Origin of the sequence: Chryseobacterium sp. AG844, from assembly GCF_003182335.1 — a bacterium.
Taxonomy (GTDB): Bacteria; Bacteroidota; Bacteroidia; order Flavobacteriales; family Weeksellaceae; genus Chryseobacterium; species Chryseobacterium cupriresistens.
Genome location: NZ_QGTV01000008.1, coordinates 1 through 57,671, shown reverse-complemented (window position 1 = coordinate 57,671; position 57,671 = coordinate 1). Strand labels below are relative to the sequence as shown.

General features: G+C 36.4%; 58 protein-coding genes, 3 tRNA genes and 1 pseudogene (1 of these 62 running past the window's edge). 24 read left to right on the top strand and 38 right to left on the bottom strand.

Annotated elements, in window-relative coordinates:
- Together DEU40_RS10085 and DEU40_RS10080 are read right to left on the bottom strand one after the other, a co-directional pair.
- Positions 1-1,170, bottom strand: the 5' portion of a protein-coding gene (locus DEU40_RS10085) for a phytoene desaturase family protein (RefSeq protein ID WP_110009705.1). Its footprint begins 315 nt before the window's first position; only the first 1,170 of its 1,485 coding nucleotides appear in the window; its start codon is at positions 1,168-1,170; its stop codon lies off the left edge, out of view.
- 44 nt (positions 1,171-1,214) lie between these two features.
- A complete protein-coding gene (locus DEU40_RS10080) occupies positions 1,215-1,868 on the bottom strand; it encodes a MarR family winged helix-turn-helix transcriptional regulator (RefSeq protein WP_110009704.1) in 654 nt (217 codons plus the stop codon).
- Between the two features lie 273 nt (positions 1,869-2,141).
- Between DEU40_RS10080 and DEU40_RS10075 the strand changes: the two genes are divergently transcribed.
- The gene (locus DEU40_RS10075; RefSeq protein WP_110009703.1) at positions 2,142-2,453 is read left to right on the top strand and encodes a hypothetical protein; all 312 of its coding nucleotides are present in this window, start codon (positions 2,142-2,144) and stop codon (positions 2,451-2,453) included.
- 204 nt (positions 2,454-2,657) lie between these two features.
- Here DEU40_RS10075 and DEU40_RS10070 read toward each other — a convergent pair.
- Positions 2,658-2,730 (bottom strand) — tRNA-Lys (locus DEU40_RS10070).
- A gap of 324 nt (positions 2,731-3,054) precedes the next feature.
- Between DEU40_RS10070 and DEU40_RS22440 the strand changes: the two genes are divergently transcribed.
- Positions 3,055-3,216, top strand: coding sequence for a hypothetical protein (locus DEU40_RS22440; protein ID WP_171006229.1), 162 nt, complete (start codon positions 3,055-3,057; stop codon positions 3,214-3,216).
- Positions 3,217-3,397: 181 nt separating this feature from the next.
- Here the strand turns inward: DEU40_RS22440 and DEU40_RS10065 are convergent.
- Positions 3,398-3,470: transfer RNA gene (locus DEU40_RS10065), tRNA-Lys, on the bottom strand.
- Positions 3,471-3,754: 284 nt separating this feature from the next.
- On the opposite strand from DEU40_RS10065, the gene DEU40_RS10060 reads away from it, so the two are divergent.
- Positions 3,755-4,210 (top strand): MarR family winged helix-turn-helix transcriptional regulator, encoded by a 456-nt coding sequence (locus DEU40_RS10060; protein WP_110009702.1) that lies wholly within the window; start codon positions 3,755-3,757, stop codon positions 4,208-4,210.
- A 14-nt stretch (positions 4,211-4,224) separates the two neighbouring features.
- Positions 4,225-4,728 carry a transposase gene (locus DEU40_RS10055; protein WP_110009701.1) on the top strand — a complete coding sequence of 168 codons (504 nt, stop codon included), beginning with the start codon at positions 4,225-4,227 and terminating at the stop codon, positions 4,726-4,728.
- A gap of 68 nt (positions 4,729-4,796) precedes the next feature.
- Here DEU40_RS10055 and DEU40_RS10050 read toward each other — a convergent pair whose 3' ends face one another.
- From DEU40_RS10050 to DEU40_RS10030, 5 genes are all read right to left on the bottom strand, one after another.
- The gene (locus DEU40_RS10050) at positions 4,797-5,435 is read right to left on the bottom strand and encodes a DJ-1/PfpI family protein (RefSeq protein WP_110009700.1); all 639 of its coding nucleotides are present in this window, start codon (positions 5,433-5,435) and stop codon (positions 4,797-4,799) included.
- Between the two features lie 102 nt (positions 5,436-5,537).
- Positions 5,538-6,536 (bottom strand): GlxA family transcriptional regulator, encoded by a 999-nt coding sequence (locus DEU40_RS10045; protein WP_181397957.1) that lies wholly within the window; start codon positions 6,534-6,536, stop codon positions 5,538-5,540.
- Positions 6,537-6,731: 195 nt separating this feature from the next.
- Positions 6,732-8,324 carry a beta-carotene 15,15'-monooxygenase gene (locus DEU40_RS10040; protein ID WP_110009810.1) on the bottom strand — a complete coding sequence of 531 codons (1,593 nt, stop codon included), beginning with the start codon at positions 8,322-8,324 and terminating at the stop codon, positions 6,732-6,734.
- Positions 8,317-9,381, bottom strand: coding sequence for an HlyD family secretion protein (locus tag DEU40_RS10035; protein ID WP_110009698.1), 1,065 nt, complete (start codon positions 9,379-9,381; stop codon positions 8,317-8,319). Before DEU40_RS10035 ends, DEU40_RS10040 begins: the two co-directional genes overlap by 8 nt.
- A gap of 4 nt (positions 9,382-9,385) precedes the next feature.
- Positions 9,386-10,708, bottom strand: coding sequence for a TolC family protein (locus DEU40_RS10030; protein ID WP_110009697.1), 1,323 nt, complete (start codon positions 10,706-10,708; stop codon positions 9,386-9,388).
- A gap of 131 nt (positions 10,709-10,839) precedes the next feature.
- Between DEU40_RS10030 and DEU40_RS10025 the strand changes: the two genes are divergently transcribed.
- Positions 10,840-11,652 carry an AraC family transcriptional regulator gene (locus DEU40_RS10025; RefSeq protein WP_110009696.1) on the top strand — a complete coding sequence of 271 codons (813 nt, stop codon included), beginning with the start codon at positions 10,840-10,842 and terminating at the stop codon, positions 11,650-11,652.
- Between the two features lie 64 nt (positions 11,653-11,716).
- Here the strand turns inward: DEU40_RS10025 and DEU40_RS10020 are convergent, their stop codons facing one another.
- From DEU40_RS10020 to DEU40_RS09990, 7 genes are all read right to left on the bottom strand, one after another.
- On the bottom strand, positions 11,717-15,202 hold the full coding sequence (locus DEU40_RS10020; protein WP_110009695.1) for a DUF2723 domain-containing protein: 3,486 nt from the start codon (positions 15,200-15,202) through the stop codon (positions 11,717-11,719).
- A 276-nt stretch (positions 15,203-15,478) separates the two neighbouring features.
- A complete protein-coding gene (locus DEU40_RS10015) occupies positions 15,479-16,267 on the bottom strand; it encodes an SDR family oxidoreductase (RefSeq protein ID WP_110009694.1) in 789 nt (262 codons plus the stop codon).
- A gap of 93 nt (positions 16,268-16,360) precedes the next feature.
- Positions 16,361-16,750: a RidA family protein gene (locus tag DEU40_RS10010; RefSeq protein ID WP_110009693.1), complete on the bottom strand. Its 390-nt coding sequence runs from the start codon at positions 16,748-16,750 to the stop codon at positions 16,361-16,363.
- Between the two features lie 100 nt (positions 16,751-16,850).
- Complete coding sequence (locus DEU40_RS10005) at positions 16,851-17,414, bottom strand: Crp/Fnr family transcriptional regulator (RefSeq protein ID WP_110009809.1); 564 nt, start codon at positions 17,412-17,414, stop codon at positions 16,851-16,853.
- Between the two features lie 71 nt (positions 17,415-17,485).
- Positions 17,486-17,977 carry an SMI1/KNR4 family protein gene (locus DEU40_RS10000; RefSeq protein WP_110009692.1) on the bottom strand — a complete coding sequence of 164 codons (492 nt, stop codon included), beginning with the start codon at positions 17,975-17,977 and terminating at the stop codon, positions 17,486-17,488.
- Between the two features lie 9 nt (positions 17,978-17,986).
- A complete protein-coding gene (locus DEU40_RS09995) occupies positions 17,987-18,589 on the bottom strand; it encodes a TlpA family protein disulfide reductase (protein WP_110009808.1) in 603 nt (200 codons plus the stop codon).
- A 155-nt stretch (positions 18,590-18,744) separates the two neighbouring features.
- Positions 18,745-19,464 (bottom strand): DUF6796 family protein, encoded by a 720-nt coding sequence (locus DEU40_RS09990; RefSeq protein ID WP_110009691.1) that lies wholly within the window; start codon positions 19,462-19,464, stop codon positions 18,745-18,747.
- 197 nt (positions 19,465-19,661) lie between these two features.
- Here DEU40_RS09990 and DEU40_RS09985 point away from each other — a divergent pair, with 197 nt between their 5' ends.
- The 3 genes from DEU40_RS09985 (at position 19,662) to DEU40_RS09975 (ending at position 24,118) form a co-directional block, all read left to right on the top strand.
- Positions 19,662-20,645 (top strand): helix-turn-helix transcriptional regulator, encoded by a 984-nt coding sequence (locus DEU40_RS09985; protein WP_110009690.1) that lies wholly within the window; start codon positions 19,662-19,664, stop codon positions 20,643-20,645.
- 323 nt (positions 20,646-20,968) lie between these two features.
- Positions 20,969-23,299, top strand: coding sequence for a TonB-dependent receptor (locus tag DEU40_RS09980; protein WP_110009689.1), 2,331 nt, complete (start codon positions 20,969-20,971; stop codon positions 23,297-23,299).
- A gap of 3 nt (positions 23,300-23,302) precedes the next feature.
- Positions 23,303-24,118, top strand: coding sequence for a DUF4249 domain-containing protein (locus tag DEU40_RS09975; RefSeq protein ID WP_110009688.1), 816 nt, complete (start codon positions 23,303-23,305; stop codon positions 24,116-24,118).
- 48 nt (positions 24,119-24,166) lie between these two features.
- Here the strand turns inward: DEU40_RS09975 and DEU40_RS09970 are convergent, their stop codons facing one another.
- Complete coding sequence (locus tag DEU40_RS09970) at positions 24,167-24,892, bottom strand: YoaK family protein (RefSeq protein ID WP_110009687.1); 726 nt, start codon at positions 24,890-24,892, stop codon at positions 24,167-24,169.
- A 365-nt stretch (positions 24,893-25,257) separates the two neighbouring features.
- On the opposite strand from DEU40_RS09970, the gene DEU40_RS09965 reads away from it, so the two are divergent.
- Both DEU40_RS09965 and DEU40_RS09960 read left to right on the top strand, forming a co-directional pair.
- A complete protein-coding gene (locus tag DEU40_RS09965) occupies positions 25,258-25,944 on the top strand; it encodes a Crp/Fnr family transcriptional regulator (protein ID WP_110009686.1) in 687 nt (228 codons plus the stop codon).
- Between the two features lie 98 nt (positions 25,945-26,042).
- Entirely contained in the window at positions 26,043-26,438 is a 396-nt protein-coding gene (locus DEU40_RS09960) for a VOC family protein (RefSeq protein WP_110009685.1), read from the top strand.
- A 72-nt stretch (positions 26,439-26,510) separates the two neighbouring features.
- Here the strand turns inward: DEU40_RS09960 and DEU40_RS09955 are convergent, their stop codons facing one another.
- The 5 genes from DEU40_RS09955 to DEU40_RS09940 form a co-directional block, all read right to left on the bottom strand.
- On the bottom strand, positions 26,511-27,458 hold the full coding sequence (locus DEU40_RS09955) for an alpha/beta fold hydrolase (RefSeq protein WP_110009684.1): 948 nt from the start codon (positions 27,456-27,458) through the stop codon (positions 26,511-26,513).
- 139 nt (positions 27,459-27,597) lie between these two features.
- A complete protein-coding gene (locus DEU40_RS22640) occupies positions 27,598-27,849 on the bottom strand; it encodes an ACT domain-containing protein (protein ID WP_228406489.1) in 252 nt (83 codons plus the stop codon).
- A complete protein-coding gene (locus tag DEU40_RS22635; protein ID WP_262510397.1) occupies positions 27,843-27,965 on the bottom strand; it encodes a hypothetical protein in 123 nt (40 codons plus the stop codon). Before DEU40_RS22635 ends, DEU40_RS22640 begins: the two co-directional genes overlap by 7 nt.
- A gap of 522 nt (positions 27,966-28,487) precedes the next feature.
- Positions 28,488-29,141, bottom strand: a complete 654-nt coding sequence (locus DEU40_RS09945) for a response regulator transcription factor (RefSeq protein ID WP_181397956.1) — start codon at positions 29,139-29,141, stop codon at positions 28,488-28,490.
- Positions 29,119-30,825, bottom strand: coding sequence for a sensor histidine kinase (locus DEU40_RS09940; RefSeq protein WP_228406487.1), 1,707 nt, complete (start codon positions 30,823-30,825; stop codon positions 29,119-29,121). The genes DEU40_RS09945 and DEU40_RS09940 overlap by 23 nt, the downstream gene beginning before the upstream one ends.
- Before the next feature lie 602 nt (positions 30,826-31,427).
- Here DEU40_RS09940 and DEU40_RS09935 point away from each other — a divergent pair.
- Complete coding sequence (locus DEU40_RS09935; protein ID WP_110009806.1) at positions 31,428-32,567, top strand: vWA domain-containing protein; 1,140 nt, start codon at positions 31,428-31,430, stop codon at positions 32,565-32,567.
- A 61-nt stretch (positions 32,568-32,628) separates the two neighbouring features.
- Positions 32,629-34,083 carry a sigma 54-interacting transcriptional regulator gene (locus DEU40_RS09930; RefSeq protein ID WP_110009682.1) on the top strand — a complete coding sequence of 485 codons (1,455 nt, stop codon included), beginning with the start codon at positions 32,629-32,631 and terminating at the stop codon, positions 34,081-34,083.
- A 126-nt stretch (positions 34,084-34,209) separates the two neighbouring features.
- Here DEU40_RS09930 and DEU40_RS09925 read toward each other — a convergent pair whose 3' ends face one another.
- Both DEU40_RS09925 and DEU40_RS09920 read right to left on the bottom strand, forming a co-directional pair.
- On the bottom strand, positions 34,210-34,617 hold the full coding sequence (locus DEU40_RS09925; protein WP_110009681.1) for a YybH family protein: 408 nt from the start codon (positions 34,615-34,617) through the stop codon (positions 34,210-34,212).
- A complete protein-coding gene (locus DEU40_RS09920; RefSeq protein ID WP_110009680.1) occupies positions 34,617-34,865 on the bottom strand; it encodes an FUSC family protein in 249 nt (82 codons plus the stop codon). The genes DEU40_RS09925 and DEU40_RS09920 overlap by 1 nt, the downstream gene beginning before the upstream one ends.
- A 163-nt stretch (positions 34,866-35,028) precedes the next feature.
- Here DEU40_RS09920 and DEU40_RS09915 point away from each other — a divergent pair, with 163 nt between their 5' ends.
- From DEU40_RS09915 to arsB, 7 genes are all read left to right on the top strand, one after another.
- Positions 35,029-35,826, top strand: a complete 798-nt coding sequence (locus tag DEU40_RS09915; protein ID WP_228406486.1) for a GyrI-like domain-containing protein — start codon at positions 35,029-35,031, stop codon at positions 35,824-35,826.
- A 95-nt stretch (positions 35,827-35,921) separates the two neighbouring features.
- A complete protein-coding gene (locus DEU40_RS09910) occupies positions 35,922-37,043 on the top strand; it encodes an agmatine/peptidylarginine deiminase (RefSeq protein ID WP_110009679.1) in 1,122 nt (373 codons plus the stop codon).
- A 127-nt stretch (positions 37,044-37,170) separates the two neighbouring features.
- Positions 37,171-38,112 carry a 3',5'-cyclic-nucleotide phosphodiesterase gene (locus DEU40_RS09905; RefSeq protein ID WP_110009678.1) on the top strand — a complete coding sequence of 314 codons (942 nt, stop codon included), beginning with the start codon at positions 37,171-37,173 and terminating at the stop codon, positions 38,110-38,112.
- A gap of 184 nt (positions 38,113-38,296) precedes the next feature.
- Positions 38,297-38,626 (top strand): ArsR/SmtB family transcription factor, encoded by a 330-nt coding sequence (locus tag DEU40_RS09900; protein WP_110009677.1) that lies wholly within the window; start codon positions 38,297-38,299, stop codon positions 38,624-38,626.
- Positions 38,627-38,702: 76 nt separating this feature from the next.
- Complete coding sequence (locus DEU40_RS09895; protein ID WP_110009676.1) at positions 38,703-39,176, top strand: DUF6428 family protein; 474 nt, start codon at positions 38,703-38,705, stop codon at positions 39,174-39,176.
- Between the two features lie 14 nt (positions 39,177-39,190).
- Positions 39,191-39,802 carry a low molecular weight phosphatase family protein gene (locus tag DEU40_RS09890; RefSeq protein WP_110009675.1) on the top strand — a complete coding sequence of 204 codons (612 nt, stop codon included), beginning with the start codon at positions 39,191-39,193 and terminating at the stop codon, positions 39,800-39,802.
- Between the two features lie 2 nt (positions 39,803-39,804).
- A complete protein-coding gene (gene arsB / locus DEU40_RS09885; protein WP_110009674.1) occupies positions 39,805-40,836 on the top strand; it encodes an ACR3 family arsenite efflux transporter in 1,032 nt (343 codons plus the stop codon).
- A 55-nt stretch (positions 40,837-40,891) separates the two neighbouring features.
- Here arsB and DEU40_RS09880 read toward each other — a convergent pair whose 3' ends face one another.
- On the bottom strand, positions 40,892-42,184 hold the full coding sequence (locus tag DEU40_RS09880) for a hypothetical protein (RefSeq protein WP_110009805.1): 1,293 nt from the start codon (positions 42,182-42,184) through the stop codon (positions 40,892-40,894).
- Positions 42,185-42,512: 328 nt separating this feature from the next.
- Here DEU40_RS09880 and DEU40_RS09875 point away from each other — a divergent pair, with 328 nt between their 5' ends.
- Entirely contained in the window at positions 42,513-43,301 is a 789-nt protein-coding gene (locus tag DEU40_RS09875) for a PhzF family phenazine biosynthesis protein (protein ID WP_110009673.1), read from the top strand.
- 136 nt (positions 43,302-43,437) lie between these two features.
- On the opposite strand, the gene DEU40_RS09870 is transcribed toward DEU40_RS09875, so the two are convergent.
- Positions 43,438-43,890, bottom strand: a complete 453-nt coding sequence (locus tag DEU40_RS09870) for an Hsp20/alpha crystallin family protein (protein ID WP_110009804.1) — start codon at positions 43,888-43,890, stop codon at positions 43,438-43,440.
- A 196-nt stretch (positions 43,891-44,086) separates the two neighbouring features.
- Positions 44,087-45,235, bottom strand: coding sequence for a cation:proton antiporter (locus DEU40_RS09865; RefSeq protein ID WP_228406484.1), 1,149 nt, complete (start codon positions 45,233-45,235; stop codon positions 44,087-44,089).
- A gap of 728 nt (positions 45,236-45,963) precedes the next feature.
- Here DEU40_RS09865 and DEU40_RS09855 point away from each other — a divergent pair.
- Together DEU40_RS09855 and DEU40_RS09850 are read left to right on the top strand one after the other, a co-directional pair.
- Entirely contained in the window at positions 45,964-46,614 is a 651-nt protein-coding gene (locus tag DEU40_RS09855; protein WP_110009670.1) for a lysoplasmalogenase, read from the top strand.
- A 10-nt stretch (positions 46,615-46,624) separates the two neighbouring features.
- Entirely contained in the window at positions 46,625-47,605 is a 981-nt protein-coding gene (locus DEU40_RS09850) for a sterol desaturase family protein (RefSeq protein WP_146207844.1), read from the top strand.
- A 135-nt stretch (positions 47,606-47,740) separates the two neighbouring features.
- Here DEU40_RS09850 and DEU40_RS09845 read toward each other — a convergent pair whose 3' ends face one another.
- The 8 genes from DEU40_RS09845 to DEU40_RS09810 form a co-directional block, all read right to left on the bottom strand.
- Entirely contained in the window at positions 47,741-48,433 is a 693-nt protein-coding gene (locus DEU40_RS09845; protein ID WP_110009668.1) for a hypothetical protein, read from the bottom strand.
- A 498-nt stretch (positions 48,434-48,931) separates the two neighbouring features.
- Positions 48,932-49,189, bottom strand: coding sequence for a hypothetical protein (locus tag DEU40_RS09840; RefSeq protein ID WP_110009667.1), 258 nt, complete (start codon positions 49,187-49,189; stop codon positions 48,932-48,934).
- 4 nt (positions 49,190-49,193) lie between these two features.
- Complete coding sequence (locus DEU40_RS09835) at positions 49,194-49,568, bottom strand: hypothetical protein (protein ID WP_110009666.1); 375 nt, start codon at positions 49,566-49,568, stop codon at positions 49,194-49,196.
- A gap of 123 nt (positions 49,569-49,691) precedes the next feature.
- Positions 49,692-50,192, bottom strand: coding sequence for a hypothetical protein (locus DEU40_RS09830; protein ID WP_110009665.1), 501 nt, complete (start codon positions 50,190-50,192; stop codon positions 49,692-49,694).
- Positions 50,189-51,367 carry an RHS repeat-associated core domain-containing protein gene (locus DEU40_RS22435; RefSeq protein WP_181397955.1) on the bottom strand — a complete coding sequence of 393 codons (1,179 nt, stop codon included), beginning with the start codon at positions 51,365-51,367 and terminating at the stop codon, positions 50,189-50,191. Before DEU40_RS22435 ends, DEU40_RS09830 begins: the two co-directional genes overlap by 4 nt.
- 9 nt (positions 51,368-51,376) lie before the next feature.
- Positions 51,377-52,489: a hypothetical protein gene (locus DEU40_RS09820; RefSeq protein WP_228406483.1), complete on the bottom strand. Its 1,113-nt coding sequence runs from the start codon at positions 52,487-52,489 to the stop codon at positions 51,377-51,379.
- A 6-nt stretch (positions 52,490-52,495) separates the two neighbouring features.
- Positions 52,496-53,059, bottom strand: coding sequence for a hypothetical protein (locus DEU40_RS09815; protein ID WP_181397954.1), 564 nt, complete (start codon positions 53,057-53,059; stop codon positions 52,496-52,498).
- 15 nt (positions 53,060-53,074) lie between these two features.
- Positions 53,075-53,962 (bottom strand): hypothetical protein, encoded by an 888-nt coding sequence (locus tag DEU40_RS09810; protein ID WP_110009663.1) that lies wholly within the window; start codon positions 53,960-53,962, stop codon positions 53,075-53,077.
- 127 nt (positions 53,963-54,089) lie between these two features.
- Between DEU40_RS09810 and DEU40_RS22805 the strand changes: the two are divergent.
- A pseudogene (locus DEU40_RS22805) lies at positions 54,090-54,305 on the top strand (transposase); the annotation flags it as partial.
- A gap of 186 nt (positions 54,306-54,491) precedes the next feature.
- Here DEU40_RS22805 and DEU40_RS09800 read toward each other — a convergent pair.
- A tRNA-Ser gene (locus DEU40_RS09800) sits at positions 54,492-54,576 on the bottom strand.
- Between the two features lie 160 nt (positions 54,577-54,736).
- Positions 54,737-56,755 carry an SIR2 family protein gene (locus tag DEU40_RS09795; RefSeq protein ID WP_110009662.1) on the bottom strand — a complete coding sequence of 673 codons (2,019 nt, stop codon included), beginning with the start codon at positions 56,753-56,755 and terminating at the stop codon, positions 54,737-54,739.
- Between the two features lie 32 nt (positions 56,756-56,787).
- On the opposite strand from DEU40_RS09795, the gene DEU40_RS09790 reads away from it, so the two are divergent.
- Positions 56,788-57,150: a helix-turn-helix transcriptional regulator gene (locus DEU40_RS09790; protein ID WP_317047526.1), complete on the top strand. Its 363-nt coding sequence runs from the start codon at positions 56,788-56,790 to the stop codon at positions 57,148-57,150.
- A gap of 70 nt (positions 57,151-57,220) precedes the next feature.
- Here DEU40_RS09790 and DEU40_RS09785 read toward each other — a convergent pair whose 3' ends face one another.
- Positions 57,221-57,433, bottom strand: coding sequence for a hypothetical protein (locus tag DEU40_RS09785; RefSeq protein ID WP_062670628.1), 213 nt, complete (start codon positions 57,431-57,433; stop codon positions 57,221-57,223).
- Positions 57,434-57,671 lie beyond the last annotated feature (238 nt).

Sequence of the window (57,671 nt, the reverse complement as noted above, 5' to 3'; positions counted from 1 at the left end):
AGCTTCCTCATCGTGTATTCCTGGCGACAGAGGCAATAGTAAAAAGAGATTTTCACAGCCTTCCGGAGCTACACCGGGATCTGTTTTTGAAGGACAGCACGCATAAAAAAGGGGTTTCGAAGGCCATTTTTTATTGACATAAATACAGTCTATATGATTATCAAGCTCATTTTCAAAGAACAAGGTATGGTGTTTTAAATCAGAGATTTTCCCTTTGATTCCGAGGTAATAGATCAGGCATGAAGGAGCAAAGGTTTTGGTCTTCCAGTAGGCATCATTATAGTTCCTCAGAGATTTAGGAATTAGTGTTTCCGTATGATGGTAATCTGATGAGGCAATAACTGCATCAAATTCGTAGTCTTTATCCCCTGCCGTTAATGACACTACTTTCCCGTTTTCTGTGTTCAGCTTCTGAACATCATGATTAAAATGAAAAGTCACTCCCTGTTTTTCCGCTACGTCCTTCATCGCCATAACAAGCTGATAAAAACCTCCCATAGGGTATTTTGTTCCCAACACATATCCTCCATAATTCATAAGGCTGTAAAGTGCCGGAATATCACGGGGCGAAGCACCCAGAAATATCACCGGAAATTCCATCAGAGATCTGAGTTTCGGGTCAGAAAAATATCCTGAAACGTATTTCCTGAAATTACTTAAAAGATCAAGCTTCAATGCACTGCCCGCTATTTTTAAAGAAGCAAATTCCAGCCAGCTGTAACAGGGCTTTGTCACAAAGTCTTTCATGCCGACCTCGTATTTAAATCGGGCAGACTGCATAAATTGATCATACTTTTTACCCGATCCGGCCTCTGTATTTTCAAATAACTCACGGATGTCTTCATTTTTTTCAGGAACTGAAATCTTTTCTTCTGAAAAAACCATTTCAAACTGAGGATCTAAGGATACCAGTTTAAAATAATCAGCTGCTTTACAGTTGAAATCACTGAAAAAACCTTCGATAATATCAGGCATCCAATACCAGCTCGGCCCCATATCAAACACATAGCCTTCTTCCGTTTTAAATTGCCTTGCACGTCCTCCCGGCTGATTATGTTTTTCAAAAACATGCACTTCATTTCCGGCCTTTGCCGCATAAGCAGCCGCAGAGAGCCCGGAGAACCCTGAACCTATTACCGCTATTCTTTTTCTTGATTTTTCAGTACTCATCGTCATTTTTTTAACAGTTGTTTAAAGACATTTTCACTACGCAATCAGTTTAACTTTTTATATACGGTGTTCAGCAGATCTCTTGTTTCCAGATTCATACGGTAAAAAGAATCATGAAATTCATCCAATTTGGAAAGTACTGCAATGAGGAGCATTTGTTCAGCATGGGTAAGATTTCCTACAACAGCCCTGGAAGCCCTGCGGATTTCCTCCATATGTTCATCCAGTATCGCCAGCCCTTTCTCAGTGATCTGTATATTTTTTATTCTTTTATCTTTTGAGGAAACCGCCTGTTCAATCCAGCCATTATGGAGCAGCCGGTTAATAATAAGTATACCTGCAGATTTCTCATGTACATTATGTTTTATCAATTGCATTTTTGGCATTGCTCCCATATTCTTCAAACTGATAAGATAAATGAAGTCATCCTGACTGGAAAAAACAGAACTGCCAACTGCCGATCTGGAATAAGACTTTGCATATCTGTTCATTCTGATCAGCAAAGTATTTATAATACTGTCTGAGCTTCTTCCTGAATCCTTCCCTATCCAGTCAGGATTTTCAAAGTCCTGCTGATGGGCAGCATTGATCCATTCTGTAAAACCATGAAGGTCATTGCTGTATAGATTTTTACCTTCATTTTGTTCCATAAATTGCTGAACGAGTTCCACCACTGATTTTATAAGTTCAAAATTCATATCAAACAAATTAGTATACAAATATACTTATATAAGTTTACAAATAAACTATTTTTTGTTTTATTTTTAATCTTTACCTGTTAGAAGGCATTCCAGACAGCATATAATAGAATACAGACAACTGTTTATAAAAAAAACTGTCTCAAGACAGGCTGAAAATCATACACAGTTCATTAATACACCTTTGGATCTGCATTATTATGATCCTGCTCATATCACTGCCGGGCTTAAATATCGAAATTTGATTAAATACAAACACCAAAATAAAATCCTATGAAAAAATTAGTTTTATCAATATCAGCAGCCGGTTTTATGATTCTGGCCTGTAAAAAGAAGGACACAACAAGTAGTACCCCCGTTACCGATTCAGTCAACACGCAAAGAAATTATTCTGATACAGCAGCATCTGCGGTCAGGGATACTCAAGACATTACAACGGGTAATGATAGTATTAATACAAAAAATCACGTTGGGGGAAGAAAAACGAGCAATAATAATACGGGTAACGGCACAGGCAATATCAATGCGGCAGTTTCAGATAGTGCGCACAATACGCAGGGAAGATCCGGCAATGTAAAAAAGTAGATATTGGACCACAATAGCATTACAATATACAACCGATATAAAAACAAAAGTTGCTATTTATATCGGTTGTATACTGTTCGTTCTGGATGCTTTTATTATTAAAATATCGTTGAATAGCTTCGGATTGCAACATACATTTGGCAGACAACAAATAACGAAAACTAAAAAGGACAAACCATTCATAAAATGATTTGTCCTCATAAGTGACCCGGCTGGGATTCGAACCCAGGACCCATACATTAAAAGTGTATTGCTCTACCAGCTGAGCTACCGAGTCGGCCCTTACTTTTTCAAGTAAATCCCTTTCTGTAAGGGACTGCAAAGATAGAAACTTTTTCTTTATTTACAATACTTCCCGGACATATTATGTCTGTGCTTCCGCTAACTTTTACAATATCAGACACAAAAATTTCACATATCTGAGCAGGTTCTTACTATAAATCTTAAAAATGAATCAAAAGGCTTCAAGAAAAAAATAAGAACTGCAGTAAATCCTTTGTTACTCGTGGTCCGATCAGTAAATCAATTTATTTTCTTAAAATTTGAAACATCCTTATTATCAATAATTTGTTTTTGTCAAATAAATTCACTATATTGATACATGAAAAAAAATGAACGTCAGGACAATATAACACATGCTGGCAAAGTTAACGAAAGAACAAAAGCATTGGAGGTCCTTGAAAAAGCAAAAAAAGTACAAGGAAAAATTACATTTCTCCGTCAGGGAGTAGGGAGAAATTTTAAACCCAAAAATGAAGAGTAAAGATATTGCTGATTTCAATGGCAATAGAATGAGAACAATCAAACTGGTCGTTAATTCAAATTTATAATAACCGGCCATTTGAAACATTATAGCAAACACTATAAATAAAAAACCTGCAAAAATAATTTGCAGGTTTTTTTTGTGTTTTTCTGATGCTTTATTTTTTGCATCTTTAATATTGTGACCCGGCTGGGATTCGAACCCAGGACCCATACATTAAAAGTGTATTGCTCTACCAGCTGAGCTACCGAGTCGGCCACTTACTTTTTCAAGTAAATCCCTTTGTTTAAGGGACTGCAAAGATAGGAAAACCCTCTTTAAATCCAAATTTTTCAAAGCTTTTTTATTATAAAATTTGCATCAAAAAAGTCAAACACCTGTTTATAAATTAATTACGCTGTTATCTTTTTTAAATTCAAATTCCCAGCAATAATAGTAGCTGACGGATAATATCATTTTTTTAGCAAAAAATTTATTTTGATAAATCAAAAAACAACAATATCTTAGCAACTAAGATAATTATAAAATAATTTAATTAATGACTAAAAGTAATATACAAAATTTCCGTGAAGCCAGCAGAGCCTATTCTGACGCCTCAATCTTTATGCACGAGGCCATTGCCAGAAAAGCAGGGCTTTCCAGCACAGATCATAAATATCTGGGGCTTATTCTGCAATACGAATCCATAACAGCGGGTGAAATATCTAAGCTGACAGGTCTTACAACCGGCGCTGTTACAGGTTTAATTGACCGTCTGGAAAAAAAAGAACTTCTTAAAAGACAGTTCATCAAAGAAGACCGCAGAAAAGTAATGATCATCCCGAATACAGAAAAGAGCATGAAATTACTCGGTCCTATTTTTGAAGAGCTGCAGCAAAAAACCATGAAACTCGTTTCCACTTTTTCTAAAAAGGAAATAGAAACTATTGAACGTTATTTCAGGGAAGCTACCCTTCTTATGAAAGAAACAACAGATCATTTAAATAACCCATAAATCAATACACGACCATGGAAAGTTTAACTGCTACTTATATAACCCGCGCAGAAATCTGGCTTTGCATTACAACATTACTTTATTTTCTTATGAACGGGGCACAGATTTTCGAAACCCTGCTCTTTGTACCCAAATGGGCTTCTTCCCCACCCGATACATTGAAGCTGCTTCAGGACGGAAATGGAGTAAGCCTGAAGTTTTTTTGGATCATCCTTCACTCTTTGCATGAAATAACCTTTATCCTTGCGATTGCTTTTTGCTGGAAAATTGATCCGGTAAGGAACTGGCTTTTGATTTTACTCATTATTCACGCAGCTGTAAGATTCTGGACATTAGCTTTTTTTGCTCCGAACATTATACAGTTTCAGAACTTGGCATCCGCCACTTCCGTTTCACAGGAAATCATAACCAGAATTTCACTTTGGAAAACCCTTAACTATATTCGGATTGCTGTTTATATTGCGGTGTCAATTGGTTTTATTCCTCTTTGTATTAAAGTACTCAGTTTTCGTCAGTAGACCTCAATCTAAAATATAAATTTCGCCGATCAGAGATCGGCGAAATTTGCAAATCAACAGATTCTCTTTTACGCTAAGTTTCCAGATTTTGCATTCTGATATTCAAAAATCTCTATAATAGTGTTCACCGTTTTCTGTCCGAGATGTTTTCCAACCAGATAAAGGGCGGCATCTATCCCGGCTGTGATACCTGCCGTAGTTATCAGGCTGCCCTGGTCAATATACCGTATATTCCTGATTACATTGGTTTCCGGATTATGCTGTTCAAGTGCATCCAACAACATATGATGCGTAGTAACATCATAATCAGCAAGCATTTTTGTCCCTGACAGAAGCATACTTCCGGTACATACCGTAAATACAACTGTTCCTGCATCATAATGATTTTCAATCCATTTCAGGGCAGTTTCCCGAAAGTCCCTGTCCTGAATATATTGCATAATGTATTCAGGATTTGCTCCCGGAACGACAATCATATCCGGTTGAGGGCATGTATGGATATCGTAGGTAGGAATAAGAGCCATTGTGTTCGCCTCCATATTTACCGGATCTTTTGTTTTCCCGACGGTAAAGCAATTGTAGCTGCCGGGTTCCAGAACATTCGCCTTAACAAAAACATCTAAAGGGCCATTTAAATCAAGTGCTTCCACCTGATCATAGATTAAAAATGCTACATTCATTGTCTTGCTGTTTTGTACGTGATTCATAATTTTATTATTTAAGATTATTATTTTCAGATCATGGCACAGGTCTTCCCTGCTGACAATTGATGATTGCCAGTTTTATGTAAAATCAATAAGAAAAAGCTATTATCCTGTAGTCTTGAATGACTTCCTGTACTGTGCCGGAGAGAGGGAAATGTTTTTAAGAAATAAGCGGCTGAGAGAAACAGCATTACTAAATCCACATTTATCAGCTATCATATCGATGCTCATATCAGTATATTCCAGCATATTTTTAGCCTGATCCAGCCTCATTTTTTCGAGAAATCTGCCGGGAGTCATTCCTGACTCTTTTACAAATACCCTGGAAAAGTTACGGACACTCATGTTCAGGAACTCTGCCATATACTCCACCGTAATAGCTTCTCCAAGCTTATCTTTCAATAAATCACGGATTTGTTTTGTAAAAGGAGACATTATTTCATATTCCGGTAATGCATTTCCAAACTGAGACTGTGCTCCGGATCTTTTTAGATACAGGACGAGATGACGGGCAACTTCGGCCGCCAAAGGTTTTCCAAAGTCTTCTTCCAATAGAGCCAATGCAAGATCCATCCCTGAAGAAACACCTCCTGAAGTATAAATTGGCCTGTCACGGATAAAAAAAGGATTAATATTCACATCCAATTTTGGATAAGATTTCTGTAAAGTATCTGCGAACTTCCAATGAGTAGTTACCTGTTTGCCATCCAGCAGACCCGCTTTGGCAAGGATGAACGCCCCTACACAGACAGATCCCATTCGTCTCACGTCGGGAGCTATATTTTGAAGGTAATGATAAATATCCGGATTGACCTCATCCAGCACATTCAACGTGGTACCTGCCACCAGTAAAGTGTCTACAGGAAAATCAATATCATAAATAGTATGGCTGCATGATAAAGGCATTCCTGAACCTGAATATATTATTTTTTCTGAAGTTCCGGATACCAGATACACATGATAACCGGAATCCTGTTTATCATTTAAAAAACGGTTTGCTGATGTAAAAACATCCCATGGTCCGGCAATATCAAGCAGCTGTACCTCCGGCAATGCTAAAAGCACTATATTTTTCATTCCTGTTTTCCGCCTTTCTTTCTTCATATCTCGTTCTGTATGAGTACAAATGTAGAGAGAATGGATTTTGTCTGCAATGACAAAAAACATACAATTCCGGCCAGAAGTAATTGCTATTCTTTATCAAAATAAAAGAGACTGCTTTATCAGACAGTCTCAGCACTCTACTATAAAATTAGCTGACAAGCTATACTTTTTCGATGATTAACATTAAAGTTCTCTTTACGCAGGAGATAATCTGCGTGATTTTAAATAAAGAGCAGTGCGGTTAAGATATGGGAAAAGGAAAATCAATAACAGTGAGGCTGCAAGAAGCCATACCATCATTTCATAATAATCCATCGCAAAACGGACATGATCCTGAACATTCATTCTGCCAATCAACAGCTTATTGGCAGCTTTAACAGCCTTATCTTCCGGCATTCCTCGAGCAATAAGCTTAGTAGTCTGCTGATGGAGAAAGCTTTTAACTTCCGGATCGACAGCACTTAGATGATCCTGAAAGGCATTATAATGACGGCTTTTCTCAAACAGTTCAAAAAAATTGATCAGGGCAATACTGATACAAAATCCAAGATACCGTATTGCTAATGCTGTTGCCGCAGCAGAAGGGCCAATGGCTGCAGGAACTGACGAAATAATAAAGATAATCGTCGGAACCATAATCAATCCCACACCCAATCCCTGAATAAATAATGGGATATAGTAATTAAACTCATCAGCCTGAACATCAAAAGAATAATACATGACCGCATGAAAAATGAGCAGCATTAAAAAACCCGGACCCCAGATATACCGTATATTTTTTTTCTGCAAAACCATACAGCAGGCAATAATGACTCCCATAACCAATCCTGCAAGATTGAAAATATTAATATAGGATATATGGAATGGGTCCAGATGCAGCTCCGATGCAAAATAATTATTGACAATTCCTGAAGCAAACCTGCAGATATACATCACAAAAAGAATCAGCAGACCTACTTTAAAATTCCGGTATCTGAAAACACGCAGATCAATATAAGGCCTTTTAATGGCTTGCTGACGGAATATGGATATTCCTGCTAAAGCAATAATTCCGATGACACTTCCTAAAATCCGGCTATCTTCCAGCCAATAATATTCCTGCCCGAAAATGCTTATATATCCTATGAGCACCAGCATCATACTGAACAGTCCAAAACTCTGCCAGTCGAGTTTATAGAGATGAAATCTTGCATGGGTTCTGTAGTTGCTCATTGCCAGAGTGAGGAAAATAAGTCCCGGAAGATATGAGAATATGGCTGTTTTATAGACGATATTAAAATTATACGAATCTATGAGGTCGGCGGTTATAAGGTTATTAAATGGTAAAGCACAAATTAAGATCCCGAAAAACACTGAAAAGCTAATCTCCCTTGCTCTTTCACTACTCAGCCGGGTGAAAATAAGGGTTAGTGAAAGGTTTACATTCCCGGCAAACAACATTCCCTGCATAAAACGCACCGGAAACAGAATATAAATTTCACGGGTAGAATAGCATACCAGGCAGGCCAGAATTTGCAGTGTGGTAAAAAGAAGAAAATATTCTTTTGCGGCTAGAAAACTGAAAAACCTTCTTTCCAGACTATAAAACCCTACATATCCGGCATAAAACAAGGCTACTGAAAACTGAATATCCGCTGGTTCACATCCATAATATCCGGCTGCAGCATTCACATTAGACAATGGCAGAAAAAAGATAATGATCCCCGGAAGTGTCATTGAAAAAAGAATAATCTTCACCAACCATTCCGGAGCCCATTTTTTGAAATAAGGCATTTGTCTTTTAGCCATTGGAATGCTTTTTATTAGCGTATACATTCACGTTCATTCCCACCTTCAGAATATTAATTTCTCTTCTTTGCCCATCCAGTCTTATTCTCACAGGAATACGCTGTACAATCTTGACATAATTCCCGGTGGAGTTATCCGGTGGAAGCAATGAGAAGCTTGAGCCTGTTGCAGGAGAAAGTGAAATAATGGTTCCTTTAAATTCTCTGTCGGGATAAGAATCCGCCACAATTTTCACATGATCGCCGATATGCATATCCCTGATCTGGGTTTCTTTATAATTAGCCACTACCCATTTATCAGTTTCATTATTGACAATGAATGCCAGCGTTTCTCCGGCATCAATCATCTGGCCTACTTCTACGGTTCGTCGTCCCATTCTTCCATCATAAGCAGCAGTGACAGCTGTATAACTTACATCCAATTTGTGACGGTCCAGCAATGCTTCCAGTCTTGCAATTTCTGCCAAAACCACGGCTTTTTCTGCCCGTATATCATTAATCTTGGATACAGAAGCTGCATAATTATCCTGTGAAGATTTATAATCACTTTCGTTGACATCAAGTGTTGCTTTCACATCTTCAAGTCGCTGTCTGGTAGCAGATTCTTCATCATACAGTTTTTTATACCTGTTATAATCAAGCTGCTGTTTCCAGACTTTTGCTTTATTGGCATCCACCTTGGCCATCGCTGCGGCAGCTTCCTTTTCTGTAGTTCCTGTAGTACTTTCCAATACTCTCAGTTGGGCACGGGCTTTCTGAAGGGCTGCCTGAGTCTGCTTTTCCTGAAGGACATATTCACGGTTATCAATGATTAAAAGAGTATCGCCCTTTTTTACTTCCTGATTTTCCTCAAATTTTACGGCAACAATAAATCCTCCGGCTCTTGAAATAATAGGATTTACATATTCCTGAACCTGCGCATCATTGGTCTGCTCATAGGCATAATAATTTTTTAGGGTAAACCCGCCCCACACTGCAAGTGCAGCAACGATTACAACTGAAATCCATCCTGTGATCTTCGTGATCATTCTATCGGTGGGAGTGTATTTTTTTTTCATTGTTTTATAAAACGCCTGTAATATTTTGTAATAAATAATAATTGTTCTGTGCCATAATTTTAGCCGCTTCCAGTTCAAATTTTGTCTGAAGCAGCTGTATATCTGCATCCAGCAGTTCTGTAATAAGGGAAGTCTGGCTGAAGTAAGTATTTTTGATAATACGTGCATTTTCCTTTGCCTGAGCGACATTGGCTTCTGCCACTTTTATCTGTTCCAAAGCTTCCTGGTAACGCAGATAAGCTTCTTTTACCTGCTGTCTTACTTTATCTTCAGTATCCCTGTGCACTTCCTCTTCTTTTTCAAACTCCAGCTGGGCTGCCTTTACCTTATGGGTATTGTGGTAAAGAGAAGAGATGGAAAATGAAGCTTTAATTCCCACAATCCCCAATGAATACCAATACGGATTGTACGGATAAAGAAAAATCTGTGGATTGGCATAATAAAATTCGCCATACATTCCTATTTTAGGCCTTACATTCGCTTTTACCTGTTTCAGTTTGATGATACTCAGCGCTGTCTGCTGCTCAGAAACGTGGTAATCAAAAGAATGATCCAATGCCAGTTTCAGGTATTCGTTGTACGTTGTATTCTCATTCCACTGATTAAACGGTGCTTCAGGAATAACAACCTGTTCATCCGGAATTCCAAGAATGATATTCAGTTTCTGCATGGCGATGAGGATATCATTTTCTATGGTCACCAGTGCCATTTTCCGTTTTGAAAGTTCAAGTTCAATCCTTAAAACATCACTTTTTAAAACCACTCCGTTTTTATAAAGAGTCTGTATTTCTTTTAATTGTGTTTTCTGATCAGCAATATCCTGCTTGATAAGATCTCTGAAGATTAAGGTTTTCTGTAATTCCAGATAAAGTGATGCTGTTTTGTAGTGAATATCTGAAACGGACTGTTCTTTCCGGATATCCTTAATTTTCTGAAGCGTTTGATTTTCCTTAATCTTAAGATTCAGTTTGTTTCCGTTATAAATATTCAGATAAAAATCTGCTCCGGCTCTGTAAAGCGTATGGATAACTTCATGCTGGGTTGGTTTGGAAAAGATTCCGTTTTCATAGATAGGAATGTTGGAAGCTTTTTCAGCAGAGCCTTTAACTTCTATTTCCGGGAGGCGCTCTCTTTTTGCATCTTTTACTTCGGCTTCGGCAATGTCTACATTAATGGTATTGATTCTGATATGGCGGCTGTTTTCCTCCGCTTTCTGCCATGCTTCCTTCAGGGAGAGTCGTATGGTATCCTTTGCTGGACTGCCGGTTTGCGCTGATACGATGGAGAAAACTCCAAACATCAGCAACCCGGCGACATAAATTTTCATTTGAATTTTTGAATTATTGCACTGCAAATTTATTGGCAATCCGGAAATTTTATTTATCTAAAATAGTCAACTTTTACATGATTCCGGCCAAATGATTATATTTGTATTCTTATTGGGATTTTAAATTTTTTATGGGATTAATTGCTGCGCTTCCGGACATTGATAAAGATGATAAAAGTGTATTTGTCATGCACGAAAAATCTGAAAAACTGATTCCTTTTCACAAGCATACAAAAGGACAGCTGAGTTATGTGGAAGGCGGCATCGCCTATATTACGATTGATAACAGGACCTATGTGGTACCGGCAAGACACTTTTTCTGGATTCCGCAGGGAATGGAACATATTTTAGAGATCGGACATACAGCCACAGTCCTGCGTTCCCTTTATTTTTATGCCCACGATGATTTTTCAGATCCTTTCTATAACAGATTAGGAATATACCCTGCATCCGAACTGCTGATTCAGATGATCAAATATTCTGAAATATGGGATGAAAAGCATGTAACTGCAAAAGATGAAAACTTTGAATTTCTGGTAGCATTAAAAAAGATCCTTCCTAAAACCCATCAACAGCCCTTGCCTATTATTCTTCCCGCCACCCATAATAAACAAATGATGCGGATTGTATCTTATCTGGAATGGAATATCGGGGAAAAACTGACTCTGGCTAATGTAAGCAGTAAATTTGGTTTGAGTGAACGCTCTTTGTCCCGCCTGTTCAAAGCGGATATGGACATTTCTTTTCTGCAGTACCTGAAAACATTAAGAATCATTAAAGCCATTGAACTGCTTTTAAATACCGATAAACCTATCAATGAAATAGCGGATGATGTTGGATACAGCTCAATAAGTGCCTTTAGCGACACCTTCCATGAGTTTACCCAATCCAGACCTTCTGATTTAAGGAAGAGCAATAAAGCCATTCAGAATTTTACAGATTAAATTGGACACCATGAATTAAATAAAAGCCTTTAAACATTATGCTTAAAGGCTTTATCACTGATTATTACTGTGTCACTTTTATCATCGCATTGGTAATCTCAATTTCTTTTTTTCTGGAATAGGTGGAATCAAAAGGTTCCATAACATTGAATAAATACTGATAAAAGGGAGCGATCTGGCGTATATTTTCAGCTTCTTTCCCTGCTCTTTCTTTGTCCATCTGCTGAAGCCCTTTTATAAAGACATTGAATTTTTTATCAATAGGCTCCATTGCTTTTAAAAGATATGCATGTGCTTTTTCATTTTGCCCAAGCTTTTTGTAGCCTTCAGTAACAGCGGAAACCACCAATGCGTATTCCATCGGTTTGGACCTCATCTGTCTTTTTGCCATTGCTTTAAATGAAGGAGTAAGACTTTGATAATAATCGTATTCTTCAAATATTCCTTTTTTAAGATTTTCTGCCAGCTGAAGTCCCTTTTGCTCCTGCCCTGCAACAATATATCCGGTAACCATGACGCTCAGTGAACGTGGATCGTTGTATTTTTCAGCAGGAATTTCTTTTGCTGCAAGTTCCAGTAACTCGAGTGCTTTCGCTTTCTGCCCGCTTGCCACAAGTGCAGATACAGCTCTGCTCACCGACATTCTGTAGCCCAAAATATTTGACGTAGCTGTTTCATCATAATAAATACTCAGATCTTTAAAATTTCCCCATCTGAAATTTTTCACCACCTGATAAAGAGATTGGGCATCTACCCTTCCTTTGTCTCCATCAGGCCCCTGAGGCGTATGAATGGGAACCAGTCTGTAGCTGAAACCGTCAAACTGCAGATATTCATCCAGATAAAAAATATTTTCGCTTTCATACATTCCGCCTGAAGAGAAACTGATCGGGCGCTTCCAGTCGAAATTGGCCAGCATATCCAGCATCATCAGATTGCTTTTATAAAGGGTATTTGCTTCATAATTGATCATAATGTGATCCACAGTACCCGGAAGATCGGACTGCTTAATAATTCCTGCTTTTACGGCATTTTCTTTGTTGACAGGAAGAATAAATTTACTGACAGGAATAATATTGTATTTTTCATATTGTTGTTCGCCGAAGTACATTTTCAGCAATTCATCTTTTTCGGACGATTGTAATTTCAGGAATTTTATAGCATCCTTCAGGGTCATTGAATCCTGAGTCAGGTATTTTCTGAACTCCTGGAAAGCCGTGTCCGGCGCTCCCTGCTCTTTCAGCATCTGGAAAAGTCCTTCCCAATCTTCTTTTTTCATCAGATACACCTGATCATTGACACCGTCTCTATATTCTTCATGGGTCAGCTCACCCGGAATTCCCATGGCATTGTAGGTTCTTCTTTTCACCTGATCAATATTCCAGGGAGTGGCCAAAAGGGTAAAGTTGACTGTTTTCACATCATCCCTGAATCTTTCTGTTTCCTGAATAGCCCACACCGGAAAAGTATCATTATCACCATAAATAAAAATGATATCATCTTTAGGCAATGACCGTAAAAATGAATAGGCATAATCGCGGGCTGCCGTTTTTTTGCTTCTGTCATGGGAAGTATAATTCTGAAATCCCATCATAAAAGGGATTCCCAGCAATACAGCTCCCAGTATAATGTTGGCTGCATTGGATTTAATCTTAGACTGGATCAGCCAAAGGATGGCTCCGGCTCCCAGGCCGATCCACACGGCAAAGGCATAGAATGAACCTACCATGGCATAGTCTCTTTCCCGCACTTCAAACGGTTTTACTCCGGTATAGAAAACAATTCCCACACTGGTCAGAATAAACAGTGAAAGGATGGCATAAAATCTTCCAAAATCTCTGTTCAGCTGGAAAAAGAAACCAATCAAACCCAGAATCAATGGTAAAAAGAAAAACTTTACGGTACTTTCATTTTTAAATTGAGCAGGCATATGATCCTGATCACCCAACAGAGCATTATCAATAAAAGAAAATCCTGAAATCCAGTTCCCGTTGGTATTTTCCATATGTCCCTGAAGATCGTTCTGTCTTCCAACAAAATTCCACATCAGGTATCTCACAAAGTAATATCCGTTCTGGAAAGAAATAAAATAATCCATATTCTGAGCAAATGAAGGGCGCTGTACCTTAATCAAATCATAAGGTTTTACTTTCAGATAATCTTCTGCAGTGATAGAATCTCCTTCATATTTTGCTCTCAGTTCTTCAAAAATACGTTTAGCCTCAGGATTGTCTGCCACATCTTCATTATCGTAATTGAAGGTAAAATCAGGAGCTCCATACAAAGAGATATAATTAGCCATCACTTCTTTATCTTCATTGAACATCCTTGGCATAAAACTTATGTGAGATTTATTAAAAACATAGTTGAATCTTTCTCCGGTTTTTCTGTAAGTTCCGGTTTTTTCATCTTTTTCATAAATATCTCCGGTGATGTCTCTTTTATAACTTCCGTCTTCCTCTTTTTCCAGCCCGTTTTTGTCGAGAAAAGCGGTATAATTCTGCCCGTAAATCGTAGGCCAGTCACCATATTGAACCCTGTTATAATAATCTCTCATTCCGATAGCCGTATCCGGATCATTAAGATTCATCGGCGGATTGGCATTGGCTCTTATCGGAATCACCAGCCAGCAGGAGAAACCAATGATCATGTAAACAAGGGATAAAACCACAGTCTGGTATACCTTCTTTTTTGTTTTTCTGGCATACTTAATTAAGAAATAACTTATTGTGGCCATAAGAACAAACGCCGCAATTGTCCCTGAATGGAAAGGAAGCCCTAAACCGTTCACAAAGAAAATTTCAAGCTGTCCAAAGAGGGTCATAATCAAGGGGAAAATAATCTTGAACACGAAGGCAAGAATTCCCAAAGTAACAAGATTGGCGATGATAAAACTTTTCCACGAAAAGGTATAATTCCGGGCGTAATACACCAGACATATTGCCGGAAGAGCCAGCATACACATCATATGTACTCCTACGGAAAGACCTGTGATAAAGAAAATAAGGATGATCCATCTCTCACTGTCAATCGCTTTATATTCGTTTTCCCATTTTGTAATGAGCCATACCAGCAACGCAATAAACAGCGAAGCCATTGCATACACCTCACCTTCTACAGCCGAAAACCAAAAGGTATCTGAAAAGGTAAAGCATAAGGTCCCGATAGCTCCGGCAAAAAGGATAGAAATTTCCTGGTGTTTTGTAATCTCTTCAAAGTCTTTATGCAAAAGCCGTCTTAAAAAATGGGTGATCGTCCAGAACAGCAGCAGAATGGTAAATGCACTGAATAACGCTGACATGGCATTGATCACCACAGAATAATTTTCAGTATTTCCCAATGCAAAGATGCTCGCTGCCGCTCCCACAATCTGGAATAAAGCGGCTCCCGGGGCATGAGTTACCTCCAGCTTTACAGCTGAAGAAATATATTCCCCGCAGTCCCAGAAACTCAAAGAATGTTCTATCGTTGAAAGATAAGTAATAAGCGCAACAGCGAAAAGGAACCATCCCAGTACGGTGTTCCATTTTTTAAAAGACCAGTTTTTCATATCATATTTTCCAATATGTATATGACAACTGAAACAAAGGGTTTATTACATTTACCTTATTTTATTCTCAAACCACAAAAGTCATAAAAGTCTTGGCGTAGTTTAATTAAGTTAAAAAACAATGCTGCAAAAAGTTCATATAAGAAGAAGTAAAGCAAAGATTTCAAATAACTTATGTGTACTTTAATACTCAAAATAGTAAGCTTAGAAACAAATTCAAAAACTTTTGTGACTTTTGCGGTTTAAAAGAATTTATATTTCCTAAATGGTAAAGTTTTAATAGGTATTATTCAATCCTCCATCCAAAGGAATACTTGTTCCGGTAAGATAATTTGAATATTCAGAAGCCAGAAAAGCCACGAGATGTCCATATTCCTCAGGCTGTCCGAATCTTTTCATCGGAATCTTATTTTCCCTCGCCTTTTTTATTTCTTCTTCAGCATTGCCACTTTGCTGAGCTTCATGAGCTACCAGTTTCTGAATTCTTTCAGTATCAAAATATCCTGTTAAGACATTATTTACCGTGATATTGTGTTGTGCAATTTCATTGGAAAGGGTTTTGGCCCACGCAATTACTGCTGAACGGATAGAATTGGACAAGGCCAGATTTCCGATCGGTTCTTTTACTGAAAGTGATGAAACATTGATGATACGTCCTTTTTGCTGTTGGATCATATGAGGCAAAGCCAGCAATGTTGTTTCACAAACGGTTTTAAAAAGAAGATCAAATGCTTTCTGATAATCATCCGGGTTTTTATCAGCTGCCAGGCCGGGTTCCGGGCCGTTGGTATTATTCACCAGAATATCTACCGAATGATCATTAAAAAATCCTCCTATAATTTTCTTATAACTTTCAAAATCTGAAAAATCCGCTACCAGATATCCATGTTTCTGATCAGTATTGATGACCGGAAGAGATGAAACAAAGTCTTTAAGTTTGGCTTCATTACGGGCCATAACCGTAACATTAGCACCGCATTTTGCCAGTTCAATGGCAATTCCGGCACCAATTCCCTGGGTTGCCCCTCCTACTAAAGCATTTTTTGAAAAAAGTTGAATATTCATAAGATTTTTGGATATTGTAATTGGTATAGATAAATGTAAGAAAAAACCTTCAGATTATATTTTGAAGGTTTAATTTTTAAGTTCAATGATCATTTATTTTACGACGGTAGCTTCAAGCTCCACTTTTAAAGTTTCAAACAAACCTTTCACTTCAAGCATCGTTACAGCCTGCTGAATTGCATGTGTGGCAATCCACTCCTGAAGAATAGGAAAATGTGGCCAAAGCTCTTCCGTAGAAGTTGTATAAATATTTAATCTTACAATACCGCCACATTCATATCCTGCAGTACTGATTACTTCTTCCAGATTGGCAATAGCCTGTTCCAGCTGCGATTTCATATCCTTATTACTGGATGTTCCATCGGGGTCAATAGCTGCCTGTCCCGAGCAATATAAAGTACTTTGCACATTTTTTACCTCTACCGCCTGTGAATAGCTTCTTTCATCCTGCCATTTCCAAGGATTAACCGTTTTTTTTTCCATTGTCTTGAATTTGTTATTTGTTACTGTACAAAATTGCAGAACAAATACAGCAAATTCCTGTGATACGGATCACGATTATAGTGTGAGTTTGATCACAGCGTTACAGAGGCAGACGGCTTAAGGTTTCTCTGGACACCCCTAAATAAGCAGCCAAAAGAGATTTCGGAACACGCTGAACAAGAGAAGGATATTTTTCCAAAAGCTGCTCATAGCGTTCTTTTATTCCTGTTGTCATCATGGAAATGGTACGCTGTTGAGCCGTAATAAATCCCATATATGCTTTTTCAAGGAAGAAATGCTCCAGCTTTGGAAGTTGAGCGCAAAGTTTTCTGTAATCGTCCAGCTTAATACACAGTACTTCCGTATCTTCAATACATTCCAGAGACATTGTTGCTGCCGTTTGCTGATAATAAGCGGGAAAATCTGTTTCCCACCAGTCTTCCATGGCAAATCCAACAATATGTTCTTTTCCGGTTTCGTCAGAATAAACCAGCTTCAGCAAGCCTTTCAGGACAAAATAATTATAGGGAACCGTTTCCCCTTCCTGTACCAGAAACTGATGTTTCTTATATTTTTTATAAGTAAAGCAGGATGATATGAATTCAAATTCATCATCATTAAGAGGAATTATTTTTTCAATATGGGTTCTTAGCTGATGCAGCATATTCTGTTTCTTATGGTAAAAGTATTCTTTTTTCACTTAGACATTTACATTCATTGCTGATAAAACCAGCGTTACAATGTAAACGGATACACATCACTTAATGTGGGATGAATCGTATTCAGGGTTTTATAGAACTCCAGACGAACCGGCTCAGTGATATGGTCATATTGATCAAAACATTGATCCAACTGACGGATAATGATTGCCATTTGCAGCCATTCTTCAAAATTAATATGCATCGGCTTCAGCTTCCCGTCATCATCATGATCATAGAAAAAAACCTTCTGATCCCTGTCCAGAAACCATCGGTCACCTTGTCCGTTGCCAGCAAAACACCAGTACTCCGGCAAGTTAAATTCTTTATTTTCATTGACTGCATCCACTGAATTGTACAGAATGGTCTCAGAAGAGATTTCTGTTGTTTTTATTTGAGTAACCAGCGTTTTATAGCTTTCAGAGAAAGGAAATACTATAACCTTTGGAAAATTCTGCACGGCGCTTTTTTCTTTAAGGATTTTATTTTCTATTGCGGTAAGAGCTGGCACGATAAAAGGAATCATCATTATTAAAAATTATGGCTTTTCTCTCAACAGTTCATCAATCTGCTTATAAAAGGAATCTTTGCTATAATCTGCCACTCCTATATGCTGCATGCGGATTTCTCCTTTCTTGTCCAGTACTACTGTTGTAGGCAGAGAGCCGCTATACAATATATCAGGAATATTTCCAGCCGGTGTAAGAAAAGGAACCGTAAAGCCTTTCTCTTTTAAATAAGATTTTCCCAGACTGACATTATCATCCAGATTTACTGTAAGAAATACCATATCCGGATTATTTTTATACTGATCATACAGCTTCTGCACAGATGGAAATTCAGCCCTGCAGGGAGGGCACCATGACGCCCAGAAGTTAATAAAGACCACTTTATTCTGTAAAGCAGAAGTATCTACAATTTTTCCTTCTTCATTTTTCAGCATCAGCCCGGTATAGGAAACTTTGGCTGCATTATTCTGTTTTTTTTGTGGTTCTGATATGCTGGAATTGAGAATTCCGGTGGAAGCCACCTGCCTCATCAGCCATGCCTTTGCATCTTTATTCACCAAAACGATAATAAATAATACGGTAAGTACTGCCGTAGAAGCATTTTTTCTTAACCAAATTTTCAGATTTTCCATATTCTTCCGCTTAATTCCCAGCCAATATAAGGTTAATATTCCGATCAATATTCCCAAAAAGATAGTTTTAATATAAAGAAGCCTTTAAATTCTAAGATTTAAAGGCTTTCCTCTCCATTTATTTCAAGTTAAGATCATAGTCATATTTTTTATAGCTAAATCCTGTTCAGCAATTTCTTTCTGAAAAAGAAAAGCAGTGAACTGAAAAATGTCAGATAGGCAATATTGAATATGGCACCTCCTACCCATCCTGAAAAAGGAAGCGGTAAAAGATTTTTTATAGGAATGATAAACAAAGTAAGGGCAAATGGTGTCAGCAGAGCCATCCACCCCGGCAACAGAGTTTTATTGAAAAGAATACAAACAGCAAAGGAAATCCATCCGACTGCCAGTACACCAATAGCTGTTCCCCAGGCAATGTTAAGCATTTTCATAAAACCTCTTCCCGTCTCCAGAAGATAAGGGTGAGAGGCAGAGTCTGTATGATAAACTGCTTTATAAATCTCCCCCACATAGAAAAATCCGGCATGTCCTAAAGGTGATAAAACCGCCCCTGCCAGTAGGATCCAATACACAAAGACTGCATACCATTTTTGAGTGTCTTTGAAAAACTGATATACCAGCCAAGTGGCAGGAAGCAGTAAAGGCCCGGTAAGAGCACCAATCAAAGCACCAAACATCAGCCTTGGAGTGGAACCTTCCAGCATTAAAGTTGCAAATTCTACATTCACCTGATCTGCATAGGTCTTTGAAAACAAAGGATAATCTGATGGATCCGGATCAAATCCGGCAACGTAAATATCACCAATAATCCAACATATTGACACTGCTATTGCAGCTGCAAAAGACCAGTTTATTTTACCTGAATATTTCATAATTTTTAATAATTAATTTGTATAAGATGCACATCGTTTCATTATTTCTTTCTTTTATTTAAAAGCAATTTAATTATTAAGAATGATTCTAAATAATTATTACCTTTGTGCAAACTTAGTCTAAACATTCAACAGAAAGGGTCTGTAAAACGGAATAAAAAGTCCGTAAAAAGGAAATTCAAACAAAGCAAAAGGAAATGACAGTACGGCTATATGATGAAAACTTTGGAAACATGCTTATAGAGCGGGATTATCCTTCCTCTTATTTCTTAGATGATGGAGGCATCCAGGAATGCATTACCCAGCTTACTCCTCCTTATGGAAATGGTTTTTATCACGAAATAAGCTTTACCCATGTCCACATCAGTTTTGGGAATATTGTATTGAATAAACCGCTTCAATTGTACCTTGAGAGTGATTTTGATTCGGTAGAAATGCATTTTACCCTGAAAGGAAAAAGCAAAGCCATTTCGGGTAACTTTCAAAAAACAATAGTGTTTGACAGCTACCAGCACAACATTATTTATGCCCATCATATGGAAGGCAGGATGGAATTCGAAGGTCCGGAAATGTATGTATTCGAAATCAATCTTGCTCCTGAGTTCTTTAAAAAATTTCTACCTGAGTATTCAGGACTGTTTGAAATATTCAGAAATTCGATTGACAAGCAGAATTCATCTCTCATTCAGACTGAGCATAACCGCATCACCCATGATATGTATCAGATTCTGAACGACATCATTCTTTGCAACAGAAAAGGGACTTTCAAACGAATTTATCTTGAAGCTAAAGTAAATGAACTTCTTCTGTTGCAGCTTGAACAGTTTTTTGACAGTGAATCCTCATCTTCTTCCCTTCAGAAAAAAGATATAGAGAAAATGTATGCGGTGAGGGATTATATTGTAAAAAACCTGAATGCAGATAGTTCTCTGAATGATCTTGCCCATCTGGCGGGAACCAACGAATTTACTTTAAAGAAAGGATTCAAAGAGCTCTTCGGAACTACCGTTTTCGGATTCTGGAATGATCTCAAAATGGAGCAGGCCAAAAAAATGCTTCTCGACAGCGACCTGAATATCAGTGAAATTTCTGACCATATCGGCTATAAAAATCCGAGACATTTTTCATCAGCATTTAAACGAAAATTCAATATCCTGCCAAGCCAGATCAGAAGCAGATAGCATCGTGCAGTCTTATAAAAGCTCATTTGTGTCTTTTTTAATACCAGATAATAATAAAAATTAAATAACGGTCGTTAATAATTTGTTTTTCAATAAAATCTACCAAAAAACAACAATAAATTAATGTACAATGCATAATACTGCTTTTTATCTGACAGTCCTCTTTTATCCTTGCCATTATCATTTCCGGAAGTCTGCTTTTCCCATGGATTTATTTCATAATTAATTTGTTACCTGTAACAAATCCCCTATTCATCCAACTCATTGAACATCATCAAAACATTAACTCATAGACAAGAGATCTACTACTTTAAAATAAACTAATGCAAACATCCTTTCTAAAAATTACCGCTGCCACCGCTGCGCTCTGCTTCAGTACACTGGCAATGGCCCAACAAACGTATTCCGTAAGTGGAACCGTGAAAGACAAAAAAAACGGGGAACTGCTCATCGGAGTCTCTGTAAAAGTAAGCGAAGATCCCAGCATCAATGTTGTTGCCAACGAATATGGATTTTATTCCCTTTCATTACCCGAAGGAAATTATACCCTGGTTATTTCCTACCCGGGATATCAGGATTTTGAGCAGAAGATCAATGTAGATCAGAATATAAAACTCGATCTTCCGCTGCTTCCATCAGAATCTGTAGAAAAAGCCATTGATGAGGTGGTGATAACCGGTATCAAAAAGGATAAAAACCTGACCTCAGCTCAAATGGGAGCAGAAACGTTAAGTATTAAAAATATAGAGAAACTTCCTGTACTTTTTGGTGAAAAAGATGTCATGAAAACCATACAGCTTTTACCCGGGATCAAAAGTAACGGTGAAGGAAGCAGCGGGTTCAGTGTAAGAGGAGGTGCTACCGACCAAAACCTGATCCTGCTGGATGAAGCTCCTGTTTATAATGCCTCTCACCTTCTTGGTTTTTTCAGTACATTCAACAGTGACGCCCTGAAAGATGCCAGCATTATCAAAGGAAACAGCCCCGCACAATACGGAGGACGTCTTTCTTCTGTATTGGATGTTAAAATGAAGGACGGAAACAACAAAGATTATAACATCAACGGAGGAATCGGGCTTATCAGCAGCAGGCTGAGTGTGGAAGGGCCTATTCAAAAGGAAAAATCATCATTCATCGTATCGGGAAGAAGAACGTATGCGGATCTTTTTCTTAAAGCCAATAAAGATTATAAAGACAACAAATTATATTTTTACGATCTGAATCTGAAAGCCAATTATCAGATCAACGAAAACAACCGTATTTATTTGTCCGGGTATTTTGGAAGAGATGTTCTGGGATTGGGAGATACTTTCAATACAGACTGGGGAAATACAACGGCCACTTTGAGATGGAACAGCATCATCAGCAGTAAGCTATTCTCCAACACTTCATTTATTTACAGTAATTATGACTATAAGATCAGTCTGAAAAATGATGATACGGTATTTGATTTAAATTCAAAAATCCGTGACTGGAATCTTAAGCAGGATTTTACCTGGTTTGCCGGAAATAAGCATTCTGTACGTTTCGGTCTGCAGTCTATTTATCATACCCTTACTCCGAGCAGTGCTTCCGGTACCACCGTGAGCAGTTTTGCCAGAAATCCGAGATACTCGTGGGAAAATGCCGTTTACATTAATGATGATTATAAAGCAACGGAAAAGCTGACCATCAATTATGGAGCAAGGCTTTCCATGTTCAGTGTACTGGGAGGTGACACATTCAATACTTATGAGAATGGCGTACTAACCGACAGTAAATTTTTAGAGAAAGGAAAATTCGGGAAGACCTATGTGAATATTGAACCGCGTATCAGCGCCAACTACCGCATCAACGAAGTGAGCAGTGTAAAAGCAGGTTATTCCAGGAACACTCAGAATCTTCACCTCTTAAGCAACAGCAACAGTGGAAATCCTACCGATCAGTGGATAGGAAGCAGCTATACGGTAAAACCGGAAATTGCAGATCAGATCAGTTTAGGATACAGCAGAAACTTCAACAACAATAATTACGAATTGAACGCTGAGGTTTATTACAAAGACATGAAAAATCAGATCGACTTTAAAAACGGGGCTCAGATTGGCTTTGACACGGGAGCCGACGTAGAAAGTGAACTGTTATTCGGAAAAGGAAGAGCCTACGGTCTGGAACTTATCGCCAAAAAGAAGAGCGGAAAACTGACAGGATGGATCTCCTATACCCTTTCTAAAACAGAAAGAAAGATCAACGGAATCAATAATAATGAATGGTATAACGCCAGAATGGATAAAACCCACGATTTATCCGTCGTTGCAACGTATCAGCTTAATCCGAAATGGAGTTTTTCAGGATTATTTGTATACAGTACCGGAAATGCAGTTACCTTCCCTACCGGAAAATATGAACTGAACGGACAAACAGTCTTCCAGTACAGCAACAGAAATGCAGACAGAATGCCTGCATACCACAGAATGGATCTGAGCGCTACTTACGAACCAAGTTCCAATAAGCGGTTCCGCGGTTCATGGACATTTGGTATTTACAACCTGTACGGCAGAGAAAATGCTTATACAATCAATTTTGAAGACAATCCTGACCGCCCGGGAACAACACGTGCCATGCAGACCTCTTTATTCCGATGGGTCCCTAATATCACTTATAATTTCAAATTCTAACTCATGAAAAATACTTTTTATATCATAGTATCCCTCTTCGCCTTAACCTCCTGTGAAAAGGAAATTGACCTGGATCTGAACGATCAGAGCGGGAATATTGTCATTGAAGGCAATGTAACCAATCAGTCAGGACCTTATACTGTAAAAATCACAAAGTCCGTTGGATTTTCAGAACCTAATCAGTATCCGGCAGTAACCGGAGCCCAGGTGGTTTTAAGCGATGATACAGGCCAGACTGAAACGCTTCACTATACAGGAAATGGAATGTATCAGACCACTACTTTTGTAGGTACACCCGGCAGAACGTATACATTAAAAATACAGGCAGAAGGAAAACAATATACTGCTCAGAGTACAATGCCTGAGATAGTATATTTTGACGGACTGGAACAGAGTTCTTTTAAATTTGGTAATAAGACCACCTACACTCTTTTGCCACTCTTTACAGACCCGATGCCATTAGGAAACCGTTATCTTTTTAGTTTTACGATTAATGATCTGCCTAAAAAATACATGAATACTTTTTCAGACAATGTCAATAACGGCTTACCGAACCAACAGCCTCTGATTCTTCCCAACGACGATAACAAGGGACGCGACCATGAAGTAGTTCCGGGAGACAAAATCCATGTGGAAATGCAGTCTATCGACACCAATGTGTTTACTTATTACAGTGCATTGCTTCAGATTTCGGGCGGCAACGGCGGAACTGCTACTCCAGCTAATCCTCCGAGTAATATCAGCAACGGAGCATTAGGCTATTTTTCAGCCCACACAACTGATACGGAAACTTTTGTGATCCAGCCTGTAACACCATAAATTAAAAAAGGATATTCCCAACACCGGAATATCCTTTTTTATTGTATTCTATCTGAATTTCCTTTTTAAAGCGTAATACCGGTACAGGAACTTATCATGCCTGATTACGCCAAAGAGCAATCCCGCAGTTACAAGCAGCGTTTTGAGCTGAATCATGCTGTACACAAAACCACCAATCATACATCCTGCAAAAAAGCAGGCGATAATCACCAGTTTCAGGGCTATATTCTTTTTAAGCTGCCTCTTTTCGTTTTCCCTTTCCTTAAAAAAAAGTTTTGATAGCTCTATTCCCAGATCAGTAAATAAGCCCGTAAGATGAGTGGTTCTTACCACAGATTGTGATACTCTTGTTACCAGTGAGTTCTGAACGCCCATTGCAAAAAGCAAAAGCCCGGCAATTGCATAAGGAGATATTGAGATTTTCAATGTTTGGTCACCTGTTATTCCCACAAAACCTAAAATCAGAATTTCGGTGATCAAAGGAATGAGATGCGGACGGAACATTTTGTGTCCGGACGAAAATTCAACCATAAAACTGGATGAAAATGCTCCTCCCAGAAAACATATAATAAAGATAAAATAAGTGAGTGCCTTGCTGTAATGATAGAGAAGAATTTCTTCAGAAAAGAAGGCAAAATGTCCGGTTATATTCGTAGTAAGCACTTTCACAGATAAAACACCTGCAATATTCACTATCCCTGCAACAAATGAAAGTACTGATGCAAGCTTAAGATTGTGAAAATAGGTTCTGTTTTTCCCTCTGTGTCTGAACATTTTAAATTTCTATTAGAGCTTCTCCTTCAGGAAAAGAACAACCGGATAAAATAAATAAAAAAAAAAAACAATTAGAAATGTCAGCGTCAAACTGTGAAAAACATGTCCGCTTAAATATTTATCCAGTGTTCTTTATAGATCTACTATTTCCCCTTTAACGTAAAATCCTATTTTTTAGTAATAAATGATGATTCTGAAAAGGCTTCCAGACCTCTCTGAGATCTTCTGTTTCTTATTTCAGAATCAATTTTATTACTTTTGTAAAAGTAATTCGTTCAGGAAAAAAATCTTGTGATTTAGATCGGTTTAAAATGTGATTTAAGTTAAAAACTGAACGTACATCCAATATCCTGTATAGAAAAATTATGATCTCAAAATTTATTTTTAACAATCAGTATCTTTTTGATGAACTCCCTGAGTATGATAAAAATCTTCTTACAGGAGCTATGAAAACCAGGAACTATCGTAAAAATGAACCCATATTTACTGACGGAACAAAACCCAATGGCGTTTACTACCTGAACGAAGGTAAAATAAAGAAATACAAGGTTGATAATGACGGAAGGGAGCAGATTATTTACATTTACAGTTCCGGTGAATTTTTCGGATATTCTGCCATTCTGAGCAATGAATCTTACGGAGATACGACCTCAACCCTTGAAAATTCTGTGATCTCATTTATTTCAAAAGACAGTTTTCTGGATATTCTGAGCCATTCATCAGTGCTTTCGAGGCTGCTGCTGAAATCTTTAAGCCATGAATTCAGCGTAATGGCGAACCTTATTGCAGTTTTATCCCACCGTACAGTCCGTGAAAGAGCTGCTCTCAGTTTACTGATTCTTCATGATAAGTATACATCAAATGACACACCTGACCATGAAATATTCATTACCCTTTCCCGTGTGGATCTTGCCAATATGGTGGGAACTGCAAGAGAAACCTTAGCCCGTATCATCAATGATTTTAAGCAGGAAAAACTGATCAGGTCTGAAGGAAGGAAAATCCAGATTACTGATATTAAGCGATTAATTCATATCGCTAATTTTTATTAATCATATTTGAGATTAAAGAGCTTGATTTCTACTGACAAGCTGTTGTCATAAACACCTGTTACCTTTGTTTAAAATTAGTTTAAACAAATAGTATCCTTATGAAACTTACTTCATTAAGAATGATCAGCCAAGACATTAAGGCAACAGTAGCATTTTATGAACAGGTTATAGGCATAACTGCCACCTGGTATACGGAAGATTTTGCAGAACTCTCTGCTGATTCTATCACAATCGCTATCGGAAGTACCCGGACCATGCGGATGTTTTCGGAAGGTCTTACAGATTTCGCAGGAACAAAATCAACCATTGTTGAATTTATGGTTAAAAATGTTGACGAAGAATACGAAAGGATTAAAAATATGACTTCCCGGATTATTCAGGAGCCGACCACGATGCCCTGGGGAAACAGATCTCTCCTGTTCTGTGATCCGGATGGCAATATGATTAACTTTTTTACTCCGGTAAGTGAAGAGGCTGTGAAAAAATTCAGCTAAATCCTGATATCAGTAAAAAAAGACCCGCTGTTCATCAGCGGGTCTTCTTGTTATAATTTTTTAAGAACAGATTCATTTTCCGAGGAATTCTGTAGCTTTCGCAACAAATATATCGTGATATTGATAAAAAGAAGCATGTCCTGAATCCGGGAAGATCACCAGCTCTGCATGGTCTAAATGCTGAGACATATTTTTAGCATTCTGAACAGATACCGGAAGATCATTTTCACCATGTACAATCAGTACCGGATTTTTAATCTTCTCTATTTCTGTAAGCGCATCAGCATCAGGCTGGGCCCAGCTCAATACTGCAGTAAACTGAGCACCGGAGGCAGCATCATTTAAAGGAAGGTCTCTGTCCGTCGTACGAAGCTGAACTCTTGCAAAAGAAGCTTTTCCTTCCGCAATACTCTGAGCAGATTCTGTAAAACCAAATTTCAGGAATGAAGCTTCAGGACTTAAGCCAGCGGTTCCGGCAATAATATTGGGCAGATTAGACAATCCTATGGCTCCCTGAGGGCCTGTACCTGTTAAAATCACTTTATTAATCAGTGACGGATTGGTAAGCACTATTCGCTGTGCGACGAATCCTCCCATAGAAAATCCCATGATATTCACTTTGGTCAGGTTCAAAGCCTTAATAAAGTCTAACGCATCGTCGGCCATCGCCTGAACCGTGTTGGGAGTGGTTCCTTTTGAGGAAGAGACTCCTTTGTTATCAAAGATAATGACTTTATAGTTTTTAGCCAGTCCATCCGTCACTGCAGGATCCCAGTCATCCATTGAGCCGCCTAATCCCGGAAGGAGAACCAAAGGAATCCCGTCTTCTTTTCCTAAAACACGGTATGCGATGGCATTTCCTTTAACGGTTATGAATTGGGTTTTGGCAGTATGGTGGTTTCTGTTTTGTATCTCCTGCGTCGTGGGAGGCTCATTTTCTTCAGTACAGGAAACTGTTACTACAGTAAAAAGAGTTAAACATAATAAGCTTAAGGCTGAGATTTTTCTGATTGTTTTCATTGTTGTTTATTTTTGTATGATTATGGTGCAAACATAAAACACAAAAACACGCAGAACACTCAATTTCGTTATCAAGAGGACATTTTAGCAGCTCAAATAGACCTTTTAAATGGTGAAATACAATTTCTTCGAAAATAATTTACAGCTTCTGAGCTGATCTCAATGCATACAGGGCATCCATCGCTTTTTCAGCATCTTTTCGGGCTACAAAAATATGATCATGGAAGTAAGCGGCAACGACATTACAGCTGATATTTTCCTTTTTCAGGGCATTGGCAAAAGCTGCAGTAAGCCCTACGGCTTCCAGAGAAGAGTGAATTGTAAGAGTAATCCATGAAGAAATATAGCTGTAATTCATATTCCATTCATCTGCTACTGTTTTTTCTACCACAATGGTAACGGCTTCATTTTCCCGGAAAAAAACAGAACCTTTTCGAGGTCTGGTATTGCTGCTAGAGTTTCAACAGTACAAAATGCATATTCTCCGGTATTCAATACTGGTTCCATATTCTGAATCAGTAGGGCCAAATCTTTTTCTCCTGACATCTTTTTTGATACAAAAATAAGAGATGGAGAGCCACATTTGTTTATCATTTGATAAAAAACACAAAAGGAGGCTGGGCGCCTCCTTTTTGTGTTTGTACTGTAACCTATTAACTGAACCTCACTATATGTGTTTGTGTTTTTTTCTGATCATTTGGCTTTTTTAAGAAGTCCGTTTAAGGTTATTCATACACTTCTTTAATTTCATCAGTGTTTCTTAATTTTTCATCATTTGTGTTTCTATAACTACCATTTACTATTTGTAAAATAGCTACATCATTTGTTGTTTTTTGAGTGTGAAACTTAAGAAGTTAAAAAACATTTCTCAGTTGTTTTTCATTGCTTAAATTTTACACTACAAAGGAACAACATTTCCAAATAAAATTCTCTATAAACCCCATCGATACATGTCGATCGACTTATAGATATTTATCGATGAAATATAATACCCTGAGAATAAGAAGTGGAGATCACCTTAAAAAAAAACTATAGTTTATGGTGGGTTTTGACAAGGTCCACAAGCTCAACCATATTTTCAATCTTGAGTTTTTCAAAGATATTTTTTTTGATTGTGCTTACTGTATTTTGTTTGATATTCAGACTGTTTGAAATTTCCAGGTTTCCATATCCTTCAGCATAAAGTTCTGCAATCTGCATTTCTCTTTTGGTTAAACTGTTGAGCGGGCTTATCAGATCCGGATTGTAAACAAACTGTACCAGCAGGTTTCTCAGAAGTTCAGAGAAGTACTCTCCTTTTTCGATGAAGGTTGTAATTGCTTTTCTTACGTCTTCTTCCTCACTCAGTTTACTCAGGTAGCCATCAGCACCGGCTTTAATAAATTTAAGGCCGTGCAGCTCTTCTTCAAGTCCTGTAAAAATCAAAATTTTAATATCAGGATTTACGCTTTTCATCTGTGGCAAAATATGAAGACTGTTTCCGTCCGGGAAATGGGCATCAATAACAGCGATCTCGATTCCTTTCGATTCTATCAGTTCCAATACCTGATGTAAGGATGAAGTTTGATAAACTTTAGCGTTAGGAACAATATCGCTGATAACAATCTCCATTCCCTGGCGTACAATACTGTGATCGTCTGCCAGAAGGAATATAATCTCTTTATTTTGTATTGGTGTTTCCATTATTATTACTGTTTAAGTTGATCCTGAATGTCACTTTAGTTCCTTTATGTAATTTGCTTTCGACCGATATATTGCCGTCAAAAAGCTCTACAATTTCTTTTACGAGGTTAAGCCCAAGTCCTGCTCCCAGATTATCTACTTCATCAGAAACCATACCCTGATAATAAGGATCAAAAATTTTACCAAGATCAGATTCTGATATTCCTACTCCCGTATCTGCTACTGTTGTGATCAGGCAAATTTTATTTTCTCCAAGGGATTCTGTAGCCAATACAAGATCAATCTGTCCGTTTTCTGTAAACTTGTTGGCATTCCCCAGAATATTCATAAAAATCTGATTGATTCTGATATTATCCGAATAGACCACCAGATTTTCAGGGATTCTGTCTGTCACAGCAAACCTGTTGTTTCTCGTTTCCAGATAAGGGGTAATGACCTTTACAATAGAGCTGATTTCATCTTTAAGATTGAAGACCGACTGTATAAGCTCTTTTTCAGCATTCTCGTTTTTGGTATATTCCAGAATCTGATTAGACTGCAGAAGCAAGGTACTGTTGGTGAACTTGATGGATTTAAGATAATCCTTTATCGTTTCATCTTCGGTGGTTCTGTGGATTTTGTCAATGAAAATATTGATGATTTTTAAAGGAGACCTCAGGTCATGACTTAACATTCCCAGAATCCTGTTTTTGAAATTAAGATTCTTTTTAATCTCTTTATTGGCAGCATCCAGTTTCTGTTCATAAATAAACGCCATTCTTGTAAAATACATAATCAGAATAGAAACAATAAACATCAGAATCATCAGTCCCAATACCAGATAGGTTCTTATCTTGTTATTATTAGAGCTTTGGTCGTTGTATTCTTTTTCCAGTTCAGATTGAAAATCCTTGATGGCATTTTCGTAAACCTCTATTAAGTTATTACTATATACCAGCAGCTTACTGAAATTGCTGTAAAACTGTAAATTATTCTTCTGACTAATGGCCGCAAGCAGCTGAACCTTTTTTACTTCGGCAGCGTAATGCTTGTCCATAGATTTTAGGGTATTGTCCATTTTGGATTTTACCTGAGAAATATCCAGAGTCTTGTTATTGGTCATTGTGATTACAGTACTCTCCTTCTGAACATCCACTTTCCCTGTTACCGCATCTTTCAGACGCCCGAAAAAGCCTTTCTTTTTAATGGTATCCGCATAAGTACGGGTCTGAATATTGAAATCTTCAAAATCGTTTTTATACTTGGCAGGTTCATATTGTTTGTCCTCAATTTTTGCCGGCGGATTGAGGGATGTCTGGTACACTGAATCTATTAACGTCTTCAGTTTTGCGGTCTTTAAGGTATCCTTACTACGAATAGCCAGATTTTTTTTCAATCTTGGACTTGTATTTTCGTATTCACCAATTTTATCAAAATTAGTTTTAAGTTTTCTCAGCGACTGGAAATAGAGCTGCAAATCATCATTATCCTGAGTAGCCATATATTTCTGAAGATGATCCTGTGCATCCATGAAATCTTTCCTGGAATTGTCCGTTAATCCTCCCAATGCACGGCTTTCTTCAAGCTGATCTTTTATAAACTTCAGCTTTTTCCCGTTGACAAATTCGTTGTAGAAAAATATGGCAATAATCACCTGTATCAGTAAAATACAAAGGATCAAGGAATAATGAACAAGTTTTCTCAATTTAAAATTTAAGAATTTATTTTTCATATTTGTTTATCAGTTAAATTAATTTCCTGACCAGATAAGCCCATTAGATATTAGTCTTCAACAATATAGCATTATTTTCAGTAATTTCATAATAGCCATATATTATCTAACTGGCAAAGTTAAAGTAATTTTTGTCTTCTTACTAATAATGAATATTTGATAAAACACACAGAATTTAATTCTTTTTACAATTAAAACTGCTTCTCAACATTCAGTTTTATGTATGTAAATCTATTTTTTTAGATCAATAGCAAAAAAGCAGGCTTCCGGCAAAATGTTCTTTTTCTGTTTATTTCATTCCAAAAAACAATTCAAACATTTGAAAATAAACACATTAGAAACTCACAAAACTTTGATAAAGTTCAGATGTAAAATTCACAGTAAGCAAAAAAGCCCAGAATTATATTTCGATTCCATATCACAATCATTAGTATTTTCTATTTTTCCAGGGGAATCATGAGATGATATTTTCCTAACTTTTCAGTTTGAAAGGAATCAAAGAATATTTCAGACCATTCATTACATTCTCTGAAATACTCAAAAGCAATTAACTGCAAAAAATGCTTTATCATCTTATGAGAGATAAAAATTTTAATCCCGGAAAAGGTTTTATATTCAGCAAGCATGTGCCGGAGGAATTATCAAATTTTGAACGTGTCTTTGATGTTTTCAAAGATCTGCTTACCCATACCTCCGGAGATATTGAAGAAGCCTTCGACTGGCTGGACATGCTTGATCAGGAATATGATATTTTCAGTGATGAGTATACCCTTCAGGATTTTGAAGAGGATTTGAAAAAACGAGGTTATATCAGGGAAGAAGACCCTGAAGAAGGCAATACTGGAGGTGGAAAAGGTAAAAAAATATTAACCCCTAAACTGGAAGCTGCCCTTCGTGAATATGCGCTGGATCAGATCTTTGGTAAACTGAAGAAAAACGGAGCCGGAAATCACCGTACCCATAAGACAGGAATCGGAGATGAACGTGATGGTGAAAACCGTTCTTTCCAATATGGAGATGATCTTGCTGCCGTGAACATGACCGAAAGTTTAAAGAATGCACAGATCAACAACGGAATCTCAGACCTTCGTCTCACAGAAGATGACCTGGTCGTAGAGGAAACCAAGCATAAGGCACAAATGAGTACTGTTCTGATGATTGATATCAGCCATTCAATGATTTTATATGGTGAAGACAGGATCACTCCGGCCAAAAAAGTAGCCATGGCACTCGTGGAATTGATCAAACGGAAATATCCGAAAGATTCTATTGATATCATTGTTTTTGGAAACGAAGCATGGCCCATTAAGATCAAAGACCTTCCCTATTTAAAAGTTGGTCCTTATCATACCAACACCGTAGCAGGTCTGGAACTCGCCATGGACATCCTTCGCAGAAAAAGAAATACCAACAAACAGATTTTTATGATCACCGACGGAAAACCCAGCTGTATTCAGCTGCCCAGCGGTGAGTTTTATATGAATAGCTTTGGGCTGGATGAAAAGATTGTCAACCAGTGTTTCAACAGAGCAGCACAGGCGAGAAAACTGAAAATTCCTATCACGACTTTCATGATTGCCCAGGATCCTTATCTGCGTCAGTTCGTGGAAGAATTTACAGCCCAGAATAAAGGAAAGGCCTTCCTGACCGGACTTTCAGGATTAGGACAAATGATTTTTGAAGATTACGAAAAAAACAGAATAAGAAGAATATAAAGATCAGGTTTTACATTATTTAAAAATAAAAATCTCATCAGATAAATAGTATTACAAGACAATGAAAAACGATATTACATTCAAAGAATTAAAAAAATCCGGTTATACTCACAAAACGATTAATGAGGAAATCCAGGCGAACTTAATTGCCAGAATCAAATCTAAAGAACCTGTATTTGAAGGGCTTTGGGGCTATGAAGACACGGTTGTTCCCCAACTGAAAAAGGCAATTCTTGCCGGACACCACATCAATTTACTGGGACTGCGCGGACAGGCAAAAACCAGGATTGCAAGAAGCATGGTAAATCTGCTTGATGAATATATGCCTATCGTAAAAGGGTCTGAAATCAATGACAGCCCGTTTCAGCCCATTTCAAAATTTGCCAAAGACCTGATTGCTGAACTGGGTGATGAAACTCCGATTTCATGGGTGCACCGTTCTCATCGGTTCTATGAAAAACTGGCCACTCCCGATGTAAATGTGGCTGACTTAATTGGTGACATTGATCCTATTAAAGCTGCAACCCTGAAACTGCCCTATTCCGACGAACGTGTCCTTCATTATGGAATGATTCCGCGTGCCAACCGTTCTATTTTTGTTTTAAATGAATTACCGGATCTGCAGGCAAGAATCCAGGTTTCTTTGTTTAATATTTTACAGGAAGGAGATATTCAGATCCGCGGATTCCAGCTGAGAATGCCGCTTGATATTAAGTTTGTCTTTACCGCCAATCCGGAAGACTACACGAACAGAGGAAGTATTGTAACGCCGCTGAAAGACAGAATAGGATCTCAGATCTTCACCCATTATCCCAAAACAATAGCACTTGCCAGACAAATTACAGAACAGGAAGCATTGATTTCTGCTGAAGATAAAGAACAGATCCTGATTCCAGACCTGGCAAAAGATCTTTTAGAAGAAGTTGCTTTTGCTGCCCGTATCAGCGAATATGTGGATGCCAAAAGCGGTGTCAGTGCCCGTTTGACCATCAGTGCCATGGAAAATTTAGTGGCAGCGGCGAAATTACGTTTAATTGAATCCGGAGTAGAAAGAACCACTGTACGTCTGCTAGATTTTATGTCGATCATTCCATCCATCACAGGGAAAATTGAGCTGGTCTATGAAGGAGAACAGGAAGGAGCAGATTACGTGGCCAAAATATTAATTGATAAAGCGGTAATGACCCAATTTGAAAGCCTGTTCCCACGTATTTCAAAACTGGAAAAAGAAGGAATCAAAACTCCATACACTGACCTGATCAGGTGGTTCAACAAAAATCATTTAGAACTTAACTACAATGATACGGATGAAGAATTTTATGCTAAACTTGACAAGATAGAACCTTTGACAACTGTGGTGGAAGAAAATGCTTCTGAATTGAGCAGAGAAGACCAGAATTTCTGCAAAGAGCTTGTATTATGGGCATTAACCATCAGCAATAAAATTGATAAATCTGAAAATCATAATGCTTTCACTTTCGATTCTCCCGGAATCGGCCAATTCTTACGCAACTAAAATCAGTAAAATAATATAAAAGTAAACCTTCAGATGAACTGAAGGTTTTTTATTTGTTTCTGAAAGACTTTATCCCCACCCTTGTCAAGGTCTAAAACCTTGACAAGGGTACAATTATTTCAGACTTTATACCAAATTGTCATTTTTAAGCACAGCAGAACCGAAAGGATTGTCAACCAGCCACAGCCACTCTCCTTCTTCATTTCTTTTCATGATACAGGAAGTATTGCCTGTCATATGAATAGAATGCCCATCCGGAGCAGTTCCCGTTATTTCCCACTGATCCTGCCACATCGCCAGATCATTTACAACAGTGATATGTGGAGTTTCACCTTGAATATCCAGTTGTAAGCGGCAAATCTCATTCATTGCCCTTTCTATCTGCTCAAACCCTCTCCACTCTCTTCCATCGCGGTCTATGTAGACTGCTTCTGGATGAAAACAACTTAATGCTCCTTTTACATCTCCGTTTCTGATGCAATGCCGAAAATAGGCTACAGCACCAGTTTCTGTTTTTCTGTTAAATTCCTGCATTACTTCACATTTCTGGAGTCCATTTCCCTTTTCAAGCCTTTCTTACCTTTATTCCAGCTGTTGGCCACAAAAAAAGCAAGAAGTATCGGTAAAAAAGTAGTGAAACTGATCCCTTTGGTTATGGTACTATAAATAGCAATTCCAGCCAATACTCCCAGGATGATAGCATTCACAACATTTCTGGCTTCAATAGTTCTTTTTTTCTCTATCAACTCCTGATCCGTTAATTCTGACAAATCTTTTTCCATATTTAATAGTATTTCTTGGTTTTTCGTTTTAGAGCGGTAAAATTCATTTTTTTTAAAATCTATTTTTACCGAAAGCTAATTTACAATATTGTCAAGATATTTTTTTATTTCTTTTATTTGTAATTTATTTCATATCACCAGTTTCGGAAAAATTTCAATGCTTATGGAAGACAACCTGAATTGTATTTACAGAGTTATCAATTTCATGGAGAAGAATTACGACCAGCCTGTTTCTGTAAAGGAACTGGAAGACATTTCTCATTATTCTTACCGGAATATCCAGCGCATTTTCAAGTACAGCTGTGGGGAGACAATAGGTACTTTCCAGCAAAGATTAAAAGTAGAAAATGCCTATAAACGCATTCTTTATACTCAGGAAAATCTTACCTCCATTGCCATTGAAGTTGGTTTTGCCAATATCGCTTCCTTTTCCAAAGCTTTTAAACAACATTTTGGGATTTCCCCAAAAGCGGCAAGACAAAGTAAGGAACAACTCCTTTGTGGAGGTGCCATCATTCCTGTTACCTCAGAGGTCTTGCTGGAACCCGAAATTGCTTATCTGAAACCTGTCCAGGTATATTATCAGAGCATTAACACCTGTTATAACAATGAAGAGATTGAAGTGCTGTGGGAAAAGTTCATGGAAAATGATTTCCCTGACTCAGGGATAGAATATTTTGGAGTTATAGCCGATGAACCATTAATAAAAACAGAAATCAACTGCCGCTATGATGCATGCACATCCGTTCAGTCCGGAAATAAAAAGCTACCTTCAAAAATGATATTCGGAGGTAAATATGCCCGTTTTACCCATCATGGAAGCTACGAAACAATAGACGACACGTATACGAAGATCTATTCACGCTGGATTTTCAATTCAGGTCTTGAGTTTCACACACTCCTATCATTGAAAAGTATGAAAATCATGCTGAAAACGAAGATGATCAGGAAAAACAACTGACCTATATTTTATTACCTTTGAAGTAAGTTGTCAATTTGGGACAACTTTAAGAAAAACAATCGATCTAATTTTGCTCTGTTTAAAATAGATCAGTTATGCAAAAAAAGAAAATCATGTTCCCATTATTACCTCTTCTTCTATTATCCTGCTCATCAGCGGACTTAACAGAATTACCGGGTATGGTAAATCCGGAAACCATTGTTTACAAAATGCCTGAAGAATCAGCTCCCCATGAAGGAACCTGGCTTCAATGGCCTCATCAGTATCAGTATGGAACTACCTACAGAAACCGTCTGGACGCCACATGGGTAGCCATGACCAAAGAACTTGTACAAAGTGAAAAAGTTCACATTATTGCTTATGACGGTGCAGAAAAGAATCGTATTATAGGCCTGCTCAACAATGCTGGAGTTTCTCTCACCAATATCAACTTCAAAATTTATCCAACGGATGACTTCTGGGTAAGAGACAATGGTCCTATCTATGTAAAAGACCAGAACGGGCAGTTATTCATTCAGGACTGGGGATTTAACGGCTGGGGAAACAAAGCCGATTACAGCCAATGTAACGTAATACCTTCTAAAATAGCAGCCGATACCAATATACCAAAAATCAATCTTAACTCAGTGATGATCAATGAAGGCGGAAGTGTGGAAATTGACGGAAACGGAGTGTTGATGGCTTGTAAAAGTTCTATCCTGAATAATAACAGAAATCCGGGAATGACGCAACAACAGGCAGAGGCTATATTTACTAAAAACCTCGGAGTAACCAAATTTATCTGGCTGAATGGAAAAGCCGGTCTTGATATTACCGATATGCACATTGATGGTTTTGCCCGGTTTGCCAATTCTTCTACCATTATTACAATGAGTCCTGATGATCTGGCCTACTGGCAGGTACCGGACGGAGATATTGATAAACTGTATGATGCTACTGCGAAAAACGGTTCTCCATATCAGTTTGTAAAAGTGCCTTTAACAAGAAATGATGTGATTACTACGTACGGAAAAAATGTAGGGCGTGCTTCTTACATCAATTATTATATTGCGAATAACCGTGTATTGGTTCCTAATTATAACGACCCTAACGATGCAGTTGCCAACAATATTATCCAACAGCTTTATCCTGGCAAACAGGTGGTTGGTATAGACTGCCGGAATTTATTTGCCAATGGCGGAATGGTACATTGTGTAACACAGCAACAACCTCAGTAAAAATGATATTAAAAATAAAGCCTGCTAACTTTCAGCAGGCTTTACTAATAGAGAATGCCCATCTTTAAAAAATAGCGTAAATTTGCTCTGCCCATCCCGAAAAAGATGGTTTTTTATTATAAGTAGTATGAAAAAAACAGCACTTTCTTTATTGGTTCTTCTGAATATGGTTTGCCAGGCACAGAATTTTGATGTAATTCCCTTAGGAATATATGGTGGTGAGCAGGAAGATAATTTATCAGCCTATCTGGTAGGCGCACCTAAAGACAATGCATTTCTCTGCCTTGATGCCGGTACGGTAAATGCCGGAATCCGGAAAGCAATCGAAATGAAAAGCCTTGAAGGAACTACAGAAACAGTTTTGAAGGATCAGATCAAAGGATATTTTGTATCTCACGGCCACCTGGATCATTTATCAGGGCTCATCATCAATTCTCCGGCTGATTCCAAGAAAGATATTTTTGCGATAGCTCCTGTGATTCAGATTCTTCAGAATCACTACTTTATCACGGATACCTGGATCAATTTTGCTGATCAGGGGCAAAAACCTATCCTTGGAAAATACCATTATAATGAACTGCAGGAAGGAAGTGAAATTCCCGCCCCAAAAACCCCTTTTTTTATAACCGGCTATGAACTAAGCCATGTAAATCCTTATAAGAGCAGTGCAGCCTTGGTAAGAAGAGATGATCACTATCTGCTTTATCTTGGAGATACGGGTGCTGATCGTATAGAAAAATCTGACCGCCTGGATCAACTTTGGAACGAAGCAGCTCCACTTGTTAAGAAAAAACAGCTGAATACGATATTAATTGAAGTTTCCTTCCCTAACAGCCAGCCGGAACATCTGCTGTTCGGACACCTTACTCCTAATCTGCTGACTGAGGAATTGAGTAAACTTAAAGAAAAGACCGGACAAAGCAGCCTTGAAGGCCTTAATATTGTGGTTACTCATAGAAAGCCGACAGGTGATAATCCAGAATTGATCAAAAAGGAATTATTAGAGAACAATCCTCTAAAAGTGAGGTATATCTTCCCGGAACAGGGTAAAAAAATTAGTTTACCCTAACAATAAATTAAAAGATGAAGCGGAAACAGGCTTCATCTTTTTTGATTTACAACTGTATCATTCATAACAAAACAATTTTAATATACTGAAATTCAATAATTTAATTTTATTTATCTGAAATTAATAAGTTTTTTCATGGTTATATTAATTTATCATCGTAATATTGCAATATAAAATTACAACAATGGGAGTTACTAAAACAGACTTTTATACTGAAGAACAAAATAAGCTGGCTTCTCTGCTTAAAGTTTTGGGACATCCGGCAAGAATCGCAATTCTACAGTACATCATTAATCAAAAAGCATGTATCTGTAATGATCTCGTTGAAGAACTAGGATTGGCACAGGCCACCATTTCCCAGCATTTAAAAGAGCTTAAGAATATAGGAATCATCAAAGGTTCCATTGAAGGAAAGTCTGTATGTTACTGCATTAATGAAAGTACATGGAAACAGTTTCAGAATGAATTCAACCTGTTTTTTAATCAGGATGTTACTATAAAACAATGCTGTTAAGGCATTTTTTTGAACACGAACATCGTAATATTGCAATATATCATTACAAAATTATAACACTAAATTTTAATCTACTATGAGACTATCAGAAATCAAAGAAATTCTTCCTGCATTGGAAAATGTTGAATTTCAATTAGAAAACGGAAATTTTGTTCCAGAACATTTCCACGTAACAGAAGTGGGTCAGATCACAAAAAATTTCATCGACTGCGGCGGGGTCATCAGAAATGAAAAAGTGGTTAATTTTCAACTTTGGGATGCTGATGATTACGAACATCGTCTAAAACCTGGAAAGTTACTTCATATCATTCAGCTTTCCGAAGAAAAGCTTGGAATAGAAGACTCGGAAATTGAAGTTGAATATCAGGGAGAAACCATTGGTAAATATGACCTTGAATTTAACGGAAAAAACTTCGTACTGAAAAGCAAAACAACAGCATGTCTTGCTCAGGACGCCTGCGGAATTCCTTCCGAAAAACAAAAGAAAAATCTGTCTGAACTATCTGTAACCCCAACATCGGCCTGCACTCCGGGATCCGGCTGCTGTTAATTTATTAAAATCTTATGTATCAGGAATTATTAAACACGATTCAACCTCTGAAATGGGAAAGTATAGATGCCGACAGAAAAGAAGTTCTGGAGCCTTTGATCAGTTTTATCCAGCAAAAGGTGGATGACCGCAAAGAAATCAATCTGAATTTTATCTGCACTCATAATTCACGACGGAGCCATCTGGCACAGGTTTGGGCACAGACAGCTGCTTCTTTCTTTGCCATTCAGGAAGTTCACTGCTATTCCGGAGGAACGGAAACAACGGCATTATTTCCTAAGATTGCAGAAGTTTTAGCAGAACAGGGCTTTTCAGTTTTCGGCATTGCTGATACCACCAATCCTGTATATGCTGTAAAATATGATGATAACAGCCTTCCGATCATTGGCTTTTCTAAAAAATATGACAGTCCGTTCAATCCTGTATCTGATTTTGCAGCAATTATGACCTGTTCGCAGGCAGATGACGGATGTCCTTTTATCCCTGGTGCGGAAAAAAGAATTCCGATCACCTTTGAAGATCCAAAGATTTCAGATAATACACCGGAACAGTCAGCAATATATACTGAAAGAAGCTTACAAATTGCAGAAGAAATGTTGTATGTTTTTTCTAAAATCAAAAGATAATCATGCAGCCCAGACTAAAATTCTTAGACCGTTATCTTACCTTATGGATCTTTCTGGCTATGGGGACAGGGATTGCTTTGGGGCATTTTTTCCCGGCTATACCTGATATTATCAATTCACAGTCTCTTGGAACCACTAATATTCCTCTGGCCATCGGTCTCATTCTGATGATGTATCCGCCACTGGCAAAGGTTGATTATACTCTCCTGCCCTTGGCTTTCAGGGATAAAAAAGTAATCGGCATTTCTTTATTGCTCAACTGGATTATTGGTCCGGTTCTGATGTTTGTTCTCGCTATTCTTTTTTTAAGACATGAACCTGATTATATGTCCGGATTAATCCTCATTGGACTGGCCAGATGTATTGCAATGGTGATTGTCTGGAATGACCTCGCTAAAGGAAACAGAGAATATGCGGCATTGCTGGTTGCTTTAAACAGTATCTTTCAGGTATTCACCTATAGCTTCCTGGTATGGCTGTTTATCAATGTCCTTCCCGATCAGTTAGGTCTTGCAAGCTTTAATGTGAGTGTTTCTATGCAGGATATCACAGAAAGTGTATTGATCTACCTTGGAATTCCTTTTCTTGCAGGTTTTCTTACCCGATATGTCCTGATCAAATCAAAAGATGCTGAGTGGTACAACAGAAAATTTGCACCTAAAATTTCTCCTGTGACATTGTACGCTCTGTTATTTACCATCGTACTCATGTTTAGTTTGAAAGGCTCTAAAATACTGGAATTGCCAATGGATGTCATTAAGGTAGCAGTCCCCTTGGTAATCTATTTTGTTCTGATGTTTTTTGTAAGTTTTATCATCAATAAAACATTAAAAATTCCTTATGATAAAAATGCATCCATAGCCTTTACTGCTACCGGAAATAATTTTGAACTGGCTATTGCTGTGGCCATCTCAGTCTTTGGTATTCATTCGCCTCAGGCATTTGTAGGGGTGATTGGTCCATTGGTAGAGGTTCCGGTATTAATACTTCTCGTAAAAGCCAGTTTATTTATGAAAAAGAAATGGTATCATTAATTTCATTACCAAAACAAGAAGCATCGCCGAAACAGTGATGCTTTTTTTATGGATATCAGTTCTTACTCAATTTATAATTTCCACTGCCTTCATCTTTAGTGATTGTATAACCATCCTTCAGTTCAAGAGTCCATCCGTCACCCGACACTTTTCTATTTTCAGTTTTCACTGGATTGGATATTGAAATTTTATCCCAGTTTGGACTCATTAATGCTCCGTTTTCAATTGTCAGAATACCCCACAAATCAGTAATCCGGATATTGGGATATACTGTCCCTAGATCTTCTACAGGCATAATATTTCTCGGATCAAAGGAAACATTCATTTTTTCAAATTTGATTTCAAAATGAGGCTGTTGAATGAATTTCAGCTTGTATTCAGCAATAAGCCTCTTAGTTTGTTCTTCTCTTTCGGTTTCCTCCTTTATAATTGATTGTCCGTTATAATGATCAGATCGTTTCTTAACTTCTTTTTGCAGGTCAGCCTGAATTCTTATATCGAGTGCTTTACTGAAATAGCTGGTCAAGTTAGTTTTTGCATCAATTTTTTTATTCCAGTCCGGATCTTTTTGATACAGCAAATATCCATAAACAGGTGTTGTATAATAAGCAAATGAACGTACAAATGTGGGATTTTTCATAAAACCATCAATACCATTCAAAAGAGAAGACCTTGCCTGCTCTTTATTTCTGCCGCTCACAATGAGCCCCGTAAACTCAGCAATTCCTTCATTCAGTTCCAGCAGATTTTCTGTTGTTTCAGAACCTTTGTAAAGTGTATTCCTGTATTTTCTAAAAGTAAAGGCACTGGTGAGATGCTGCTTCATTTCTTTTTCTGAATTTGAGCGGATTGCCTGCTTTAGCGCTTCCAATTCGAGACGCAGGTAAATCCTGCCCTTCTTCTGATCCAGATGATTATTTTCCGCATTGTTAAGCGTAAATCCCAATGAAGGCTGAATGCTATGAAAAGATTCATGAGCCAAAAGATTAATCCTGTTTTCTTTATTTTCAGAAAGGGGGAGCATAGCCATTGCCCATCTTTTTCCACCCCAATTGACCGCGGTATTGGCAATATTGACAGCAGCAGGTAAAATTCCAGAATAAGTAGTACCGTTACCTTTCAGAATGCCCTCCAAATCCGGCTCATTGGCAAAAAGCTCCCTGGTTTTCGGATCAATTAAAATCATAGGACCATATAAATCTTTGTTCCAAAGTCCGATATTCTTCTTTGAAGCTGTTTTTAACTCATCGAAAAAAATAGAAACTGTATCAGGGGAAGTAGATTGCGTTTGTGCTTTTACACCTAATACAAACAAGAAAAAGAAAGCTGTAGCAACAGTCTGCTTCATGGTTAAATTCTTTATGGTTAAGTTTTTCTCTAAAATAGATGGCTGCATCTACAATAGTACGCACATGATAAATGCAAATTAAATACTTTAGAAAGCTAATATAATGAATTATAGCAATCAAGAACAATTACAGCCCCAAAAAACATCTGTAAGAAAATGGCCATCCGGTTGTGGAAAAATTATTACAAACCGGAGAACGAAGGAATAAATATTTATCTGTATAAGAAAATAAATCAGAGACCATTAAATGTTGTATGGAATTATAGACAAATAAGGACTTTATCTCAGAAATAGATTATCTTTATAGGGAACGAAATTTTTATTAATAATGAAGTTAGAATTATATCAGATAGATGCTTTTACAGAATCTGTTTTCCATGGAAATCCGGCATGTGTTGTGCCATTAGAAAACTGGTTACCCGATGAAATCCTTTTAAAAATAGCCCGTGAAAATGCAGTGGCAGAAACCGCCTTTTTCATTGATAACGGTGATAGCATTCACCTGAGATGGTTTACCCCTGAAATAGAGATGGATTTATGCGGCCACGCTACCCTGGCTACTGCCCATTGTCTTGTTTCCATCTTAAATTATGAGCGCAATAGAATCATTTTTGAAACCAAAAGTGGCGAACTGACAGTAGATGTTAAAGATGGGATGTATTATATGGATTTTCCGTCCAGAATGCCCGAAGCCTCTACTCTTCCGGATACAATATCCAGATCACTTAATATCCAGCCTAAAGAAGTCTTCAAAGCAAGAGATTATGTTCTGGTATACGATTCTGAAGAAGAGGTAAAAAATATCAGGATTGAAAGATCCGTTTTTGATCTTATTAATCTTGATCCGGGTGGTGTTATTGTAACATCGGAAGGGACAGATAGTGATTTTGTTTCAAGGTATTTTACCCCGCAGTCCTCTATTCTTGAAGATCCGGTTACCGGTTCTGCTCACTGTTCACTGATTCCCTTCTGGTCATCAAGATTAGGAAAAGATCAGCTTTTTGCCCGTCAGATCTCTGAAAGAGGCGGACAGCTCTATTGTGAGAACAAAAAAGAAAGGGTCATTGTGGCGGGGAAAGCCCAAACATATTCTGTCGGACATTTCCGGGTAGAGTAAGAGAAGAGAATACAATACTGCAATATTAATAATAAAAGCCTTGAATCATTTGATTCAAAGATTTAAGTTGATCTGCATTTTCAAAAATTATAAAAAAAATTGGCTACTCTTTTGGTAGCCAATTTTGTAATTATTTCTATGATATTTCAATCATTCTTGGTGGTTTCTGCTTCGCATCTTCTTTTTTAGGGATCGTTAACATTAAAAGGCCATTTTCATATTTTGCATTAATATTATCCTGATCCACAACATCTTTCGGAAGCTCAAAACTTCTCTTGAAAGATTGGTAACTGAATTCTCTTCGTGTGAAGTTTTCATCTTTTGTCTCTTTACGATCTTCCTTGGCTGATGAAATGGTAAGCAGGTTACCATCCAGCCTGATCTGAAAATCGTTTTTATCCATACCTGGTGCTGCAACCTGAACTTCATAAGCTTCTCCATTCTCCTTTATATTGACAGATGGTACGGTTGTACTGGTAGATGAGTAATTGTTATTGCCCCAGTTAAAAAGTTCACGACCAAAAAAATCATCAAAGACATTTGAAAAGCCCAAATTGCTGTTTCCGTTTCTTCTTATTAGATTATTCATTGTAATCATTTTTAATTAAGTTTAACAATCATTTAAAAACACGTCAGCTGGCCAGCTGTACATAAAATTTTACAAAAAAAATACCATTTGAGTACGAATGAAATTTTTTCCGGTTTTCTGTCATTTTTTCAGAATTTATGACACAAGACACTGATCCTTAGAACATTCAATACTCTTCTGTTTTTATTCTTTATTCTCAATACGAAAAATTTTTACGAAGCCTGAAAAACGTACCGCAACTGATCCATATTGTGGACAATAAAAGTGATAAGCAGGTAATACCCAGGCCGGCTTTATAAAGATCGTACTCTACCATACCGGTTTTGTAAGCAATCGAAATAGCCAGTATTCCAAATTCACCTGTTTGAGAAAGTAAAGCACCTCCATAAAAACTATCCTGCCATTTAAAATTCAGCATCCTGAAAAAGAGAGCCGACATAATACTGTTGCTTATCAGTACAATTAAAGTTCCTATCGTGATCAGCTTATAATTGGATAACAGATAATTGATATCCAGCCGTAAACCAATGGATACAAAAAACAATGCCACAAAGAAAACTTTGAATGGAAGCAGGGAATGTTCCAGCCATTGAAATGCCTGAATTTTTCCGACTAAGACCCCTGCCATAAAACTTCCAAGTGCAGCACTCATACCTACCGTTTCTGCTATAAGACCAAAGCCGAGACAGATCAGTAAGCCGGAAAATACCTGAAGCTCATGGTCATTTTCAAGGAATGTACTTGAGAATTTAATTTCCTTCAGATGTCTGATTTTCCGGAATATAAAAAAAATGCCGAGACATATGGCAATGGGAAGCATCATATTCCATATACTGAAATCTTTGCTATTCCAGAATTTCAACACCGTGAGCACCGGAGCCAGAAGAAGATCCTGTAATAACAAAATATTGAGGATAATAATTCCAAAGGCAGTATGCAGGGTTCCATGCTTCTTCAGAAACTCAACTACAACTGCAGTACTATTGAACATAAACAGAATGGCGATGAGGAGCACACTTTCAAGATTCAGATGGAGTAACTCACCCACAAAATAAGCAAATATAAAACTTAAGAGTATTTTCATCCCCTGAGCCAATAAGGGCTTAATGATAAGGCTCTTTTTATTGGGAATATTGATTTCCACTCCGATAAAAAACATCAGCAGTAATATTCCTATTTCGCCAATCGTTTCTATTTCTTCCGGTTTGTTAAATAGCTTTAGTACATAAGGCCCCAATAACACCCCGGCAACAATATAGGCAATAAGATAGGGCTGATTAAATTTCTTCAGTAAAAACATCAGTCCTAAGATGGTCATACACAAAATACATACAGTCCAAAGCATATTGATAACGTTTTAGATTGAGATAATTTCGTATTTAATAGTATTGTCTTATGTTGAATTTCCTCAAACGCTGTCTGTGTGAAGAATATTGAGGTCTGTACCATCCTTGTGGTAACCGATCAGTTCAACTATACTGTTTTTAATTTGGAAAAAATAAAGACGGGAGCCATCTTTATTGTATAGGGCTTCTTTAGAAAAAAAGCTACCATATTCTACATCGAACTCCAGTAAAAAATTTTCATTGATTATCATAACAAATTCATAATAATAAACTCTAACTTATTACATGTTCTGGTTATTAGTTATTTTCAAACCTGAATACAAAATCCAGACCAAGCTACCCGGAGATATAGCTGACTGGAAATCTAACAATAATTTTTAATTTCTGAATCCTTTCTTGAGATCATTGCTTTTGATAGTCGTCATACAATCCTAAAGTTCAAGGATAAAGAATTTTCCAAAAAATTCGAAAATTACTTTGGAAAAGATATGATTAAACTGCATAAACTTAAATAATATTTCTAATAATAGTCTATTTCTAAAATATAAAATAAACTAAAGTGTGATGCATTGTATTTTTATATTTCAAAAGTACTTTATCTTCATTTTATTTGTAATTTAACAATCTGAGCTAAGTGCCACATATAGAATGACTTGATACAAACCTGAGATATATCCATATTGTAACAAGAAAAAAGATAATTAAAAGATTGCAATAAAATAGTACCATGATAAAATCTGTCAATATCAAATTGTTATTAGTCCTTCTTGCCATTGTTTTTGCATTTGATTTAGTATTTATAGCTATGAATCATAGTTCCTGGCGGTTTTTTACCAAGCCACTGTTGTTACCTATTATTGTCTGGTTTTATTTTACGTATTCTCAACAAAATGCATTTCGGATCAACCAGTGGTTTTTGTCTGGATTAATTCTGAGCTTTTTGGGTGATGTGTTTTTGTTATTTGGATGGGGATTTATGCCCGGTTTGGGAAGCTTTTTGTTGGCTCATATTTGTTACATAGCTTATTTTTTTAAGATTGAAAAGAAAAATGCATGGAGTTGGCTTCCCTTTGTTTTGCTTTATTTAGGCTCATTTATTTACTGTATATTTCCTTATTTAAACGAAATGAAGATACCCGTGGTGATTTACGGAATTACCATTGCTACGATGCTGTATTTTAGTATCAGAACTTATTCTTTATTATTAATCCTGGGAGCTGTTTTGTTTGTAATATCAGATTCCGTATTGGCCATTAATATATTCGTACAGCGCAGTATTGGGAAAGAACTTGTTGTGATGATTACTTATGTTTTAGCCCAATTGATGTTGGTGTTGGGAGTGGTTGGTCTTGAAAAAAAGAACAGAATTATCCGATAAAAGAAGACTTATGAAAAGAAAAGATAACCGGTTTTTTCATAGTATTGCCCTATTCTGTCCATTGGATTTTACTGATCCTGTTACTTATTTTATTCCTGTGTTTATCTTGTTGATAGTAGGGGAAATATTTTTGTATCAGATTCCTCAAAAAGTATTCACAAAAAGACTCATCAAAGATAATGTATCGAGTATCGGATTGGGGATAGGGGCAGTAATGTTAGACTTTGGGATGAAAGCTATTTCATTATCCTACTTTTTTTGGATTTACAATCATTTTAGGCTTACTGATATTTTCGGGATCAAAGATTTCAATAAATTCTTCACTTTACAATGGCATGCAGATCACTGGTGGCTTTGGTTATTGGTTATGATTGTTCAGGATTTTGGCTTTTACTGGCATCATCGGTTGAGTCATAAAATCAGATTGTTCTGGACAGGTCATGTCAATCATCATTCGGCTACTCATTTGAGTCTTGCTATTGCATTGCGTCAGGGATGGTTTGAAATCATATATCGGGACATTTGGTATATCCCTTTTATCATGATTGGTTTTCATCCTATTATGATGGCTATGATGCATCAGTTTAACCTGATTTTTCAATTTTGGCCGCATACCAATGCTATTGGAAAATTAGGGTGGTTCGATAAAGTATTCAATTCTCCATCCAACCATCGGGTGCATCATTCCCGAAAAATTGAGGATTTAGATAATAATTATGGGGGCATTCTGATGATTTGGGATCATCTTTTCGGCACATACAAAGCGGAAGAAAAGAAAACGACGGATTACGGAATCTATCATAACATTCATACTTATAATGTTTTTCATATCGTCTTTGATGAGTTTGGAAATATGATAAAGGATGTCCGGAATGCACCTTCATGGAAAGCGAAATTGGGGTATATATTCAATGCTCCGGGCTGGCATCATCATGATAAAGATGAGCGGATTTCTACTTTGAAGCGGGAATTAGAAGAAAAAATGAATTGATGGTTGTTTAGCATGAAACAAATACGATTCTCTTCAGGTATGTAGTTTTTTATAGTAAGTGCTTTACTTTATACACCTAAATACTGATTTACAAATACTTATCAAAAACAAAAAGGCAGAACGAACAAAATGGGTTTATTCTATACTTTCTAACTCTGAAAATTTTATCTCATCTCTTCTGAATATAAGCTTTTTGCTCTTAGCTTTATCAAACATGAAGAGATAATTTTCCGTCATGCCAACAAGTAACAAATTCTTATCTTCTTTGTACTCAATATTATTGACTGTGAAGATTAACCTTTCATGTCTCGATTCCCCACTATACCTGATTTTATAGAAATCCTGAATGGCTTTGCCTATGGTTAAAAATAACATAATGACAGCCAAATACCTAATTAACTTTTGAAACTTAATATTTCCTTTTTTAACATAGGCGTAAATTACTGCAAAACCAATTATCCAAGTAGCTAAGACATCTATCCGAAACTCTTCAACACAAGACACAAAAATAAAACTTACAATTCCTGCTAGTAACAACATACTAAGAGTTCTACCTTCTGGCTCTTTATCAAAAACATAGACCTTGGACAAAAAAATATGAATGACCAGCAAAAACAAGCAAGTCAATGAAAGCCCCATCAAATACTGCACACTCAGGAGGATAACCTCACTTAAATTTAAGTAATTAATTATGCTAATATTCCAGACAAAATAATAGGATAAAGTATGTACAACCCCTATAGTGGACATATACAAAGAGATAGTTGCCAGATTTTCTTTTACATAATCAATAAAAGATTTCATGTCGAGCTTTTGATTTTCATCCATAATTAGTCCTTTACAAACTTGAATTTTAGATTGTTAATACAAAAAAAACAAAGGAAAGCAGAAACAATAAAGACAACAATACTACAATGAAATCTTGGATTTTCATTTTTTTATAATTAACTGCTATTGAAACAATTAATACAACCTGTATTATAAGACCTAAATAATACCCAAGATTAAAAAGCCCTTGCAATTGTCTGGGATTAATGACTTCATAAATCGAACTAGGGATTAATTTACTGTATAAATTATATCTTACTAATAAACAGATTACTAAAGCCAATGACAGGAAAAAACTTTTCATTTTCATATGATTGTATCTTGTTAGTTCCAATATTGTTATAGCATTTATTTTTTTTGAGTTCTTTGATTCCAGGTCTCAATCTGTTTTTTTCTTTGTTCACATTGTAATTCCAATATAAAGATATCCTATACCCAATATATAGCACTACAAGTATTAAAAGTAAAATATCTATTATAGTTTTGTTTTTTTCATAATTAGTTCCCTGAATTTTTAATTGGTGTTGAACGAGGAAATAAACCTTTATACCTATTGAGTAAATAACCATTTTGTATAGACCTTAAATCAGCTTTACTATCATTCTTATTAAATTTTAAAGCTCCATCTTTAGTGTCTTGTAATGAAAAGCCTAAAACATTCATGTAGTGTCCCCAAATAAAACTCCCAGCATCTAAATGACTGTATGTCTGATAGCCATCTCCTTGAAAGATGTAAAGAGGTCCTTTATCTTTCAAGATTTCAGTAGCAGGATTCAAAGTTTCGCCCTCTACCTGTTGCATAAACAGTCTGTTGTTTGCTTTTGGAATTTTCAATAACTAATTGGTCTGGTTTATCATTCTCATCAACTCTAACAAACTTACCCTCTTCATTAAATATATAATCATCTTCCAATAAGCCTGTTGGGTCGCTAAATCTCAAAAGATTATTAAAACCAAATCGGTAAGGAGTCCAATCACTATGCTCTTCACTCAAAGGGTCTGGTGAAAACCATCTACCTGCTGTAGCCAAATAAGGTTGTACATCTGGGTCACTCAAATCTATTTCCCTAAACTCTGTTATCTTCTTGGTTTTTCTATTATATTTTACAGAACCAATATTAACTACAGCATCCATATCGTGAAATTCTAAGTATTTTCCTTTGCCGAGTGTAGCAATTTTAGGATAATAGCCACAGTCTTTAAAAGGATTTCCAATAGCAATATTTTTTCTTCTTCTTCTGGGTTATCAATTAAAGCATTAAAGCTTAATATTACAGTCATATGGATAGCATTTTTTTAATTTGCCATTTGAGTCAAAATTCAATATCCATGTTTTAGGGTCATAATAGTCATTAGAATCAGTAGAGTGTGATTCTGAAACCTTATTTATTTTTATGGACTTTAAGAAATCAGCTTTACTATCCTTGTTAAATATACAGAATATGTTACTTCTTGTCTTGTAAACATTGAAGTTTTTTACAAATTCATTTATTTGATATTCATTCTGAAATTTATAAATAGTTAATGTAAAACCTTCATATTTGTTTTCATTAGAAGAGCTATTTTTAACTTCTGTTACTAAAGGCATTTCTTGGAAATATATTGCAAAAGTAGATTTATAGGGATCTATATTTATATGTTTAGAAAATTGATTTGTTAGATTTTGAATTAAATTTTTATCATAGATTGTATTAATCTTTGTTTGAGCTTTACATGAATTCAATAAAGTAAAGCATATAAGTAATATTAGGTTTTTCATCTATTTAATTTTCCTTCATTAGTTATTGAAATAATTTTTTCACTGTCAAAACGTATTCTAAGTGCCCCATCTTTATAATATGGTGAATATAGGATAAATTTGGTTGCAGGATTGTTACCAGCAGCTTTAATATCACCTGTAGGTAGTCCCTTACTGTAAGTAAAATTTCCTGTATCCTTAAAATAGTTAACATTAAAACCACTTGGCCAAAAGGTAAAAGGGTCAGGATGACTATGTTCACTTTCAACTAAGTTGGCTCCTAATTTTACAAGAGGAACCATATCCTCAAGATGTGCTGTTCCAACAAAACTAAAATTATCATTTTTAGAATTGGTAAATAAATTTCTATTAAACTCAACATTTGAATTAGAAGATAAATAATCAAAAACATTTTGAGCCTTTTCAGTATTACCCCCAAATTTAATGTAATCATAAGTAACAGTTTTAAGGCTTCCAAAGATTTCTGCTGTTACTTTCTCTGAAACAGAGTTTTTAGCCATGTAGCCTTTCTCACCAACTTCAACACCTCCATCATTGTTAGCTTTAAGATTTCCATTCTTATCAAAGTTTTTCTCAGCATATATAACATCAGTTTTAGACTCTGCCATCCAGGTGAGATTACCAGATTTATCTAATTTATAAATATCCGTTGCCTGCCTTCCATCAGGGTCAATAAACCTTAAAGGATTATTCATAGCATAATTATAAGGAGACCATCTTCTAAATTCTTCACTTAAAGGGTCAGGTGAAAACCATCTACCTGCTGTATCCAAATAAGGCTGTGCATCTGGGTCACTCAAATCCATTTCTCTGAACTCTATAATATCTTTGGTTTTCCTGTTAAACTTTACGGAACCAATATTAACTACAGCATCCATATCGTGGAATTCTAAGTATTTTCCTTTGCTTAGCGTAGCAATTTTAGGATAATAGCCACGGTCTTTAAAAGGATTTCCAATAGCAATATTTTTTCTTCTTCTTTCTGCTTCTTCAGGAGTAATGGTATCTCTGGTTTTCAAAACCTCATCCATATAAGGTCTGTTTCTCTCTTCTTTAGTCAGTTTAACAGGATTTACCCAGTCCTTTTTTGTTTTTGTCTTAATTTGGGTTTTCTTGACCTGAGCCTGTGTAATTCCAGTGAGAAGAACAAAACCAGTCAGTACAATTCTTTTCATAGTCATTTGTTATTTTGTAAAGTTATTCATTAATTTTTTATTCTCGTATTTATCTCTCTCAGTTCTCAGAGAAACAAGCCAGTCTAAATACATTTCCTCTGGCATTTGTCTATATCCGATGTCATAAATATGCCCATATTCCTTTGTCATAAGCTCCCTGAGTTCTTTGGCTTTTGGGTCTTGTTGAGCCTTTTTTATGTTTTCAGGATTAGTGGAACTCAAATTCTGTTTATCCATCAGCTTTTCAAACTGTGCTTTATGTGTTTCGGCTTTCAGAATTAAGGCTTTGGCAAAGTTTGGATAAATCTCTATTGCTCTGTTTATCGTTTTTAGTACAAATTCTCCATCATTATCAGGAAAATTCCTATTATATGCCTGTGCTAAATCAAATAAACATAAAGCAAGGCTTTCTTTGTTATTCAGGGCTTTCATAAACACCCCATTTTTGATGGCATCTAAGTGAATGTATCCAGAAGCCATTAACCATGAATCCTGTGGAAATATCCCACTTGTAAGCTCTGTATTGTACCATCCATCAGATTTAATTTGATGTTTGATATAAACATGGTTTGGTGCTAATGCCAGATTAGCCTCAACACCCAATTCCTCTGCCAGTATCTTATATAGATATGGCATAGAATTACAGTTTCCTTTTTTAGTAGCCAGAAGTTTAGATACAAATAAGTTGGTAATATCTTTATGACCAAATACATCCTCAAAATCATAATTGAAAGGTTTGTACTGAATTACGGTATCTTTAATAGCAATTGGCAAAGTCTGGCACATGATAGAATAGACTGCTGCATATTTACTTACTTTATCCTTGTCTGACTGTTTATAGGTCAAATCTCTGCTCTGAACAATATTATTTGCAAAACTCTTTAGAAAGACTATTTCTCGATTTAATTTGTCTGTATCTAACTTACCTTGATAGTAAGCATTTTCTACACTAAAAACAGCCTCTTTGAAACTGTATTGCTGTTTATCATTAAGCATATTATCAATAGTTTGATAAGCATCATTATAAAATTGGTTGCTTTGTGCCTTAATTATTCCTGTACTCAACCAAACAAAAAGCAGAGATAAAAGGAATGTGTTTTTATAGGATAAGTTTTTTTTCATTATTGTTTATAGATGTTTTGGGTCTATTGGAAAATATTGAGCTTTCTCATTAGACTGCTGAGACTCTTTTTTCTTTTGTTCCTGAGCTTTTCTTAAAGCTTCCTGTTGTTTCTGCTTTTGATTTTCAGCATTAATCTGTTTCATTCTTTCGGCAAGAGCTTCACTTTTCTGCCTGTTGGCTTCACCTTTCATATTTCCTAACCACTCTTCATAAGCACCCTCAGGCATCGGGACGTAACCCAAATTGTCAATATTGCTGAACTGGGCTTTAGTCTCTTGTAATAGAGCTAATGCTCTCGGATAAAACCTAATGTTTTGCAGTTCCTCAGGGTTTTCAAGATTCTTAATTCCCAATTGCCCTGCTACATATTCCAGTTTAGCCTGTTGAAAAGTTGATTTTAGGAGATTTGCATAAATGTTTTTTGGTGAGTATTCCAATGCCTTGTCTAAAGTCTTGCCTACAAACTCATCCATTCCGTACTTATGGGCATAGCCATTGGCTAAATCTGCATAGAACTGTGCTAATAACTCTTTTTTGTTTTGCTCCTTCATATAAATATCATTCTGCAAAGCTTCTGATTTTATCTAGCCTGATTCCAAAATAATGGAGTTTGTAGTAAATATTCCATTGGTTAATTCTGCATTCTGCCATTCCCCCTCTTCATCCTTAAACTTGACATAAGTATGATTTGGGGCAAAGGCTAAATGAGCTTCTGCATTCATTTCCTCTGACAGCATCAAATAATACAATGGCATAGAGTGACATTGCCCAGAGCCTGTTTTAAGGAGTTTTGATACAAACATCTTGCTCCAATCCTTTGCACCCATGTAATCCTCAAAATCATACTTGATAGCTTTGTACTGAGCCCCTCCCAGCTTCATACCTTTTGAGAGGTATTCAAAAATCATGAGGTTTTTATCTGTATTGCTTTCAGTATCCTGCTTTCTATCTTTCATTTTCTGTAAGAGCTGTTTTGCTGTTTTCTGAATGCCAAATTTAAACTGATTATAATTTTGTTTATTCCCATAATAGGCATTTTCAACAATGAAATTGGCTTCACTTATGGAATAATTGTCAGTATTGAGTGAGGCTAATTGATTGTAAGCATCATAATAGGATTGTGTGCCTGCTTTTCCTGAAAATGAAGGGAGGTTATAATAAGAATCTTCTAAGGCTTGTTGTCTGTAATAATTCTCCTGTTTATTTCTGAGTTCTTGCTCCTGAGCAACCTTCTTAAAGTCCTCCTGCATCATTCTTGCATTCTGCTGTTCAATCTGTGAACTCCTTTGATTATGTAAACCACCATGAGGAACAGAGGGAATAACAGAACTTGCTGAACTTCCATAATTTGGATTTGAAAAGTTACCCAGATTGCTTGGTGCAAAAGCTTGGGAAGTAGGAAAATTTGGAATCTGTCCCAATCCATAAATACTTATACACAGCAAAGGCAAAATCTGTATTTTTTTCATCATAAATACTCTTATATTGTGTTTTTTAGAGGTTTATAAATCTACAAAAATTCATTGAATTGTGAAAATTATATGTTGAGAGCACTTATTTTATCCAGAATGGACACTCTCCCAAAGGCAAAGAGCTGCCATTCTTTTTGCTCAGTATCCCGACCTGGAGAAAGCGTATCAATTGACCGATGGACTGCGAAAGATTTATAATCAGAATATTCCAAAATCTTTGGCTATGACTAAACTTGCGCATTGGTTCAAAAAGGTGGAAGAACCAGATTTTAAATCTATTTCTACCTTAAGAAAAACAATAATGATTCATTACAGAGATATTTTAAACTATTTTCATCAAAGAAGCTCCAATGCAGCAGCTGAATCCTTCAATGCCAAAAATCAAAAACTTCAGAATGCGGCTCCGCGGATTAAAAGACAGAACTTTCTTTCTATTCAGATTAACAAAAATTTGCGCTTGATCCCGGAATTGCCCTTTAGAATTATGAACAAAAAAGCCTTGAATCATTTGATTCAAGGCTTTTTTTTGCGGAGAGTGAGGGATTCGAACCCCCGGACCTGTTACAGTCAACAGTTTTCAAGACTGCCACAATCGACCACTCTGCCAACTCTCCCTAAACTCCGGCTATACCGTTGTTTTCAGTGGTGCAAATATAGAACGATTTTTAATTTCTGCAAAACTTTTCCCCCACAAATTTTAACAAAACTTAATAATAGACTAGGAATCAGGGGAATTATTTTTCCAATAAAAAATAGAATAATAAAAGCAAGAGGTTACTTAATACTTTCAGAAAGATTAATAGCTTCTCCAAATTGAAAATATTGTTTATTAGATTTACTCTTTATGATAGCTGCTTTGGTTTTTCTCTCTTTTACTTCTGTAAAATTAGCAATGTAACCATCCAAAATTAAAAGTGTGCAAATTCCTAGGTTAAAATCTATACCATGAAAATTTATTATAAGTTCTTTTGAAGAATTTCTAACAATAGCAATATCCTCCTTTAACTTACTCAAAAACTCTTCTACTTCTACATCATTTTTTCCCTCAGTAAAATTGCCTTTCATTTGATTAAACTCAGTTTCTATTTTTCTTTTATTTATAAATGCTAAGATATTTTCTAGCTTAGAATCATCAATATCATTAAGCTCGATTGCACTAAAACGAATATTATAATGTTTTTCAATTTCTTTTAATCCTTTGAGATATATTTCTAAAGGAGCTGGCTCTTCTTCAAAGATTTTAATTTTACCACCATCTTTTTGTTCGTAAATTAGATTATTCCCTTGAAATATTTTAAAATTACTCCCTGAAATTGATCTATTAAAAATATCAAAAAATCTTAATCCATTAGAAACATTTGAAATAGTTTCATTCGGTTCAATCGAGATATTACCATGCAAAGTATTAATTTTATGATCATATTTTAATATGTAGACAATGGTAAAGTCAAGTATATTTATTTTAAACTGCTTTTCTCCAACATTTGGACTTGCTATAAACATTTTAAGATATATATTATTGACCTCAAAATCATCTTCAAATCTAATGTCTACATTTCCCTCAAAATAAGGTAATTTTATAAGTCTTAGTTCTTTAATATCATCAAACTCCCTTAATCTGAATCCTTTAAAGAATTGATCAAAAGTATTTATATTGTCTTTATCAAAAACTATATCGTTAAAATTTTTACCATCAAAAGAATTAAAAATTTCTTCAGATCTTTCTTTTGGAATATTAAAGGTAAATTTAAGCTCACTCATTGAATAATCTTCATCAAAATCAGTATTAGCTACTGTATATCCCTCATCAACTTTCGTTATATCTAAATTCATATCGTTGGACTTTGCAAATTTCAATGCAATATCTGCTGTCCCAAGCCCCTTTGATAAATTAGGAAAATAATTCAATTTTAAGTCATCAAATATTTCTTCTATTAACTTCTCTCCTGTTGTTTCAAAATAAAAAATGCCATAACGTTCAAGAAATCTTTTTTTATGTTCCTTAATTTCTGGCGAAACGAAAAACATTTCTTTTCTATTTTCTCCTAATTGATCAATTATCTTACGTATTAAAACATTAATGTTAGAATCTTCCAATGAATAACCAATAAATAATATAGCGTTAGATGCTAATCTGTCTTTAATTGCATTCCAAAAAAGCGTATTTTCCTGATTTGTTGAGAAATATTTATCATAATCTGAGTCTGTAAGTATAATATTATCCGTATCAGTTAAATCCCCGTGAATTTTAAATAACAACTGTTTTTTTAAATCTGCAATGGGATAATCTTTACTTCTTCTTATAACTTCAATATTATCATTTGTATCCTCAAACAAAGAATCATAATTAGTTGTAATTATTGTTTTAAAATGTGGAATTTTTGATAACATTAAATGTGTATCATTACATTTTGGCTTTCTTAGAAAAGAATCTTTCAGCTTTCTTAAAAGATAATTTTTTTTTCCGTGTTGAAAATTATAAATGTGATTTGCAAGAACAGCAAGATCTGTAGTAAATTCTATATTTTCTTTTTCTTCATTTGTAAGGTCATTATATAAAGATTTTGCTAAAGCAGGTCCAGATGGAAATCCTGCATAAATTGACATACCTGCACCTGCAAATAATACAACTTCTTCCCTTCTTATTAGTTCAAATAATTTTTCTTTATTCATAGTATGCATTCCAAAAACATAAATTTCAGCAAATATTTCGTTAAAACAAAATACTTTTAGAAAGTTTACTTTTTTTATTAACTTCCATGGACTATAGCTAAAAACCCAATCATTTTTCACTACATTTGTAAAAACACAGGTATCCTATGACAATGGAAAAACTAAGAACTTTAAGAAAGCAGAAAGGCTATACTCAGCAGCAGATTGCTGATCTTCTTGCGACCGATGTCTCCAACTACAGCAGAAAAGAAAATGGAGATGTCAGAATATTTGATGACGAATGGGAGAAACTGGCTAAAGCTTTGGAGGTTTCTGTAGAAGATATCAAAGAAGAGAAAACTTCTCAAATACAACACAATGACAAGCCTACTCTTAATGATAATTCCAGCATTAATTACAATCAATACTGCAATATTCCAGAGTATTTATTAGAAAACCAACAGGAATACATTAATCTTCTGAAAGAGCAGATTAAAGCTTTAAAAGAAGAAAATGAAAAACTAAAAAAGGGATAATCACCACCACATAAAGAACAAAAACGGCTTCCATTGGAAGTCGTTTTTATTTTATACCTGTAAAAGCTACCTATTCCCTATCAACAATGGAAATAAAACTGTTTTTTAAAAAATCAGACGGATATACAAACTGATCTCCATCTTCTCCCTTTACTACAATTGCGCCCTGTTCATCATTAAGGCATTTGTCCAGCTGGGTTTTCATGTCATTAAGGGCTCCATTGGGAACTTCAATGATGTAAGTTCCGGTAACGTGTGTAACTTTTATGATTTTTGTTTCCATTTTGTTTTTGATTATGGGCTAATTTAGGGATTTTACTTTACGCAAAACAAGATGATCATAATAACTTATCTATCACTTTTACTCAATTGTATAGTCGTAACCACCCCGTCAAAAATTCAAAGAATTTTTGCCACCCCTCCAAAGGACTATCGTGTGGACACAATTATTCCTAGTTTTATACATTTATTGTTATTTAGTATTATGACAAGAAATTTCAGGGAATTAGCCGATAAACGTT

Bases quoted from the DNA above. Each gene is read 5' to 3' on its own strand.
- DEU40_RS10075 (WP_110009703.1), top strand. From the start codon at position 2,142: ATGAAAAAATTAGTTTTATCAATATCAGCAGCCGGTTTTATGATTCTG.
- DEU40_RS09810 (WP_110009663.1), bottom strand. From the start codon at position 53,962: ATGATGAAAAAAATACAGATTTTGCCTTTGCTGTGTATAAGTATTTAT.
- DEU40_RS09820 (WP_228406483.1), bottom strand. From the start codon at position 52,489: ATGAAAAAAAACTTATCCTATAAAAACACATTCCTTTTATCTCTGCTT.
- DEU40_RS09905 (WP_110009678.1), top strand. From the start codon at position 37,171: ATGAAAAAAACAGCACTTTCTTTATTGGTTCTTCTGAATATGGTTTGC.
- DEU40_RS09865 (WP_228406484.1), bottom strand. From the start codon at position 45,235: ATGCTTTGGACTGTATGTATTTTGTGTATGACCATCTTAGGACTGATG.
- DEU40_RS09975 (WP_110009688.1), top strand. From the start codon at position 23,303: ATGAAAAATACTTTTTATATCATAGTATCCCTCTTCGCCTTAACCTCC.
- DEU40_RS09850 (WP_146207844.1), top strand. From the start codon at position 46,625: ATGAAAAGAAAAGATAACCGGTTTTTTCATAGTATTGCCCTATTCTGT.
- DEU40_RS10015 (WP_110009694.1), bottom strand. From the start codon at position 16,267: ATGAATATTCAACTTTTTTCAAAAAATGCTTTAGTAGGAGGGGCAACC.
- DEU40_RS09910 (WP_110009679.1), top strand. From the start codon at position 35,922: ATGCAAAAAAAGAAAATCATGTTCCCATTATTACCTCTTCTTCTATTA.
- DEU40_RS09965 (WP_110009686.1), top strand. From the start codon at position 25,258: ATGATCTCAAAATTTATTTTTAACAATCAGTATCTTTTTGATGAACTC.
- DEU40_RS10010 (WP_110009693.1), bottom strand. From the start codon at position 16,750: ATGGAAAAAAAAACGGTTAATCCTTGGAAATGGCAGGATGAAAGAAGC.
- DEU40_RS09985 (WP_110009690.1), top strand. From the start codon at position 19,662: ATGACAGTACGGCTATATGATGAAAACTTTGGAAACATGCTTATAGAG.
- DEU40_RS10060 (WP_110009702.1), top strand. From the start codon at position 3,755: ATGACTAAAAGTAATATACAAAATTTCCGTGAAGCCAGCAGAGCCTAT.
- DEU40_RS09995 (WP_110009808.1), bottom strand. From the start codon at position 18,589: ATGGAAAATCTGAAAATTTGGTTAAGAAAAAATGCTTCTACGGCAGTA.
- DEU40_RS09785 (WP_062670628.1), bottom strand. From the start codon at position 57,433: ATGGAAACAAAAATCATAAAAGTTACACACGTTACCGGAACTTACATC.
- DEU40_RS22635 (WP_262510397.1), bottom strand. From the start codon at position 27,965: ATGGAACCAGTATTGAATACCGGAGAATATGCATTTTGTACTGTTGAA.
- DEU40_RS09880 (WP_110009805.1), bottom strand. From the start codon at position 42,184: ATGAAGCAGACTGTTGCTACAGCTTTCTTTTTCTTGTTTGTATTAGGT.
- arsB (WP_110009674.1), top strand. From the start codon at position 39,805: ATGCAGCCCAGACTAAAATTCTTAGACCGTTATCTTACCTTATGGATC.
- DEU40_RS10030 (WP_110009697.1), bottom strand. From the start codon at position 10,708: ATGAAAATTTATGTCGCCGGGTTGCTGATGTTTGGAGTTTTCTCCATC.
- DEU40_RS09895 (WP_110009676.1), top strand. From the start codon at position 38,703: ATGAGACTATCAGAAATCAAAGAAATTCTTCCTGCATTGGAAAATGTT.
- DEU40_RS10000 (WP_110009692.1), bottom strand. From the start codon at position 17,977: ATGATGATTCCTTTTATCGTGCCAGCTCTTACCGCAATAGAAAATAAA.
- DEU40_RS09945 (WP_181397956.1), bottom strand. From the start codon at position 29,141: ATGGAAACACCAATACAAAATAAAGAGATTATATTCCTTCTGGCAGAC.
- DEU40_RS09855 (WP_110009670.1), top strand. From the start codon at position 45,964: ATGATAAAATCTGTCAATATCAAATTGTTATTAGTCCTTCTTGCCATT.
- DEU40_RS09870 (WP_110009804.1), bottom strand. From the start codon at position 43,890: ATGAATAATCTAATAAGAAGAAACGGAAACAGCAATTTGGGCTTTTCA.
- DEU40_RS09845 (WP_110009668.1), bottom strand. From the start codon at position 48,433: ATGGATGAAAATCAAAAGCTCGACATGAAATCTTTTATTGATTATGTA.
- DEU40_RS09930 (WP_110009682.1), top strand. From the start codon at position 32,629: ATGAAAAACGATATTACATTCAAAGAATTAAAAAAATCCGGTTATACT.
- DEU40_RS09790 (WP_317047526.1), top strand. From the start codon at position 56,788: ATGGAAAAACTAAGAACTTTAAGAAAGCAGAAAGGCTATACTCAGCAG.
- DEU40_RS09990 (WP_110009691.1), bottom strand. From the start codon at position 19,464: ATGAAATATTCAGGTAAAATAAACTGGTCTTTTGCAGCTGCAATAGCA.
- DEU40_RS10035 (WP_110009698.1), bottom strand. From the start codon at position 9,381: ATGAAAAAAAAATACACTCCCACCGATAGAATGATCACGAAGATCACA.
- DEU40_RS10040 (WP_110009810.1), bottom strand. From the start codon at position 8,324: ATGGCTAAAAGACAAATGCCTTATTTCAAAAAATGGGCTCCGGAATGG.
- DEU40_RS10045 (WP_181397957.1), bottom strand. From the start codon at position 6,536: ATGAAGAAAGAAAGGCGGAAAACAGGAATGAAAAATATAGTGCTTTTA.
- DEU40_RS10055 (WP_110009701.1), top strand. From the start codon at position 4,225: ATGGAAAGTTTAACTGCTACTTATATAACCCGCGCAGAAATCTGGCTT.
- DEU40_RS09875 (WP_110009673.1), top strand. From the start codon at position 42,513: ATGAAGTTAGAATTATATCAGATAGATGCTTTTACAGAATCTGTTTTC.
- DEU40_RS09890 (WP_110009675.1), top strand. From the start codon at position 39,191: ATGTATCAGGAATTATTAAACACGATTCAACCTCTGAAATGGGAAAGT.
- DEU40_RS09980 (WP_110009689.1), top strand. From the start codon at position 20,969: ATGCAAACATCCTTTCTAAAAATTACCGCTGCCACCGCTGCGCTCTGC.
- DEU40_RS09960 (WP_110009685.1), top strand. From the start codon at position 26,043: ATGAAACTTACTTCATTAAGAATGATCAGCCAAGACATTAAGGCAACA.
- DEU40_RS22440 (WP_171006229.1), top strand. From the start codon at position 3,055: ATGAAAAAAAATGAACGTCAGGACAATATAACACATGCTGGCAAAGTT.
- DEU40_RS09970 (WP_110009687.1), bottom strand. From the start codon at position 24,892: ATGTTCAGACACAGAGGGAAAAACAGAACCTATTTTCACAATCTTAAG.
- DEU40_RS09925 (WP_110009681.1), bottom strand. From the start codon at position 34,617: ATGCAGGAATTTAACAGAAAAACAGAAACTGGTGCTGTAGCCTATTTT.
- DEU40_RS10050 (WP_110009700.1), bottom strand. From the start codon at position 5,435: ATGAATCACGTACAAAACAGCAAGACAATGAATGTAGCATTTTTAATC.
- DEU40_RS10080 (WP_110009704.1), bottom strand. From the start codon at position 1,868: ATGAATTTTGAACTTATAAAATCAGTGGTGGAACTCGTTCAGCAATTT.
- DEU40_RS10020 (WP_110009695.1), bottom strand. From the start codon at position 15,202: ATGAAAAACTGGTCTTTTAAAAAATGGAACACCGTACTGGGATGGTTC.
- DEU40_RS09935 (WP_110009806.1), top strand. From the start codon at position 31,428: ATGAGAGATAAAAATTTTAATCCCGGAAAAGGTTTTATATTCAGCAAG.
- DEU40_RS09830 (WP_110009665.1), bottom strand. From the start codon at position 50,192: ATGAAAAACCTAATATTACTTATATGCTTTACTTTATTGAATTCATGT.
- DEU40_RS09955 (WP_110009684.1), bottom strand. From the start codon at position 27,458: ATGAAAACAATCAGAAAAATCTCAGCCTTAAGCTTATTATGTTTAACT.
- DEU40_RS09900 (WP_110009677.1), top strand. From the start codon at position 38,297: ATGGGAGTTACTAAAACAGACTTTTATACTGAAGAACAAAATAAGCTG.
- DEU40_RS10005 (WP_110009809.1), bottom strand. From the start codon at position 17,414: ATGCTGCATCAGCTAAGAACCCATATTGAAAAAATAATTCCTCTTAAT.
- DEU40_RS10025 (WP_110009696.1), top strand. From the start codon at position 10,840: ATGGGATTAATTGCTGCGCTTCCGGACATTGATAAAGATGATAAAAGT.
- DEU40_RS09835 (WP_110009666.1), bottom strand. From the start codon at position 49,568: ATGGATGCTGTAGTTAATATTGGTTCTGTAAAATATAATAGAAAAACC.
- DEU40_RS09915 (WP_228406486.1), top strand. From the start codon at position 35,029: ATGGAAGACAACCTGAATTGTATTTACAGAGTTATCAATTTCATGGAG.
- DEU40_RS22435 (WP_181397955.1), bottom strand. From the start codon at position 51,367: ATGAAAAGAATTGTACTGACTGGTTTTGTTCTTCTCACTGGAATTACA.
- DEU40_RS09920 (WP_110009680.1), bottom strand. From the start codon at position 34,865: ATGGAAAAAGATTTGTCAGAATTAACGGATCAGGAGTTGATAGAGAAA.